This window comes from Paenibacillus sp. ICGEB2008, assembly GCF_000307675.1.
Classification (GTDB): domain Bacteria; phylum Bacillota; class Bacilli; order Paenibacillales; family Paenibacillaceae; genus Paenibacillus; species Paenibacillus polymyxa.
The window spans coordinates 115,344-173,014 of record NZ_AMQU01000029.1 but is presented as its reverse complement, the minus strand read 5'-3'; the positions used below and the strand labels follow the sequence as shown (position 1 = coordinate 173,014).

At 42.7% G+C, this 57,671-nt stretch carries 59 protein-coding genes and 3 pseudogenes (1 of these 62 only partly in view); 23 read left to right on the top strand and 39 right to left on the bottom strand.

Translation table 11 applies throughout. The features are described 5' to 3' along the window. A protein-coding gene (locus C400_RS0124335; protein ID WP_016819012.1) for an RNA polymerase sigma factor crosses the window boundary here: on the bottom strand, window positions 1–100 show its beginning. 626 nt of this gene lie to the left of the window's left edge; the window shows 100 of its 726 coding nt (coding positions 1–100); it begins with the start codon at window positions 98–100; the stop codon falls past the left edge of the window. A 199-nt stretch (window positions 101–299) separates the two neighbouring features. Here C400_RS0124335 and clpP point away from each other — a divergent pair, with 199 nt between their 5' ends. From clpP to C400_RS0124315, 4 genes are all read left to right on the top strand, one after another. Next, complete coding sequence (clpP, locus tag C400_RS0124330; RefSeq protein WP_016819011.1) at window positions 300–884, top strand: ATP-dependent Clp endopeptidase proteolytic subunit ClpP; 585 nt, start codon at window positions 300–302, stop codon at window positions 882–884. Between the two features lie 69 nt (window positions 885–953). Continuing rightward, the gene (locus C400_RS0124325) at window positions 954–1,160 is read left to right on the top strand and encodes a hypothetical protein (protein ID WP_016819010.1); all 207 of its coding nucleotides are present in this window, start codon (window positions 954–956) and stop codon (window positions 1,158–1,160) included. A 116-nt stretch (window positions 1,161–1,276) separates the two neighbouring features. Beyond that, entirely contained in the window at window positions 1,277–1,942 is a 666-nt protein-coding gene (locus C400_RS0124320) for an MBL fold metallo-hydrolase (protein ID WP_017428549.1), read from the top strand. Window positions 1,943–2,512: 570 nt separating this feature from the next. Beyond that, entirely contained in the window at window positions 2,513–2,917 is a 405-nt protein-coding gene (locus C400_RS0124315; RefSeq protein WP_232795427.1) for a methyltransferase type 12, read from the top strand. 153 nt (window positions 2,918–3,070) lie between these two features. On the opposite strand, the gene C400_RS0124310 is transcribed toward C400_RS0124315, so the two are convergent. The 5 genes from C400_RS0124310 to C400_RS0124290 form a co-directional block, all read right to left on the bottom strand. Beyond that, entirely contained in the window at window positions 3,071–3,403 is a 333-nt protein-coding gene (locus C400_RS0124310) for a hypothetical protein (RefSeq protein WP_017428546.1), read from the bottom strand. A gap of 15 nt (window positions 3,404–3,418) precedes the next feature. Continuing rightward, the gene (locus tag C400_RS28305) at window positions 3,419–4,639 is read right to left on the bottom strand and encodes a WXG100 family type VII secretion target (protein WP_017428545.1); all 1,221 of its coding nucleotides are present in this window, start codon (window positions 4,637–4,639) and stop codon (window positions 3,419–3,421) included. Window positions 4,640–4,865: 226 nt separating this feature from the next. Beyond that, a complete protein-coding gene (locus C400_RS0124300; RefSeq protein WP_017428544.1) occupies window positions 4,866–5,144 on the bottom strand; it encodes a DUF6809 family protein in 279 nt (92 codons plus the stop codon). 243 nt (window positions 5,145–5,387) lie between these two features. Further along, the gene (locus C400_RS0124295; protein WP_017428543.1) at window positions 5,388–6,230 is read right to left on the bottom strand and encodes an alpha/beta fold hydrolase; all 843 of its coding nucleotides are present in this window, start codon (window positions 6,228–6,230) and stop codon (window positions 5,388–5,390) included. Between the two features lie 126 nt (window positions 6,231–6,356). Then, complete coding sequence (locus tag C400_RS0124290; RefSeq protein ID WP_017428542.1) at window positions 6,357–6,725, bottom strand: hypothetical protein; 369 nt, start codon at window positions 6,723–6,725, stop codon at window positions 6,357–6,359. Window positions 6,726–7,020: 295 nt separating this feature from the next. Here C400_RS0124290 and C400_RS0124285 point away from each other — a divergent pair, with 295 nt between their 5' ends. From C400_RS0124285 to C400_RS0124270, 3 genes are all read left to right on the top strand, one after another. Next, window positions 7,021–8,445, top strand: coding sequence for a spore germination protein (locus C400_RS0124285; RefSeq protein WP_017428541.1), 1,425 nt, complete (start codon window positions 7,021–7,023; stop codon window positions 8,443–8,445). Between the two features lie 14 nt (window positions 8,446–8,459). Then, window positions 8,460–9,668, top strand: a complete 1,209-nt coding sequence (locus C400_RS0124280) for a Ger(x)C family spore germination protein (protein ID WP_017428540.1) — start codon at window positions 8,460–8,462, stop codon at window positions 9,666–9,668. A gap of 246 nt (window positions 9,669–9,914) precedes the next feature. Further along, the gene (locus tag C400_RS0124270; RefSeq protein WP_017428538.1) at window positions 9,915–11,015 is read left to right on the top strand and encodes a GerAB/ArcD/ProY family transporter; all 1,101 of its coding nucleotides are present in this window, start codon (window positions 9,915–9,917) and stop codon (window positions 11,013–11,015) included. A gap of 53 nt (window positions 11,016–11,068) precedes the next feature. Here C400_RS0124270 and C400_RS0124265 read toward each other — a convergent pair whose 3' ends face one another. Together C400_RS0124265 and C400_RS0124260 are read right to left on the bottom strand one after the other, a co-directional pair. Next, a complete protein-coding gene (locus C400_RS0124265) occupies window positions 11,069–11,761 on the bottom strand; it encodes a pseudouridine synthase (RefSeq protein WP_017428537.1) in 693 nt (230 codons plus the stop codon). 140 nt (window positions 11,762–11,901) lie between these two features. Further along, window positions 11,902–12,093, bottom strand: a complete 192-nt coding sequence (locus C400_RS0124260) for a DUF3934 family protein (protein ID WP_017428536.1) — start codon at window positions 12,091–12,093, stop codon at window positions 11,902–11,904. Between the two features lie 336 nt (window positions 12,094–12,429). Here C400_RS0124260 and C400_RS0124255 point away from each other — a divergent pair, with 336 nt between their 5' ends. The 3 genes from C400_RS0124255 to C400_RS0124245 all read left to right on the top strand — a co-directional run bounded on the left by C400_RS0124255 (window position 12,430) and on the right by C400_RS0124245 (window position 15,011). After that, the gene (locus C400_RS0124255; RefSeq protein WP_017428535.1) at window positions 12,430–12,942 is read left to right on the top strand and encodes a histidine phosphatase family protein; all 513 of its coding nucleotides are present in this window, start codon (window positions 12,430–12,432) and stop codon (window positions 12,940–12,942) included. A 28-nt stretch (window positions 12,943–12,970) separates the two neighbouring features. After that, window positions 12,971–14,383 carry a hypothetical protein gene (locus C400_RS0124250; protein WP_017428534.1) on the top strand — a complete coding sequence of 471 codons (1,413 nt, stop codon included), beginning with the start codon at window positions 12,971–12,973 and terminating at the stop codon, window positions 14,381–14,383. A 199-nt stretch (window positions 14,384–14,582) separates the two neighbouring features. Further along, a complete protein-coding gene (locus C400_RS0124245) occupies window positions 14,583–15,011 on the top strand; it encodes a VOC family protein (protein WP_017428533.1) in 429 nt (142 codons plus the stop codon). A 73-nt stretch (window positions 15,012–15,084) separates the two neighbouring features. Here the strand turns inward: C400_RS0124245 and C400_RS0124240 are convergent, their stop codons facing one another. Further along, window positions 15,085–15,468 (bottom strand): winged helix-turn-helix transcriptional regulator, encoded by a 384-nt coding sequence (locus tag C400_RS0124240; protein ID WP_017428532.1) that lies wholly within the window; start codon window positions 15,466–15,468, stop codon window positions 15,085–15,087. Between the two features lie 231 nt (window positions 15,469–15,699). Between C400_RS0124240 and C400_RS0124235 the strand changes: the two genes are divergently transcribed. Then, entirely contained in the window at window positions 15,700–16,275 is a 576-nt protein-coding gene (locus C400_RS0124235) for an NAD(P)H oxidoreductase (RefSeq protein ID WP_016818994.1), read from the top strand. Window positions 16,276–16,349: 74 nt separating this feature from the next. Here the strand turns inward: C400_RS0124235 and C400_RS0124230 are convergent, their stop codons facing one another. The 4 genes from C400_RS0124230 to C400_RS0124215 all read right to left on the bottom strand — a co-directional run bounded on the left by C400_RS0124230 (window position 16,350) and on the right by C400_RS0124215 (window position 19,977). Continuing rightward, window positions 16,350–17,357, bottom strand: coding sequence for a FecCD family ABC transporter permease (locus C400_RS0124230; protein WP_017428531.1), 1,008 nt, complete (start codon window positions 17,355–17,357; stop codon window positions 16,350–16,352). Further along, complete coding sequence (locus tag C400_RS0124225) at window positions 17,354–18,379, bottom strand: FecCD family ABC transporter permease (protein WP_017428530.1); 1,026 nt, start codon at window positions 18,377–18,379, stop codon at window positions 17,354–17,356. Before C400_RS0124225 ends, C400_RS0124230 begins: the two co-directional genes overlap by 4 nt. 33 nt (window positions 18,380–18,412) lie before the next feature. Further along, entirely contained in the window at window positions 18,413–19,396 is a 984-nt protein-coding gene (locus C400_RS0124220) for an ABC transporter substrate-binding protein (protein WP_017428529.1), read from the bottom strand. Window positions 19,397–19,527: 131 nt separating this feature from the next. Then, complete coding sequence (locus C400_RS0124215) at window positions 19,528–19,977, bottom strand: immunity 63 family protein (RefSeq protein ID WP_017428528.1); 450 nt, start codon at window positions 19,975–19,977, stop codon at window positions 19,528–19,530. Between the two features lie 175 nt (window positions 19,978–20,152). Here C400_RS0124215 and C400_RS0124210 point away from each other — a divergent pair, with 175 nt between their 5' ends. Continuing rightward, window positions 20,153–20,587: a hypothetical protein gene (locus C400_RS0124210; protein ID WP_017428527.1), complete on the top strand. Its 435-nt coding sequence runs from the start codon at window positions 20,153–20,155 to the stop codon at window positions 20,585–20,587. Window positions 20,588–20,634: 47 nt separating this feature from the next. Here the strand turns inward: C400_RS0124210 and C400_RS0124205 are convergent, their stop codons facing one another. The 9 genes from C400_RS0124205 to C400_RS0124165 all read right to left on the bottom strand — a co-directional run bounded on the left by C400_RS0124205 (window position 20,635) and on the right by C400_RS0124165 (window position 30,840). Beyond that, a complete protein-coding gene (locus C400_RS0124205) occupies window positions 20,635–21,555 on the bottom strand; it encodes an aminoglycoside phosphotransferase family protein (protein WP_017428526.1) in 921 nt (306 codons plus the stop codon). A gap of 201 nt (window positions 21,556–21,756) precedes the next feature. Further along, window positions 21,757–23,778, bottom strand: a complete 2,022-nt coding sequence (locus C400_RS0124200; protein ID WP_017428525.1) for an oxidoreductase — start codon at window positions 23,776–23,778, stop codon at window positions 21,757–21,759. Window positions 23,779–24,066: 288 nt separating this feature from the next. Continuing rightward, a complete protein-coding gene (locus C400_RS0124195; RefSeq protein ID WP_017428524.1) occupies window positions 24,067–24,597 on the bottom strand; it encodes a hypothetical protein in 531 nt (176 codons plus the stop codon). A 142-nt stretch (window positions 24,598–24,739) separates the two neighbouring features. After that, entirely contained in the window at window positions 24,740–25,615 is an 876-nt protein-coding gene (gene aguB / locus C400_RS0124190; protein WP_017428523.1) for an N-carbamoylputrescine amidase, read from the bottom strand. Between the two features lie 29 nt (window positions 25,616–25,644). Beyond that, entirely contained in the window at window positions 25,645–26,676 is a 1,032-nt protein-coding gene (locus C400_RS0124185; RefSeq protein ID WP_017428522.1) for an agmatine deiminase family protein, read from the bottom strand. 116 nt (window positions 26,677–26,792) lie between these two features. Next, window positions 26,793–27,344 carry a phosphodiesterase gene (yfcE, locus tag C400_RS0124180; RefSeq protein WP_026065512.1) on the bottom strand — a complete coding sequence of 184 codons (552 nt, stop codon included), beginning with the start codon at window positions 27,342–27,344 and terminating at the stop codon, window positions 26,793–26,795. A gap of 167 nt (window positions 27,345–27,511) precedes the next feature. Continuing rightward, window positions 27,512–28,099, bottom strand: coding sequence for a sugar O-acetyltransferase (locus C400_RS0124175; protein ID WP_017428520.1), 588 nt, complete (start codon window positions 28,097–28,099; stop codon window positions 27,512–27,514). 157 nt (window positions 28,100–28,256) lie between these two features. Next, entirely contained in the window at window positions 28,257–29,672 is a 1,416-nt protein-coding gene (locus C400_RS0124170) for a glycoside hydrolase family 1 protein (protein WP_017428519.1), read from the bottom strand. 259 nt (window positions 29,673–29,931) lie between these two features. After that, a complete protein-coding gene (locus C400_RS0124165) occupies window positions 29,932–30,840 on the bottom strand; it encodes an ROK family protein (RefSeq protein ID WP_026065511.1) in 909 nt (302 codons plus the stop codon). Window positions 30,841–31,159: 319 nt separating this feature from the next. Between C400_RS0124165 and C400_RS0124160 the strand changes: the two genes are divergently transcribed. From C400_RS0124160 to C400_RS0124150, 3 genes are all read left to right on the top strand, one after another. Then, window positions 31,160–31,495: a ribosomal protein L7/L12 gene (locus C400_RS0124160; protein ID WP_017428517.1), complete on the top strand. Its 336-nt coding sequence runs from the start codon at window positions 31,160–31,162 to the stop codon at window positions 31,493–31,495. A 16-nt stretch (window positions 31,496–31,511) separates the two neighbouring features. After that, window positions 31,512–31,991 (top strand): Cys-tRNA(Pro) deacylase, encoded by a 480-nt coding sequence (gene ybaK, locus C400_RS0124155; protein WP_017428516.1) that lies wholly within the window; start codon window positions 31,512–31,514, stop codon window positions 31,989–31,991. Window positions 31,992–32,080: 89 nt separating this feature from the next. Then, window positions 32,081–33,271, top strand: coding sequence for an oxalate decarboxylase family bicupin (locus tag C400_RS0124150; protein ID WP_017428515.1), 1,191 nt, complete (start codon window positions 32,081–32,083; stop codon window positions 33,269–33,271). A gap of 13 nt (window positions 33,272–33,284) precedes the next feature. Here C400_RS0124150 and C400_RS0124145 read toward each other — a convergent pair whose 3' ends face one another. The 4 genes from C400_RS0124145 to C400_RS0124130 all read right to left on the bottom strand — a co-directional run bounded on the left by C400_RS0124145 (window position 33,285) and on the right by C400_RS0124130 (window position 36,011). Then, window positions 33,285–34,145, bottom strand: a complete 861-nt coding sequence (locus C400_RS0124145) for an NmrA family NAD(P)-binding protein (RefSeq protein WP_017428514.1) — start codon at window positions 34,143–34,145, stop codon at window positions 33,285–33,287. 90 nt (window positions 34,146–34,235) lie between these two features. Next, a complete protein-coding gene (locus C400_RS28300) occupies window positions 34,236–34,373 on the bottom strand; it encodes a hypothetical protein (protein ID WP_017428513.1) in 138 nt (45 codons plus the stop codon). 164 nt (window positions 34,374–34,537) lie between these two features. Continuing rightward, on the bottom strand, window positions 34,538–35,122 hold the full coding sequence (locus C400_RS0124135) for a TetR/AcrR family transcriptional regulator (RefSeq protein WP_017428512.1): 585 nt from the start codon (window positions 35,120–35,122) through the stop codon (window positions 34,538–34,540). A gap of 169 nt (window positions 35,123–35,291) precedes the next feature. Further along, window positions 35,292–36,011, bottom strand: coding sequence for a YebC/PmpR family DNA-binding transcriptional regulator (locus C400_RS0124130; RefSeq protein ID WP_025364795.1), 720 nt, complete (start codon window positions 36,009–36,011; stop codon window positions 35,292–35,294). 189 nt (window positions 36,012–36,200) lie between these two features. Between C400_RS0124130 and C400_RS0124125 the strand changes: the two genes are divergently transcribed. Then, entirely contained in the window at window positions 36,201–36,965 is a 765-nt protein-coding gene (locus C400_RS0124125) for a spermidine synthase (RefSeq protein WP_017428510.1), read from the top strand. Here the strand turns inward: C400_RS0124125 and C400_RS0124120 are convergent. Further along, window positions 36,962–38,707, bottom strand: coding sequence for a proline--tRNA ligase (locus C400_RS0124120; protein WP_017428509.1), 1,746 nt, complete (start codon window positions 38,705–38,707; stop codon window positions 36,962–36,964). The genes C400_RS0124125 and C400_RS0124120 overlap by 4 nt on opposite strands. Before the next feature lie 30 nt (window positions 38,708–38,737). Between C400_RS0124120 and C400_RS28295 the strand changes: the two genes are divergently transcribed. Then, window positions 38,738–38,953, top strand: a complete 216-nt coding sequence (locus C400_RS28295; protein WP_128574161.1) for a hypothetical protein — start codon at window positions 38,738–38,740, stop codon at window positions 38,951–38,953. Window positions 38,954–39,030: 77 nt separating this feature from the next. Here C400_RS28295 and C400_RS0124115 read toward each other — a convergent pair whose 3' ends face one another. The 3 genes from C400_RS0124115 to C400_RS0124105 all read right to left on the bottom strand — a co-directional run bounded on the left by C400_RS0124115 (window position 39,031) and on the right by C400_RS0124105 (window position 42,396). Further along, entirely contained in the window at window positions 39,031–39,726 is a 696-nt protein-coding gene (locus C400_RS0124115; RefSeq protein WP_017428508.1) for an adenylate kinase, read from the bottom strand. Window positions 39,727–39,824: 98 nt separating this feature from the next. Further along, the gene (locus C400_RS0124110; protein ID WP_017428507.1) at window positions 39,825–40,868 is read right to left on the bottom strand and encodes a carbohydrate kinase family protein; all 1,044 of its coding nucleotides are present in this window, start codon (window positions 40,866–40,868) and stop codon (window positions 39,825–39,827) included. Between the two features lie 238 nt (window positions 40,869–41,106). Then, window positions 41,107–42,396 (bottom strand): glycoside hydrolase family 27 protein, encoded by a 1,290-nt coding sequence (locus C400_RS0124105; RefSeq protein WP_017428506.1) that lies wholly within the window; start codon window positions 42,394–42,396, stop codon window positions 41,107–41,109. A 210-nt stretch (window positions 42,397–42,606) separates the two neighbouring features. Between C400_RS0124105 and trhO the strand changes: the two genes are divergently transcribed. Further along, entirely contained in the window at window positions 42,607–43,500 is an 894-nt protein-coding gene (trhO, locus tag C400_RS0124100; protein WP_017428505.1) for an oxygen-dependent tRNA uridine(34) hydroxylase TrhO, read from the top strand. A 207-nt stretch (window positions 43,501–43,707) separates the two neighbouring features. Next, window positions 43,708–44,633, top strand: a pseudogene (locus C400_RS0124095) (AEC family transporter). A gap of 16 nt (window positions 44,634–44,649) precedes the next feature. Here the strand turns inward: C400_RS0124095 and C400_RS0124090 are convergent. From C400_RS0124090 to C400_RS0124080, 3 genes are all read right to left on the bottom strand, one after another. After that, entirely contained in the window at window positions 44,650–45,429 is a 780-nt protein-coding gene (locus C400_RS0124090) for an ABC transporter ATP-binding protein (protein ID WP_017428504.1), read from the bottom strand. A gap of 237 nt (window positions 45,430–45,666) precedes the next feature. Then, window positions 45,667–46,692 carry a cupin domain-containing protein gene (locus C400_RS0124085; RefSeq protein ID WP_017428503.1) on the bottom strand — a complete coding sequence of 342 codons (1,026 nt, stop codon included), beginning with the start codon at window positions 46,690–46,692 and terminating at the stop codon, window positions 45,667–45,669. A 193-nt stretch (window positions 46,693–46,885) separates the two neighbouring features. Then, window positions 46,886–47,767 (bottom strand): YheC/YheD family protein, encoded by an 882-nt coding sequence (locus C400_RS0124080; RefSeq protein ID WP_017428502.1) that lies wholly within the window; start codon window positions 47,765–47,767, stop codon window positions 46,886–46,888. A 209-nt stretch (window positions 47,768–47,976) separates the two neighbouring features. On the opposite strand from C400_RS0124080, the gene C400_RS0124075 reads away from it, so the two are divergent. Further along, window positions 47,977–48,813: a DUF6492 family protein gene (locus C400_RS0124075; protein WP_017428501.1), complete on the top strand. Its 837-nt coding sequence runs from the start codon at window positions 47,977–47,979 to the stop codon at window positions 48,811–48,813. Window positions 48,814–48,882: 69 nt separating this feature from the next. Further along, complete coding sequence (locus C400_RS0124070) at window positions 48,883–50,241, top strand: sugar phosphate nucleotidyltransferase (protein ID WP_017428500.1); 1,359 nt, start codon at window positions 48,883–48,885, stop codon at window positions 50,239–50,241. A gap of 112 nt (window positions 50,242–50,353) precedes the next feature. Here C400_RS0124070 and C400_RS0124065 read toward each other — a convergent pair whose 3' ends face one another. Beyond that, window positions 50,354–51,079, bottom strand: a complete 726-nt coding sequence (locus C400_RS0124065) for a succinylglutamate desuccinylase/aspartoacylase family protein (protein ID WP_017428499.1) — start codon at window positions 51,077–51,079, stop codon at window positions 50,354–50,356. 5 nt (window positions 51,080–51,084) lie between these two features. Next, window positions 51,085–52,119, bottom strand: a complete 1,035-nt coding sequence (locus C400_RS0124060; protein WP_017428498.1) for a glycosyltransferase — start codon at window positions 52,117–52,119, stop codon at window positions 51,085–51,087. Between the two features lie 353 nt (window positions 52,120–52,472). Between C400_RS0124060 and C400_RS0124055 the strand changes: the two genes are divergently transcribed. Next, window positions 52,473–52,946 carry a C40 family peptidase gene (locus C400_RS0124055; protein ID WP_017428497.1) on the top strand — a complete coding sequence of 158 codons (474 nt, stop codon included), beginning with the start codon at window positions 52,473–52,475 and terminating at the stop codon, window positions 52,944–52,946. Between the two features lie 82 nt (window positions 52,947–53,028). Here the strand turns inward: C400_RS0124055 and C400_RS28610 are convergent. Together C400_RS28610 and C400_RS0124045 are read right to left on the bottom strand one after the other, a co-directional pair. After that, window positions 53,029–54,406 (bottom strand): annotated as a pseudogene (locus C400_RS28610) (sensor histidine kinase). Beyond that, window positions 54,403–55,116 carry a response regulator transcription factor gene (locus C400_RS0124045; protein WP_017428496.1) on the bottom strand — a complete coding sequence of 238 codons (714 nt, stop codon included), beginning with the start codon at window positions 55,114–55,116 and terminating at the stop codon, window positions 54,403–54,405. The pseudogene C400_RS28610 and the gene C400_RS0124045 overlap by 4 nt, the downstream one beginning before the upstream one ends. Before the next feature lie 147 nt (window positions 55,117–55,263). On the opposite strand from C400_RS0124045, the gene C400_RS0124040 reads away from it, so the two are divergent. Then, complete coding sequence (locus C400_RS0124040; protein WP_017428495.1) at window positions 55,264–55,914, top strand: undecaprenyl-diphosphatase; 651 nt, start codon at window positions 55,264–55,266, stop codon at window positions 55,912–55,914. Window positions 55,915–55,952: 38 nt separating this feature from the next. Here C400_RS0124040 and C400_RS0124035 read toward each other — a convergent pair. Together C400_RS0124035 and C400_RS0124030 are read right to left on the bottom strand one after the other, a co-directional pair. Continuing rightward, a pseudogene (locus C400_RS0124035) lies at window positions 55,953–56,625 on the bottom strand (phosphatase PAP2 family protein). A gap of 108 nt (window positions 56,626–56,733) precedes the next feature. Next, window positions 56,734–57,507 (bottom strand): GNAT family N-acetyltransferase, encoded by a 774-nt coding sequence (locus tag C400_RS0124030; protein ID WP_017428494.1) that lies wholly within the window; start codon window positions 57,505–57,507, stop codon window positions 56,734–56,736. Window positions 57,508–57,671: the final 164 nt, after the last annotated feature.

Sequence of the window (57,671 nt, the reverse complement as noted above, 5' to 3'; positions counted from 1 at the left end):
TAAGTGACAGACAGTAACGCTTCAGGACCGCCTGTAATTCGTCAAAGTTGTGGATGTTCACTGAATTGTCTGTCATCTGTATAGAATCATCTATGTTCATAGGCCTTCTCCTCCACAGTCATATTCTGCCCTCTGCTAAAGCAAAACCATTTGCTACCTTCATTGTAAACGAATTAGGGGTTGTAGAAGTTACACCATATACGCAAATCGTTTTTCTAATAAAAACTCCGTATCTTTTTACAGTCTGGGTTCGTTTACAAGGAGAAATCAACTGAACCAAGAAAATGGGGGTATACAAAATGAGTGTTTATGTTCCTTATGTTGTTGAGCAAACCGCTCAAGGTGAACGATCATACGATATCTATTCCAGACTGTTAAAGGATCGCATTGTGTTTGTAGGAGCAGCCATCGACGATCAATTAGCCAACAGCATTATTGCTCAATTATTGTTTCTAGCGGCAGAAGATCCGGAAAAAGAAATCTACATGTACATCAACAGCCCGGGTGGCTCTACTTCCGCAGGATTTGCCATTTATGATACGATGCAGTACATCAAACCCGAGGTGCATACGATATGTACTGGATTTGCTGCTTCGTTTGGCGCGATCCTCTTGCTGGCTGGCACCAAAGGGAAACGTTCGGCACTACCGAATAGTGAAATTATGATCCATCAGCCGCACGGCGGCGCACAAGGGCAGGCCAGCGATATTGCGATCAGCGCCAAAAGAATTTTATTAACTCGTGAAAAGGCAACCCATATCACAGCTGAACGGACTGGGCAACCTTTGGAAAAAGTCGAAAAAGATATGGACCGGGATTTTTTCATGTCTGCTCAGGAAGCACTGGAATATGGCATTATCGATCAAGTGATAACTTCTTTGTAGAGTATGCACAACGACTTTATGCTTTCCCTGCTCCGGCCAAGAAACTACAAAAAAACACGAGGTGATATCATGTTAGCAAGTTTGCAAGGCAAGGAAGTAACTATTCATTTCATTGACGGAACATGTGCAAGCGACGGGGTATTGGACCAGATTGACGACAAGTATGTTAAATACCTTACGCAATATCAGACGCTTGTTATTCCAATTACGTCCATTCGCACCGTATCCATAGACATTAAAGAAAAACAATCCAACAGAGTTGGATTCGCCCCATAAATCTAACATAGTATCACAGGTAATCGCCGATCCCACAAGTTTAAGCCATCCTTCCATGATTTGTGGAATCGGCAACCCGCATGGGTGAAAATTTCATTTTACGGAGGCATGGTATTATGGAAATCTCAAAGGGAGTGGAAATGCTTCAACTAGATTTTCATGGGAACAGGATTCATCCCATTCTGTTGTGGGATCGAGAAATGGCAGTGTTAGTAGATACAGGATTTCCAGGACAAATCGAAGATTTACGCATGGCTATGGAAAAGGTAGGCGTGTCGTTTGGCAAACTAAAAGCTGTGATTTTGACACGTCAGGATGTGGATCATATAGGTTGTCTTCCTGAGATTTTGCAGGAGTGTGGCAACAATATTACAGTATATGCGCATGAGCTGGATAAGCCGTATATTCAAGGGGAACTCCCTCTTTTAAAAGATGGTCACCTTGAGAATCCCCCGAAGGGCAGAGTGGACAATACCTTAATAGATGGTCAGGAACTGCCGTTTTGCGGAACAATTCGAGTCATCCATACGCCTGGGCATACCCCTGGTCATATCAGCCTTTATTTGAAGCAAAGTAAGATTCTCATTGCTGGTGATTCGATGTACAGCGAAAACGGGATTCTCAGAGGAATTCATGCTCCGACTACACCTAATATAAGTGAAGCTCGTCTCTCATTGAAAAAGTACTTGGATCTCGACATTGCATCGGTGGTTTGTTATCACGGGGGATTAAGTAATACTAATGTTAATGAGCAGATATTAGGACTTAGCAAAGGATTATAAAATTTACTCTTAGTTACGATATTAAAACCGGATTCCCTTGTAGACCGAAAGGGTCCGGTTTTTCCGTTACGTGAGATGCCTCCATGTAGCGACTAGCGCAAAAATTCAATAAGAATTAATGATTGCTGCTTCCGTTTGCGGTGAACAATACTATTAAGCAAATTTATATGGTTTCATTCTTTCTAGATCTTTCATAATACAATAAATTGATTAACCCTCGAGACTGTAAATATAAGACCCCACTTTAACAAGATCGGAAGATACTGATTTTCCAATGCATATGCCAATATTTTTCTTCCCAGCTATTGAAGTTGAAATTTGAACCGAGCTAACGCTTAACTCAATCAGGCGAGGTTCTGGAACTCGGGTGTGGTACAGGATTGACAACCATTCACTTATCAAAATAGGGATACATATAACAGGTACTGATATTTCTTCATCAATGCTTGAATATGCGCGGGTTAAAGCTCAAGGTTTGCCTGTGGATTTTATTGAAGCTGGTGCTCGTACATTCGATCCGAAAAGCGTTTTTCCATGATATATTCGACAGAAAATGCATTCCAGGCATTTTTGAGCGATGAGGGTCAACGAGCCTCACTCGAAACCGCCTACAAGCACCTAGAGCCAAATGGGTTGTTTGTTTTTGAAACCCGAACCCCCTTGAAAGTATATTTATCCAATCAAGAGGAAAGCATCTGGGGAAATTTTATCGATAAGGATGGAATTAAAGTCAAGGTTTCTGGGACACAGTTGTATGATTCAAGTAACCAGATCATGCACTGGGCGACGTTTCGTGATTGGGGATCGAAGAAAACAACTTCTCGAATTGCATGTCGCTTTACTGATAATGACACGCTTCAGCGTTTATTAACGAGCCCCGGCTTTTGTATCGAAAATCAATATTCGGACTGGGATAAAACACCGTTCACGCCTTTATCTCCTTCTATCATTAGTGTTTGTCGAAAAAAACATTGAGCCCAGAATGAATAATCCCGGGACGTTCATCCCAAGTGTTCGCCGACTGCGCGTATGCACCAATATTTCCTAATATCAAAAACTTATTTCTCCTCAGCGTTCGAGGTGAAATAAGTTTTGAACTGAGTACATTTATCTAGATGAACAGGAGACTTACCACTCGACTTCTTCAAACAGACGGAAAAGCATCTTTTTTTCGAATTCATCTAAAATTTCAAAACCAGTTATCTCATCTTCTTTTTCTCCAAGTTTTATCATAGTAGCGATTGCTAAGTCTCCCACCTTATAGGTACCTAAAAGCTTATCTTGAGGTTCCCTTTTTAAAGACAATTCATTTAATTTTTTTAATATTTCCTCTGCACGAATGCCTTCTTTTCCGATATGTGTCATTGCATGATATAAAACTATGGGGTTTTTTTCTTCTAGCAAATTTTCTAACTCATCTATTGAACATTTTCCTTCTTCTAATTTTTTTACTATATTCATTTTATTCCTCCTGAATTATTTTAAATGACTTGTTAGTAATTTTCTTTCTTGAATATAATTTTCAAATAACATATTTGCAATATCATTACGTCCCAAATCTTCGGCAATTTTTATTTCTCTCATATATGCATTTAATTCCATTTTCACACGATTTATTGTTTGAAAATGGTAACTCATTCCGGGGAATCCATGCTTTGAATCGTCCAGGTAATGAGTATACTCATGAATTAATGCTCCTATAGAAGCGTCTTCATCTATTATTAGTTGGCCGGGCCCACCTTTGCTAGGGGAATAAGCCATTGTGTTGCCTTTATATATAACTTCTACTCCCTCTGAATGTAATTCGTCAATAATTTTATTCCATTCTTGTGGATGTGACTCTCTTCCGGGTCCAATAACTTCTTTTAAAGGATCATCGGGATTTTTTCTAAATTCTTCACCAATATCTCTATAAAACTCTCTTCCAAGAGCAGGGTGCTGTTCACTATCTTTTAAGATATTGCTCGTACTTTTAGCGCCTTCATACTTAACGGATCCCTCCAAAAGATTTTTGGGCTTAATCAGTGCTTTGGTCGACGTAGAACCTATCATCAATCCTGCTGTACCAATCATATTAGCCCAGTGTTCCTTTGACCACGCATTGGTAGGATTGAATGCACCCTGAATCATGCCTGTTACTCCAAATGTACCGAAATTGAGCATGTCATTCCATGAATCGTTTTGTTTGGCTGCTCGTTCCATGTACCCTTGATACATTCCTTTTGGAATACCGTACGTCATATAATCCATGAAACTCCAGAATGAATCAAATTTTTTCTCATATCGTTCTGAATTAGCTACTACAAAATCCTGACCAAGCTCTGCTAAGCTATCCGCCGATTTTTGGAAAGCATTTCGAGTATCTGGAGCAGGAACAGAACATGAATTAGGTGGAGGTGGTAAACAACTGGCGTCAATATTACCTGTTTCCAATAAATCAGTTAATCTAAACTTATCTGCATGATGGCGCAATTCTTTTGCAATAGAATCTGTAAGTGTAACAAATTCATTCATATTCTTCTGGGATGTTTGAAATCTGTAATAGAATTGCTCCTTCGTTATGCCCTCCCAGAATCGTTCCATAAACGAGATATGCTGCGATAACTTACTATTCATCTGCATCACCGTTTGCAGCGCAAGCTCAAACTTCTTAGAGACAGCTATAAGATGTTCGGGTGTCACTTTAATGGTTGTCATAATGTACCTCATTTTGAGTTCGTTAGGACATAATACCATTATTCTAATTTATGGAAAACCTGCTTCATTCCTAATTGTTATAAGAATCAGAAGACTTATTCCCTATGACCTCTGACTTATATTTATTCAAATACTTCTCTTTTGCTGTCCATTCCTAAAATACATCTTACTTAAGTTATATGATTCACCTTATAAAAATAAGCCGATACATTGAAAGCTCGATCTCTTAGTTTCGGTAGTTTATCCCATCAATTATTTCAATTATCGTCAAAGCCCCTGCTTTGTACCCTGAAATATAATCTGAGGCAGATAATATAGAAATCAGTACATCATTTAAATCGGATAGTTCTTCGATTAATTCGTAATCTTGTTCCGACAATTTTGCTTTTAATGCTTTCATAGAAGCGGATATTTTCTGATGGACTAGCTCAAGCTCAGGGTTTTTAGGTTTGGTTCGTTCGCTTGGGTACCATTTTCCATAGTATAAATCCTCCAAGATACTCATATATTCATCTTCTTCTCCCTTTTAATAAGATTTTGTGTAAATTCCAGAATCGTAGATGCATTTTGTTCCCTGAAAATAGAATATCCCATTGTAATGTCAATAATGATGATTTAGCGAATATATCACTAGAAACCATTAAAAAGCCCTACCCCGTAGGATAGAGCTCTACTTTTCTAATGACAACTTTGACAAAGTTGCATTTTCTACTCTAATTTATCTGATCTAATTGTTCGGGTGATTAAACTAATTTGGCATCGAAGTGTGTTTTGAAATTGAATCGATAATTAAATCCCAGTCGTCATAGTGAATCTCATGTCCGGCACCTTCCAATGCCAGTAAAAACGCACCCGGAATTTCGTTAGCAAGATGTATTCCGTGTTCATAAGGGATAATCGGATCTTCAGTACCGTGTATAACCAGTGTAGGAACGTTTATTTTCCCTGTCCTAGCCAAATAGGATTCTCCACCTGACAGCATTGCGTGATTATTCATACTAGCCATATTATTGCTTCTTTTCCATTCTTCTATTGCCAATTGATAAACCTTATTCTCATCGAAGGAATGCTTTGAACCTACTAGAATTCTTGATCTACCCACTACAAAATCAACCACCGATTGTTCGTTCGTCCAATCTATTGCTTCCATATTCGAGAAATAGTCCATAACCTTTTCCTCCATCGGTGGAAGATCGGGAGCAAAATTGGACGTGGCTAAAAGAGTCACCGTTAATACTCTGTCTGGATGTCGTATAGCTATCATCTGAGTCAGCATTCCGCCCATAGACATCCCTGCGATATGCGCTTGTTCAATCTTATAAGCATCCAAAACTCGAATTGCATCATCTGCCATGTCTTCAAAAGTATAGCCTGGTTGACCCGGTTCATAAGTTGTAGAACATCCGACATCTCGGTTATCATAACGAACGACAAAACGACCTGTATCAGCTAAACGCTGGCAGAATTCTTCCTCCCACCAGATCAGTGAGGATTGAGCGCCCATAATCAGTAATATTGCTGGGTGAACTCGCTCGCCGAAACTCTCACTACAGATTTCTATTCCATCGCTTTTTATAAGTAGTTCATTCATGTAGAATTCCTCCCTTCAATGATATATAACAAAAAAACACCGAATATTACCTTCATCACTTATCCTTATTAAGTACTTCCAGTGCCTCTGCCTTAGACAGACAGGAATTACCGATCTACTCGGTCGTTAGTTTAAGATATTTTGTTGCAAGAAATTTAGAAAATCTCTTTGCATAGAGCCAAGCGTAAGAATTTTTTTGATTATCCTGAACCTACTGTGCTGGCCTTTGATTTTAAATGACCATACTGCAGAAGACAGGTGTCCAGAATGATATTTTTGTTCTTGTAAATCAGCTATTTCATATTCAACTTTTTGTACTACTTTTGTGGAAAATAGATTGAGGAAAAGGATAATAATCCGATCATTATTTAAGAGTAATATGGCTCGACTTGTATAAGCCGAAAAGCTCTGTGGAGTTGAATAGCAGATGAGCATGTCAGATTCTCTATGAGGTTCTGCTAGCTTGTCGATCAATTTTTTTGTAATGAATAGCATGATCAAATCCCTCTCTATCTGGATGTTTAAATGAATTGACAGTAAAGAATATCCGTCAAAAATATTATACTACACAAGTAAACTATTCCAAAAAAGGATAGTCATCTGTAGCCTGTTTGAATAATTGGATGAATTGAAATTTGGATAAATTAAGCTCTTTACATAGTATTATTGCAGTTATTGTATCCTCCACCGTTAAAGATGTTATTAATCTTAACGACAATGAACACAATCATGGATTATTGTGGTATTATTTCTGATTATTGTTAATACTACGAATCTGAGGAGGGTAACAATGAAGTTACATACTAAATTTTCAAGACAATTATGCCGGAATATCGAGCTCATTTGTGACTTCATGGGAAACAGTTCGGATTTTGTTGTTCGTGAGATCACGACTGGTCATAAACACGCCGCTCTTTTTTATTTGGACGGCATGACTGACATGCAAAAGGTACAGGACAATGTGATCCGTCCGTTGCATGATCGTGTCTCCTCTGACGAGATCACTTTACCGTTATTGAAAAACGCAATTTTGGACATTGGTGAAGCAAGCTTTACTCAAAACTTTGAAGATGCCTTGGAACAGATCCTCTCAGGTGGTCTTCTCCTCCTCCTAGACGATATGGATGAAGGATTGGTCATTTCTTTGCCTGGATGGGAAGAACGCAGCATTTCGGACTCGAAGACGCAACCAGTGGTCAGAGGTCCGCAAGAAGCGTTTACAGAAACTTTACGTACGAATACGACTATGGTTCGCCGAAGGGTGAAGGATACAAGAGTACGTCTAACTACCATGAAAGTTGGCGAAAAAACTAAGACCGATATATCCGTCATGTATTTACATGGGGTCGCTGACCCCAAAAAGGTGCAGGACATGATATCCAAGTTAAAGAACATGCATGTAGAAGGCGTGCTTGAAAGCGAATATTTGGAAGAATGTCTCCATGATAAACAACTCACGATATTTCCGCTCTTTTACAATTCAGATCGCCCAGACTCCATTGCAGCAGGAATTATGGAGGGGAAAATAGCGATATTTGTGGATGGATCTCCCTTCGCCATCCTTGCACCTGCGGTGTTTGCAGATTTCCTTCAATCCGCAGAAGATTATTATCAATCCTTTGTTTACAGTAGTATCATTCGAATATTAAGGTACATCTGCCTGGCAATCTGTATGTTGGCTCCGGCCATTTATGTCGCATTAACGACATTCCATCAGGATATGATTCCAACCGTTTTATTATTAAGCTTATCCGCGCAACGTGAAGGAGTACCGTTTCCCGCATTTGTTGAGGCGATGATCATGGAAGTGGTTTTTGAAATTCTGAGGGAGGCAGGCCTTCGTATGCCACGGACGGTTGGTCAAGCCGTTTCTATTGTCGGGTCCATCGTGATCGGCCAGGCAGCTGTAGAAGCAAACATCGTTTCGGCTGTTATGGTCATTGTTGTTGCAATAACTGCCATTTCGAGCTTTGTCATTCCCTCGTACACCTTTGCTATTCCAATTCGGATATTACGTTTCGCTTTCATAGGCATAGCCGCTATGTTTGGTGTGTACGGGTTGACTGTTGGTATTCTTATGCTCTTTGTACATCTGAATGGGCTTCATTCATTCGGTGTACCGTATTTGAGCCCCTTTGCCAATTACAAATCGTCAGAGCAGAGGGACGCAATATTGCGTTTTCCATATAGGACAAAAAAACATCGCAAAAACTAAAGGAGTAGACCATCATGAATTCGTATCGATCCACCATTTTATTACTGTTTATGTGCATCTGGCTAATGGTGTTTCTTACGGGTTGTTGGAATAGTAAGGAATTGAGCGCAATTTCCGTCGTGATGGCTCTGGGCATTGATGCTGTTGATGACCAATATGAAGTCAGTTTACAGGTGGTTGACCCATCGAAAATGTCTCAGAATTCCCCCATGGAACGGACGCCAACGATCGTTTTTTCCAAACGCGCCGATACCATATTTGAGGCTATTCGAAAATTAACAACGGAATCGTCCCGCAAAATGTATATGTCTCACTTAAAGTTTGTCATTTTTGATGAGAAAACCGCAAAAAAAGGAATCAAGGAGCCGCTGGACTTTCTATTCCGTGATCATGAAGTTCGGCCTGATTTCTATTTGGCCGTTGTCAGAGAAAACTCGGCAAAGGAGGCCGTTACTTTTGTAGCTCCAACCGAGGTTTTGCCTGCAATGGATATGTATAAAGCATTAAAGATTTCTGAAAAAGCATGGGCTCCAACTTCCGCGGTCAATGTAAAAGATCTTTTGCAGAAATTTACGGAGGATGGCATTGAACCAGTTCTCACCGGTATTCGACTGACAAACGTAGAAAAAGGTCTGACTATTGATAATGTGACAAAGTCGCCTCAACATGTTAAATATTTTTTCACTGGAATTGGTGTTTTCAAGGGCGATCGACTTATCGATTGGATGGATGATTCACAAAGTAAAGCATTTACCTATATATCCAACCGTGTTTCCAGTACCGTAGCTTCCATCGATTGTCCGAATTCCAAAGGAAAATTTGTTGTTGAAGTAATCCGTTCCAAAGTAAAAATACATCCAGAAATAATAGACCATGAGCCGCATATTTCTCTTATTGTGGATACAGAATCCAATATCGGAACAATCTCGTGCAATGCCAACCCTAAGAATGAAGAGACATTTAGAGATCTTCAAGAATCAGCTAAAGAGCATCTGCAACAGTCTTTGAAGAAAGGCATTTCGCACGCACAACAAATCGGTTCCGATATATTCGGGTTTGGAGAAGCTTTTCACCGCAAATTCCCGCGTGAATGGCATAGATGGAAAGAGGATTGGCCACAAAAATTCCAAACACTTAAAGTGGATATTCAGCTCAATTATCGTTTAGTTCGGTTCGGAGACATCACTAGTCCAATTGATATGGGAATACACAATCAGGAGTGAATGCATATGCTTTATGTGATTCTCGTAAGTTCCATTTTAACATCGTTGTATGAGTTTAAAAAATTTAAAGAGAAACAATATGTACGTGAAATTGTATTCAGCTCAATATTGTTGATTATAGGCGTTATATTAATTATCCTACGGATCGTCAGCATTAAACTGCCGACTCCACTAACGGGCATTCAAATCCTATTTCAACCGATAAGTCGGTTACTTACAGAAATGTTATCTTAAGGAGGTATTAGGGTGAATTCCAACTTGACCGTTCGACAAGCTATTATGTGGTTTGCATTATATCAAATAGGAAGCGCATATCTGGTACTCCCAGCGGCAATTACCGCTGCCGCTAAACAAGATGCCTGGCTCTCCATCCCAGTCTCCTTAGGGTTTCATCTGTTATTGATACCTTTATATACCTCCATCGCTAGGCAAATACAGGGGAAATCTTTCGTAGAGCATCTCCGTTGCCTCTTCGGTCCCTTGGGCGGAACGATCAGTATCGTTTTCATTTTTTTCTTTCCCTTTCTTGTGTTCATCATGACGCTTCGAAATCTAGGCGACTTTATCACGATAGCTATTATGCCTGAAACTCCCCCCGACGCCATATATTTCATCATGCTTATAGTCATTTATTTCGCCGTTCGATCAGGCCCAGCTGTAATTGGCCGTTGTGCGGAAATCCTGTTTTTTTTCCTTCTTGTTCTGTATCTTTTAGTCAGGATTACCCTTCTTCCTGAGAGCAAAATAGATAATGTGCTCCCTATTTTTGAGTATGGTTTGAACCCTATCGTTCTCGCTTCGTTCAATTTGTTTGCCTTTCCCTATCTTGAGGCATTTCTGTATCTTTTTTTTGCACAGTACATCCCTGATCCAAAAAAGTGGAGAAAGACAGTGATAACATCTGCTTTGATTAGCGGCGGCATGTATTTTCTCATGGTTCTACAAATAATCGCCGTGATGAGTGAAGGTGTTGTATCTAATTTGACATTTCCTACTTTTTTTATTAACCGAACAATCAGTAGCGGAGAGTTTCTTCAACGGTTTGAAATTTTCGTTGCAGTGTTCTGGTTTGTCACTATTTTTTTCCGACTCGCACTGCTTTTATATGTTTCAGCACAAGGGCTTGCAGATGCTTTTCGCCTTCGAAACGCTAACGCTCTCTTAGTTCCTTTGATCCTAATCGCAATAGCAATGGTTCATTCTATTTGGCCAAACATGCAATTTATAAACAAGTTTTTTTCAGTATGGCCTTTTTACGCCATGATTTTCGGTATTGTGTTTCCTATTGTGCTATGGCTGGTGGGTAAGTTAGGCGGCTCGTTGAAATTACGTAAAAAGTATCACTAAGTTGCGTAGGCCGTATGAACATATTGCCTTCAAATAAACTTTTGTTGTACTCATTATTGCAATTTAGCAAGAAGTAGCTCCAGTTCCTCCTTCTCAAGATGTCTCCATTGTCCACGCTCCAGATGATCCAATGTAATATTCATAATTCGAACACGCTCCAGCTTAAGCACCCTGTAGCCCAATGCCTTGCACATTCTACGAATTTGCAGGTTTAGACCCTGTGTCAAAATAATACGGAACTCGTATTCGCTTATACGATCAACCTTGCACGGTTTGGTAATGACGTTCAATATTTCAACGCCACGAGACATGGTCTGTGTAAATTCATCTGTAACAGGTTTGTCTACAGTCACCACATATTCCTTCTCATGACCATGCTCGGAACGCATCATTTGATTAACAATGCTTCCATCGTTCGTTAATAAAATGAGCCCTTCTGACGCCTTATCCAACCTGCCAATGGCAAAAATACGTGAAGGATAATTGACATAACGAATAATATTGCCCTCCACTTGCTCCGCTGCCGTACATACAATGCCGATAGGCTTATTTAATGCCAAATAAACGGGTTTACTACGGTTAACTGGGATAGTTTCCCCATCAATTAACACGATGTCCTGTGGCTCTACTTCCGCACCCGCTTCACATACGCTACCATTAATTGTAATCCGCCCTGCTGCAATCAGCCTGTTCGTTTCCCGACGTGAGCAGAATCCTGTCTCACTAATGTACTTGTTAATTCGCATGATTCACTTCCTTTACATTGTAGTATCAGATTTATAGATAACTATAGAGAGTGCATCTGCATTGTTTTATTAAAAAAACATCTGATTACATATGCATAATCAGATGTTCGACTTTGAAAACAACCCTATACATGCTCGGCTTACTTACTTCTGCCGCCTCGATTCCCATTTGGCTTGGCAGCAGCGTCTTTTGCAGCTCCGGTCGCTGTATTTCCAGGTGCACCGGTAGCAGCACTTTTTCTCCTTACTGGCTTCGCTGTTTTGTTCCAGCGTGTCCAGCCTTTACTTCCCGTACCTCTGCCGGTTCCGCCACCCTTACTTTTTCCACCCATATTATAATCACTCCATGACTAGTCGTTCAGATTTAACTAAGCTATCATACCATTACTTTGAACATAATGCCCATTTGTTTCGAAAACAGAAGCAATGAATTGAAAATATTTATGTATATCAGTCCTGATCTACTATAAAACTGGATAAGTAGCTTTTAATCGTTTGTTATAGTTATATTTTTTTTTGATTTTTAGATTTTAACTTCGCAAAAATTAGGTGTCAAAAAAAGGACAGCATAATCATGTGAAAGCTCACACATGTTAGTCTCTGGGCGAAAAAAATGTTTACTTAAATTCCTTTAAAGGATAATTTTATCCGAAAAATGAGGGTGTTAAATGAGTACTGATGTAAAGTTATATGTGGCTCGCCACGGTATTGGAACTGGTAATGAGCCAGATGCTCCACTCAGTTCAGATGGCTTTAATCAGGCGGAACAGTTAGCTGGTTTTCTGTCCCAAATGGAAGATTTACATGTAGACCGTTTGATTTCCAGTCCATATACGCGAGCCTGGCAGACTGCGGAAATCATCGAAGAAAGATTAAAAATCAAACTTGGTCCACCTGGAAACCGCCTTAGAGAGCAAGGAGTAAGAGGCGTTACCGAAGAGGAATCGGATGAAATGGTTATCACCCGGGTCACTTCCCTAACGGAAGAATTGCTGAAAAGCGATCAACACACCTTTCTGTTAGTCACCCATCGCTTGATCCTAACACTTCTGTTGCATCACTATGCTCCAGACTTTGTTCTGGAGGAGATAACAAATCCGGATCTCTATCTTTTAACGTTTCGTGATGGAAAGTGCCAGGTGAAGCGTTTGTGGAATACGATGCAGCCTGTTGTAGTTTAATTCAAAAAAACTGGGAGGTAAACTAATTATGCAAGGAATGCTGGAAAGAAATCGCATCACTACTGTTACCAAACCGGATGTATCCAACATGTCTCTTTGTATCGAAAATGTGAAGAAGGCTGTGCTCTCCAATCTTCAGGGACCATCAGATCCTACAGACTATCATCAACTGATGGGAAGACTCCACGCGGCCAAAGCCAAGCTGCCTAAAATATATCAAGAAACGGTTGCAAGTCCGTTTATTAAAGAACTGGACGAGCTCGGGCAACAGGGCTTCACTGAAATTTTAATTCAGGACCCAAGCAGAACTAGAGCTGCTGGACTCATGCTGGATATCGCTCAGAGCATTTTGCAAAATGGAGAAGGCTACAATGTCCTCGCGACCGATGCTTTTCAGGAAATTGTGAGCGACCTGTATGACGGTTTTCTTAGCGCAGAAGATCGCCAAGGAATAAAAGAACCAGATCTCAGCATCATTCCAGCTCTTGTAAAATGGGGAGCGCCGGAAAATGGCCCATACACATGGCCCGCTGACGCCACAGCTGTATTTAAAGTGCAAGCAGCTATAGTTAGCCTTCCTCCTGCACATGCGACAAACGGTCTAATGGCTTGGTCCAGTATCCCGCATGAAGTATGTGGTCATGATATTTTGCATGCTGATCTGGGTCTACTTCAAGAGTTGGCCAATGTCGTCAGAAACAGATTAAACAGCGAAAATATTGGACAAGGGCTACCGGACTACTGGGCTTCTCGCATTGATGAAACCGCGTCTGATGTATTGGGTGTCCTAAATTTGGGACCAGCAGCTGCCATTGGTTTAGTCGGTTATTTTCGGGGTATGAATGCCGCGTTTTCCGGCAGGGCTCAACTTCGAAATGAGGGACCTGCCCGTGATCCACACGCCGCAGATATTTTACGGGGATACTTGGGTGCCTACGCCACTGCACTGTTGGAATTTGACCAAGCTGGAGCATGGGCGGAAATCATTGAATCGGAAACCGACAAGGATTTTTCCAATATTAAACTTAACGGCAGAGCTATCGACGCTAACACAGCAAAACGTTCTGCACGTATTGTGGCAGAATCCATTATGAAGACTAAACTTGTAAGCCTTGAAAACCACAGTCTGGATGAAATCCAGAACTGGAGAAACGAGGATGAGAGCGTCGCCGCACTTTTACGAACCTTGCTGCAAACTACAGGTTCGCTTACTGACGAGCACCGTTCCGGCTTCTACGCTGCGCATGTGGTAGCTGCTGCTATCACCGAGGGTCTTTCTCGCGAAGCGGATCTGCAAGTTATATTTAATCGGATGATATCGCTGTTAAAGCTGATGCACGACACCAATCCTGCTTGGGGACCACTTTTCGTACAGCATCCCGGCGACATTTCACGTCATCTGCTCTATCATCCAGCCTCTCCAAACTTGATTTCCATCTAGACAATCCATAATCATAACCCGCAAAAAGTTTGTTTAAGGGCAAGCATCCTTTTTGCGGGTTACTTTCCTTTAAAAGACGCTCCCCCCTTAACGGCTACGTGTTAGCATGTCAGCAAGAGTGTATTTTTGCTTGTGCACAGGTTAATAATGAAAATAAGAAATTAGCCTGTAAAAAATCAGCCAAAAGGGAATGACGCAGATGTCAGTTGATGTTTATCTTAACTTTAATGGAAACTGTCGCGAGGCAGCAGAATTTTACGCACATGCTTTTGGGACTGAGAAGCCAAAGATCATGACGTTCGGGGAAGCACCGCCCAACCCCGATTATCCTCTACCAGAAGAAGCCAAAAATCTGGTCATGCATACGCGGCTTCATATTGATGGAAGTAATGTGATGTTTTCAGACGTTTTTCCTGGTATGCCTTTTGTTGCGGGAAACAACATCAGCCTCGCCATCGTCAATAAGGACGAGGAGAAAATTCGATCATACTTTCACAAATTAAAAGAAGGCGCGACCGTAAACATGGAGCTTCAAGAAACATTCTGGAGCAAATGCTACGGTAGCCTTAAAGATAAGTTTGGAATTGAATGGCAATTAAGCTATGATAACGGAATGACCGGCAGATAGGCCTTTTATATTGTCATACGACAGTGGAGCCTTCGCAAGCTTTTCTGATTGAATGCTTTGTAAGGGCTTCATATCAATCGCAGCCTTGAAATTCTTCCAAAACCTTGGATTTGTCTCCATGGATCTTATCCAGGTGATTCTCTCCCCAATAGCATAAATGGTCTAGTGCGGGTTTTAATCCCCAGCCGTACTGCGTTAACTCATACTCCACTTTAGGTGGGATTTCATTATAAACCTCTCGTGTAACAATCTCATCCTTTTCCAGGTTTCTGAGCTGAGTGGTCAGCATTTTTTGAGTAATGCCAGGCATTAACCGACGAAACTCAGACGATCGTTTCCGTCCTGTCATCAGATGGTAGATAATTAAAGGCTTCCATTTTCCTCCCATTACCTCTAAAGCTGCTTCCACTCCAACTTGATACTTCTTTTGAACCCTATTTTTGGTCGGTTCATTCATTCCTTTATCCTCCTTTAGAAGGCTACGTTTGCTAAAAACAACCCATCACTTCAATTCGTGACTCAGGTCAATTTAGGTAATCTACCTAGGGCACTTCCATGTTCCTATGGCACCTGTATTATCCTATAGAACGTAAAAGTGCGTACTTCCAGATTATTTTCCTAATGTTTATAATAGCAGCAAGCATGGAGCATGCCTAGAAGTTAGCCTATTGAGAAAGGTAGTGAAAACATGAAAGTACTAGTCGTTGTTTCACACCCAAGAAAAGATTCCCTGACCTTTAAGGTTGCCGGTCGTTTCGTACAAGGTCTTGTCGATGCGGGCCACGATTATGAGATATTGGATTTGCATGGGATCGGTTTTGATCCTGTTTTAAAAGGAGTAGATGAACCGGATTGGTCCGTTGCGGAGCAGTCTTTTTCCCCTGAAGTAGAAATGGAAATAAGGCGGTTGAAAGAGCATGATGCGTTGGCATTTATTTTTCCACTTTGGTGGTGGCATTTGCCAGCTATGCTGAAGGGTTATATTGACCGTGTATGGAACAATGGGTTTGCGTACGGTTCGAATCACCTTCATCATCAGCATATCTTGTGGATTGGCTTGTCCGGCGTTTCGAAAGAACAGCTGAAAAAGCGTAGATATGATGAAATGATTACTCATTTGCTGAATGTGGGTATTGCAGATTATTGCGGTGTTTCCAACTCCAAGGTTGAATTCTTAGATGAGACTCTGGGTTCAAATTCTGCTCATTATGAAATATTGCTGGACCAAGCTTATCGCTTGGGTCTGAATTATGCCAAGGATTAGGCTTTATTTACAAGCCGCTAACCCATCCATATTTTCCATGGAAGTGGGTTAGCGTTTTTTTCGTTTATTAAACTTTAACTGGCCTTCGACAACAAATAGAGAAAATAAGGGGTAACCAAGATAGTGATTATGATTCCGGTTGGAATATCAGCACCAAAACTGATCGTGCGTGTAAGGGTATCAGCAATCAATATAACGAGCGAGCCAACCAATGCAGTAGTAGGTAACAGCAGCTTATGATTGGGTCCTACCAACCTGCGAGCCAGATGGGGACTAACCATGCCCACAAAAAAGAAATTCCCACCAAGTGCCACGCTACCAGAAGCCAGAGCCACTGCTGCGATCGTCAAGCCGATAAATTCCCTTTTAATGGCTACGCCAAGCCCCGATGCTGTCTGATTGCCCAAGTTCAGCGTATTGAGTGTGTTAGACCTGTAAAAAACATAAAAGCAGATGGCCAGCACCCAGGGAAGCAGCACCATAATATAGTTCCAGTCGTCCCCCCACAGGTCTCCAGCCTGCCAACGCAGAGCAAAATCATACTGTTGCTTGTCTAGTCGGAGCGTCAGTAGCAGCGACAATGCGCTGTAGCCACTCCCCATAGCAACACCCGTTAAAATTAGGCCTGTAGGTGAAATGTCTCTTCCCCGCCTAAAAGCAAACATAAAAATCAAAAATGCTGCTGTGAGCCCACCTGCAAAAGCCAGCCCTGGAAGAATAATAGGCGATAGTAATCCCTCACTAGCGAACAGCGTAATATATAAAAGCACGAATAACCCCGAGCCCGAGCTGATGCCTAGTGTCCCTGGACTGGCCATGTCGTTTTTGAGCAAGCTTTGCATAATACAACCCGATATCCCCATGCCAATACCCACTAATACGGAAAGCACAATACGTGGCAGTCGAAATTCAAATACGATCAGATTCTGCTTGCTCGTTCCTTCGCCGATGATGACCTTGAAAACTTCGAGTGGGGACAGATTCATTTTCCCGACATTCATGCTGAGTACAGCAACCAGCAGTGTCAACACAGTTAACAGTAAAATAATGCTTATACCCCTGCTATTGCGGGACAGATTCAACTAAACTCCCTCCTTTGCTTGCGCACAAGGTAGAGAAAATAGGGTACGCCGACCAAAGCAAAAATTATGCCTAGCGGCGTTTCATGAGGGCGATTAATCATTCGACCCAGCAAATCTGCTGCCAGTAGAAACACTGCTCCATACAACGCTGAGGCGGGAATAATATATCGATAATCTGTACCGACCAGATAGCGTATAATGTGTGGCACGATCAAACCTACAAACCCAACAGGACCGACTACAATAACCGATAACCCCGTTAAAATTAATACGATTAAGGTTGAAAATAGCTTGATTCTATTCGCTCGAATTCCTAGGCCTGATGCCACCTCCTCTCCAAAGCTCAAGATCGTAATGGAGGGAGACAGGGCGATAGCACAGACCAAGCCCACTACAAATAGTGGTGAAATGAAAGCCAGTTCACTCCACTTGGCACTGGCTGTACCACCAGCAGACCAATAATCAAGTGCTTGACCAATCTCATACTTAATTGCGAGAAAAGTGCTGAACGCACCAAAGAGCATAGAGATGGACATTCCTGCTAGCACTAAGCGCTGAGGCGTCATCCCCCGTTTGCCTATAGACGCGATGTAGTACGTAATTCCTGTGGTGGTTGCTGCGCCCAAGCAAGAATACAGCATGGTTTCACCATAGGTGCGCCCTGGCAAAAAGACCATACATAGTGCAATAGCAAATGTCGAGCCTGAGCTTATACCAATGAGTCCCGAGTCGGCCAATGGATTGCGAGTCGTTCCCTGCATGATCGCCCCGCACACAGCTAGGCTACACCCAACAATGATGTCCGCCACAGTGCGTGGAAAACGCAATGTATGAATAATTTGGTGTTCCGTAATATTGGGATCAAATTGAAATACAGCCCCCCATGCCAGCTTCAAGCTCATTTCCGCAGCACCAAAGGTGATGGATGCTGCGGAAACTATCATGAGCAGAAACACGCCCACAATCATGTAGCTTACAAAATGAAATATTCCTTTTTTATTTCGTTCTTTGTGAGTAGACATTGATTACACCCTTAGTTGGTCACATATGCATCATTACTTCGTTTGCTCCAGTAATTTTCCAATAATATAATCTAGCTGTCCTGTCATACTAGCAACGTCCGAATAGTAGAACAGTCCTGCATATTTCGCTGGAATTTCGATGATGTGCCCATTTTTGACGGCTGGAATACTGCTCCAGATTTTGGTTTTCGCATATTCGGATTCTTTGCCTTCCTGCTTAAACCACAGGACATAATCGCCAAAGTATTCAGCAGCTACCTCGTAGGATAAAGAACCTCTCCCCTCTCCAGAATTTTTAACCAATGTGTTGAGTTTTTTCGGTTTGTGAAGTCCTAGATAATCGTAAATCAACGTTCCTCCACGTGAGCCTGTTTCATAATATATTCCGTAGGAGCCACTGCCCCAGTCCTCAAAAATGCTAAACGTTTTGTCTTTGAATATGTCGGAATTTAGTTTTTCTTTGGCCTCACTCAACTTGCTTTCAAACTGTGAAATCACTTTATCCGCTTCTGCTTCATGTCCTGTGGCCTGACCAAGGAATTTCATCCGTTCCACAGACGTCATCTTACCCTCAGGTATTACAAGAACAGGTGCAATTTTGGACAGCTTATCATAATCCTTTGTATCATATGTAATGATGAGATCTGGATCGTACTTCATAATTTCCTCAGTCTCCCATTTTTCAATAACAGGAATCCCGTTAAACTTATCGTAAAAAGGCATGGTTTCTTGTTTCCAACCAAATACCGCAGCTGGCTTGATTCCCAGCGTGAATACATCGCCAATATACCAGTTCACCACTACCCGTTGGGGGTTAGCAGGCACCTTTACATCTCCTTTTATCGTAGACACTGTACGTGTACCAGACTCACTGCTTGCCTCTTCCTTCGCCGAAGATGCAGGTTGAGCAGATGAATCTGAGGAACTGCCAGCATTTCCACACCCTGAAATAACGAAGATTATTACGAATAATGCACACAAAATCATGTAAAATTTCTTGCTCATCATATAATGCATGTTGTAAATTCTCCTTTAACATATTGTAATTGTAGAGCATACTTAAAATTAGTGATATTGATAATCATTATCACTAATATAAAATTGTAAATTTCACCTCCAAGATTGTCAACTGTTTCTTTACGTTTTAGTTACTTTAATGGATTTTCCAACGTTGCCCTTCTATTCGCTTCATGCCATTCCTGATAGATTCCTCCAATTTCATAAAATGCTTTATTTATTTCAGTTGTCAGCTCCTTCATGATCTCCTTGGTATATTTTAGATGAGTATTTCGGTTATCTACTTTATATTTACGAAGCAGATTTAGGTGAGCAATGATATGAATCGTATCTTCGATGATCCAATACATCACATCCTCTACATCTTTGGTAAGCTTATTTAGCATCTGTACGCCTCTTTCATACATTTGGAGCGTGTACCCCTGTTTGCCAACTTTCACATGCGGACTCAGATCATCATAAAAACCTGTACGGAAAGGTCGGCTTACATATTGCTCATACTGTTCTTCGTACATCGAAGTTTGTTCGAGCAGCTTAACGGTCATTTCTATGATTTCTTGTTCATTGTATATTTTTCTCATCCTATTTCATCTTCCTTTTCTATACTAAAATTTAAGTCATCATCATATTAGGTTATAGGTAATGCAATAAAATACTAAACTATTTTTTTACCAACCATTAACAATTCTTTTTACTGCAAACGATAATTAGAATAGAGGGATTTTCCTCGATATTTTAATTGAAGGGGACAGGCAAATGAATAAAGTATGGGCGAAAGCATCGGCTATTTTATTGGTAGTGGTATCCCTAATCTTCAATGGAACGTACGCGCTCGCAGCTTCAGCAACATCCACGTATATCGTTACGTTTCAGCAAGCAACCCTGGTCTCGAATGACCATGTAGGCAACGATTGGGCCATCGCTGCCCAGGTGGCTGGTCAGTCCATTAGTGAAGGTAACAGCGTAAAAGTAAAAGCCAAGTCGGGTAGCAGCATTAAGCTGTATGCGTACGCTGAGGAACAAGACAAAATTCCTGATGTAGGCGAAATCACGAAAAATGTAAAGGTCTCTTCGGTTTCTTCCAAAGGTTCTACCGTTAAGTTAAGAGTCACTGTTACTGAAAATCGTGGACGATACTCAGGTCATCAAGCCGTTTGGGAATTCACCTATAAGATTAAGAAACAATCATAAAGCACTATAAATAGACCGTCACTCTCAGGAGCGGCGGTCTTCATATTTTACAAGTCAGGACAACTAGGTAGATACCATTTCGGGATATAGTTTTGAAAGTAATCATATGCCTCCAAAACCTCTTCAGCTCGTTGTACCATATCGTCTACCTCTTCTTTGCCAAATGGAATGGCCCAGGGAATCGATGAAAGCTGATTGCTTGCAATATACAGTGCCATTAATCTAAAAAATAAATCCGGTACATCATTATTGAAATAACCGTGAATACGACCTGAAGCAAATAATGGGCTTAATCCTGCACACCAGGTAATACGGTTGAATTCTTCCCAGGGATCACCATAATCCAGCCTATTAAAATCAATGATCCCCAGTTCACCAGATGGGGTAACCACCATATTGCCCACATGATAATCCCCGTGCTGAAATGTCTGGGGGCGATTTTCTAATAGATGACGGTTTTGCTCAATAAAGCTTATCGTTTGATCTGCTCCCTTTAAAGCAATACCGCATGACTTATAGTTTCTGATATATCTGTTGATTTTGGCATTATAATGTTCAGCCCATGGGACCAGGTCCTGCTCTGCATGAATCTCATGCAATTTAGCCAATACCTCTCCCGCCTGAAACCCGAGTTGATACTGCTGTTCGGCGTTTAACGATGGGATAACACCTTCAGCATCTTCCCCGTTGACCCAGGTAAATAAAGAGTATACCGACTGTCCGCTGTTGCATATCCCAAAATCAAGCGGACGGGACATTAGAATATTATCTATATGATGCAGCTTTTTTACGGATTCAAATTCTCGCTGTTTCTTGTCATATTGGGTGAAATCGGAAATTCTCAATAGTAACTCCCTACCGTCAGCGGTTTGAATATAATACTTGTTGTCACTGGACCAGCCCTTATGTATTTCTTGCACGTTGCTCCATGCACTGGCACCTGGTATTTCCCTCAAGAGTTGACTCACGCTCGCATCCCTCCACGCTAATAATAGCCTTGCTTGCTATGCCTTCCATAGTTTACCTTCAAAATGAGGAAGGAATCAATCTTCTTGCCAGCATAAACCCAAATAAAAAGGCTGAAAAGACAAATTGTCTCTTCAACCGGATTATAAAATGAGTTGTTACATAAATACCCATCATAATTACCTATCACATATACCCTCAATTTAGTAAGCATAGGAAAACTCATTTTTAAATTCGTCTACTCGTTGAATGGTTTTCAGAATATTCCGACCTTCACGGATACCATCAATAATACGACGCGCTTGTTTGCTGTCTCCGATGTTTACAACTTCCACTTGATGCTCTTTTCCATATAGAAGCAAGCTATCCATCAGTGGAGTGTATGAACGCATACCCAAACATACGAATCCGAGATCAAAAGGAATCTCAAACTCCTGTTCTCCACGCTTTACTTTGAAACGGTCGCTGCACACTTCCGTCAAAGCCGTCTCAGTATGGACGTTCACTTCTCGTTCCTCCACCATTTTCATCATTGAAATGCGGGTAATCATATCCAGGTCCTTACCCAATATAGGCATCATTTCAATGATAGAAACTTCTTTAGCCCCGCGCTCTGCATAATATTCTACAACATCCAGTCCCACGGCTCCGCCACCCACTACAGCAATACGTTTGCCTTCAAACTCTTGAAAGTTCTCCATATTGTTCAACAGATCAAAGATAGAAAATACTTTTGTACCCGGTTTTCCTAGTTGATCGTGCAGACCTGCAATCGGTGGAAGCAGCGGTTTGGCCCCCGTTGCATTAACAATAATATCAGGGTTCAGAGCACTAATCATCGTCAGATCTGCTCGTGTGCCTGTGACAATATTCAGATTGGTTAATTGCTTGGTGCGCTGAATCAGATAATCTGGGAAGTCATTGATGCGCGTTTTGTCTGGTAAGCGTGCAATATCACGCGCAAGGCCACCCAGTTCTGCCTTTTCTTCAAAGAGGGTTACTTGGCAGCCTACCTCAGCCGCTGTACAGGCCGCTTCCATTCCCGCGGTACCCCCACCGATAACAACGACTTGGACATTGTTTCTAACTCGTTGTTTCCGGTATTCAGCTTCCTTGAACAAATCTGGATTTACCGTACAGCAAATTGGTTTACTTTTGGAGATACGATGATCGGCACAACCAATGTTGCAGGAGATGCATTTTCTAAGCAAATGCTCGTAGCCGTTTTGCACTTTGAGTACCCAGTTCGGTTCTGCGATCAAGCCTCTGCCCATTGCCAGAAGATCAGCGTCACCTCTTTCCAATATGTCCTGCACAGCCTGTGGGCTCCGTATATTACCTGAGGTCATCGTGACCTTTCCGAATTTATCTTTTACTGCTTTAGCCATATAAGAGCGCCAACCATCTGGCAGGTTCATCCCGTCTATCTGGTACTGAATGGAATCATTTAGAGCTGCAGAAACGTTCAAAATATCTACCTCATCATTGAGATACTCCAGTAACTCCAGTGTATCTTCCAAGGTATTCCCACCTTCTGTAAACTCCTCCGCACTAAAACGTAAGCAAATGGGGAAGAATGGACCCACCACTGAACGAATTTCATCAATGACTAATCTGGCAAAACGAGTACGGTTTTCTGCGCTGCCGCCAAATTCATCCGTACGTTTATTGTACACCGGCGAAAGAAACTGACTCAGCAAGTAGGAATGTCCCGCGTGAATTTCAACACAGTCAAATCCTGCTCGCTGTGCTCTTCCCGCTGCTTCTCCGTATTTACGCACAATGGCATAAATTTCTTCTTTTTGCAAAGGTCTTGGAATCGCTCCACCCTTTTTAGAAGGAATATTCGAAGAAGAAACGGGTTGAACTCCGTTCAGTCGTCCAGCATAAGCCGAAGCACCCGCATGGTTAATTTGTACAGAAACACATGCTCCGTAAGAGTGCAGAGCTTCTGTTAATCTAAACAGTCCAGGAATAAACTGATCATTATCCATCCGCAGCTGGGTTGTTCCGTTCGTACCCATAGGGAAATCCAAACAAACATTTTCTACTGTGATGAGGCCGGTCCCCCCTTTGGCCCGTTGTACGTAATAGTCAATATGATCCTGAACAAAGCTTCCATCCATGGCAGCAAAGTTGGTTCCCATCGGGGGCATTACAATCCGATTCTTCAAGGTCATACGCCGTATGGTCAGAGGTTCAAATATCGCAGGATAGTGGTTCATAGTTCTTCCTCCTTGCAGTTTTGCAAATTTCATTCATTTTCAAGTTTCATTACATAACTCATATATGTGATTTTTTTCACTTTAAAGAATATCGAAGTTTTATTGAGTACGATCATTCCTTATGACTTGATTTTATATTATTCGATCTATAAATTCTAATGCTATTTTATACGCTGAATCATAGTTTCAGTCTATAGATAAAATGTAGTCCTACATAAAAAAAGGAACCATCCTTTAAGAAATGTTCCTTTCAGCTCAAACCCAAATCATACTTTATTCGTTATTCACCTATGTATCCGTTCTTTTGAAACCGTAGGGCCTACGCTCCAATATACCTTCCCTAACATATCTGTCCAACAGTTCACACATCGTAGCATATCCATTTTTGCTAAATGAAGGTGTGTAGGATTTGGCTTTAGGAGAGGTGTTCAGATATTGAAGGAAGAATCCCTCATCTATCACCTGCGTATCGTAAATATAAGCTTCAATCGATGTATGCCGTTCTGGGTGATGCTCCCCAATATTCACAAAAAGACAATGATCACCATGTAAATCAGCTGACCATATTCCATCTATAATCAAGTCTGTTTCTCCTTGTTCCAGCCATTCAAACTGAGTTGGGAACGGAACGTACTCAGAAGGTCTCATTTGATGGGTTTCGGTAGCCATTCGTTCACATAAACGCTGTGCAGATAGCGTATACTTGTCCCAAAAGCCCAAAATAGCCATATCTCTTGCGCGCGAGTATCCCCATTCTTGATTTTCTTCTGTCGAAGTTTTGAACTGCGCTAACGATTGGTCTATCCTCTTATGCCTCATTGCTGTTCTCCTTCCTCCGATCTATCACAAGATGTACTCCCATTTAGAAACCAAAAATCCCCCGCTCGAAAAGCCGTGTGAGTTCAAAAAAAAGAAACATCACGGCTTAACGGCAAGGGAAATATATCTACCTGTATACAGATTATACTTTTAGATCACCATCATAGGTGGCAATCATTTTGTATAGTTCGGGACGACGATCACGGAAAATGCCCCATTCGATCCGTCCTACTTCCAGCTCGTCCAGATCAAATTCGGCGGTAAGCACTTCCTCATCGGTACGACCAGCCTCTGCCAACTTATTCCCTTGAGGGCCAGCGATAAAGGATGAGCCGTAGAAATTGATGCTGGATTCTTCATCGGTTTCCTTTCCGATACGGTTGGAAGCAATGACTGGAATCAGATTGGAAGCTGCATGACCTAGCATGCAAGTCTGCCAGTGATCCTTAGAGTCAATGGAGGAATCTTGTGGTTCTGAACCAATCGCTGTCGGGTAAAATAAAATTTCTGCCCCCATAAGCGCCATACAGCGGGCCGCCTCAGGATACCATTGATCCCAGCACACGCCTACTCCGATTTTGGCATAACGTGTATTCCACACTTTAAAACCGGTGTCGCCCGGATTAAAATAAAACTTTTCCTCATACCCAGGGCCGTCCGGGATGTGGCTTTTGCGGTATTTACCTAACACTTCACCATCTGCATCAATAACAGCAAGACTGTTGTAACGAGCATAGTTCTTCTTCTCATAGAAGCTGATTGGCAGCACAACCTGCAATTCCTTGGCAATCTTCTTGAAATGGTTAACCGCTTTGTTGTGCTCCAGCTCAGTTGCATATACATAATAATCAGACTTTTCCTTCTGGCAGAAGTATGGAGTTTCGAACAATTCCTGCAGCAAAATAATTTGCGCGCCTTGGGCCGCCGCTTCACGTACCAACTTCTCTGCTTTTCTGATATTTTCTTCGATATTGGTAGAACAGCTCATTTGAGTTGCTGCCACTTTTACTTTTCTCACCTTAGTCCTCCTTATAAATGTTGTATCGTTCAACGCTTTACAGCAGGCATCTGCTGGGTTGTACAGTGTACGTTACCGCCTTCACGGATAACTGCCATACCATCTACAGTGCGGATCTTGCGATTCGGGAATACTTTTGACAGCACTTGCTGGGCTGCAAGATCACTCTCAGCAGCAGTTCCGCCAAACACAGGCAAAATAATGCCGCCATTCACAAAGTAGAAGTTAATATAGCTCAGTGTCAGTCGGCTGTCTTCATAATCCACACGCGGCGGTTGGCCGATTTGAATCACTTCCAGCTTACGACCTTTGGCATCCGTTGCTTGCTCTAGAATACGCAGATTTTCCTGCGTGATTTCATAATTTTCATCCTCAGGATCATCACATACTTGCATAATGACCTTGCCAGGAGCAGCGAAGCAAGCAATATTGTCCACATGACCATCCGTTTCGTCGCCACTGAGTCCACGTTTTAGCCAGATAATTTTCTCGGCACCTGTATATTCGCATACGTACCGTTCTATTTCTTCTCGGCTTAATTCCGGATTACGGTTGGGATTGAGCAAGCACTCTTCGGTTGTAATTAGAGTACCTTCGCCATCTACATGCAGTGAGCCGCCTTCCATTACAAGCGGTGCATCTAACCGCGGAACTCCAAGTTTGTCCAGTATTTGCGGCGCAACCTGGTCATCCAGATCCCAGGGAGCATATTTGCCGCCCCAAGCATTAAACTTCCAGTTAATACCTGCCAACTGACCCTGCTCATCCGTCAGAAAAGTTGGACCGTTATCACGTAGCCACGCATCGCTGTGCTCTATCGGTAACAGTTCTACCCGTTCCCCGAGCTCAAGCGCTTTAACGCTCTCCAGATCATCTGGATTTACGACTACGGTAACTGGTTCAAATTCCGCCATAGCACTTACGATTTCGGCATAACCCTTACATACCTCGGCATGCATATCGGGGTAAACCATTGAAGATTTTACAGGCCAGGAAATATACGTACGTTCATGTGGCGCCCATTCAGGCGGCATCTTATAATGTGAACCCTTAATTTGCATGTATTGAAACTCTCTTTCTTTTCAAAATGTAGACTCCGCTCCTATCATACAATAATATGATCTTTGTCTCAATCGAAGCGGAAAAGTTTTAATAATTTACATTGAAATTTGAGAAATTACTTTGAAAAGGTGATTGCTTTCACCGTACTGTCATCAAAATCCTTCACGGTAAATTGTGCTCCCTCCAGCACACCGTAAGAGGATGGATAGTTTTCTTTTGGCAATGCGATTGAACCAGGATTCAGTACAAAGACCCCTTTTTCCACATCTGCTACCGGAATATGAGTGTGTCCTTGAATGAATACATCACCCGCTTCTAGTGGCGGTAAATTTCCGATACTAAAACCATGTCCATGCGTGATATAGATTCGCCGTCCTTCATGGTACAGTAAAGCATAATCACCCATCATCGGGAAATCCAGCAACATCTGATCCACTTCTGCATCGCAATTCCCGCGCACCGACACTGCAATGTGGGATTTGTACTGGTTCAGCATAGCAGCCACTTCCGCCGGATTATATCCTTCTGGTAACGGATTACGTGGTCCATGGTACATATAATCTCCAAGCAAGACAAGACGGTCAGCTTTCTCCTCCTTGAATTTTTCCAGTGCCAACTGCAACCAGTACAGCGAGCCGTGAATATCTGATATAAACATTAATTTCATAGTTTTTCCTTCCTTTCCTGAATAGGCCATAGTAATTTGGAAATATTCCTCTTACGTTCATTATTACATTATTCCCTGAACAAATCTGTGCAAAAATGTTTCTTTACGTTGGGTAGTTCTCTGTAAAGACGCAAAACTACAGTTCCAAATGAACTGTAGTTTTATGGTTAATTTCTTTTATACTTGTGCTTGTCATCTTCGGTAATTTTACGGATGACCTTGCAAGGGCTTCCTGCAGCAATCACACCAGAAGGAATATCTTTGGTAACAACGCTTCCTGCACCAATAATTGAATCATCCCTTATCGTGACGCCCGCCAGAACGCAAACATTACCACCGATCCAAACATTATTGCCCACAGTAATTGGAAATACAATTTCCAACCCTTCATTACGTTGTTCTACATCAAGAGGATGACCCGCAGTATAAAATCCGCAGTTAGGAGCAACAAATACATTATCACCGAACACTATTTTTGCCCCATCAAGCATGACTGTATTGTGATTACTATAAAAATTTTCACCGATTTCAATATTATACCCATAGTCACACACAAAAGGCTGCTCGATCAAGAATCTATCCGTTGTCTTTCCTAGTAAAGTTTTGATGAGTGTTTCTCGTTCTTCCATATTTCTAGGATGGAGCTGATTATATTCGTAGCAGAGTCCTTTAGCGTATAAACGTTCCTCAATCAACTCTTCATCATAATTAGCATTGTACAGGAGTCCTAATTGTGATTTTTCTTTTTCTGTCATCGCTTGTCCACACTCCGTTTATGTAGTTAGATTCTCGTGGTAAATGACGCTCATAAAAAAATTGGCGACCGCTTCCCCCATAATAAAGCAGAGGCGGTCGCCACGTAAAAAACATCATTATGTTTTTTTATAATTTAGTTACTGGTTTATTTATAAATTAGCGTTTCAAGCTTCCACCGTTTGTGGAAATAACCTCTTTATACCAGTGGAACGATTTTTTCCGGTATCTTTCAAGTGTACCGCTGCCATCATCATGACGGTCAACATAAATGTAACCATAACGTTTTTTAAGCTGAGCAGTCGACGCGCTGACAAGGTCGATACAGCCCCAAGATGTATAGCCCAGAACCTCTACTCCATCTTCAATCGCTTCCCCAACTTGAACCAAATGATCATTCAGATAGTTGATCCGGTAGTCATCTTCAACCGTTTTTTCACCTTTTTCATTGGTGATAAGCTCGTCCACAGCGCCCAGACCATTTTCAACGATGAACAGTGGTTTTTGGAAGCGATCATAGAATGTATTCAGCACATAGCGCAGACCTTGAGGATCAATTTGCCAGCCCCACTCACTTGCCTCGAGATGCGGATTGCTCACCCCACCGAGGATGTTACCTTCACCTTTGACTTTTTTAGCTTCGTCTGCAGTCTCACAAGTACTCATGTAATAGCTGAACGAGATAAAATCAACCGTATGCTTCAGATCTTCAGCATCACCTGGCTCAAAATGAATAGAGATTCCGTTTTCTTTGAAGAAACGTTTCATGTAACCTGGATATTGACCTCTTGCATGAATATCGGCAAATGCCATGTTTCTGTGATCAAATTCCATTGCTGCAATTACATCGTCTGGATTAGGTGTCAGCGGATAAGTAGGCATACTCAGTACCATACAACCAATTTTGAAATTAGGATTAATCTGATGACCGATTTTTACCGCTCTTGCACTCGCTACCAGCTCATGGTGAATAGCTTGATAAAGATCTTGTTCACTAAGTTGATCTTTTGGTGTGCTAATCCCGCCACTCATGAAGGGTGCTTCAAGAATGGAGTTAATTTCATTGAATGTCAACCAGTATTTTACTTTATCTTTGTAGCGATTAAATACAGTTGTTGCATAGCGCTCATAGAAATCAACAAGCTTACGGTTTACCCAACCATCGTATTCTCTCGACAAATGTAAAGGTGTTTCATAGTGAGATAATGTAACGAGTGGCTCAATGCCATATTTATGAAGTTCATCAAACAAATCATCATAAAATTGCAAGCCTTGTTCATTAGGTTCCAACTCGTCACCTTTATGGAAGATACGTGACCAAGCTATGGAAGTACGGAATACTTTGAAGCCCATTTCTGCAAAAAGTTTGATATCTTCTTTATAATGATGGTAAAAATCAATACCAATCAACTTCATATTATCTTCTGTTGGTACATCCGTAACCGGCCCCCAACCACCACGAGGAGTTACATCCTGAATGGACCAGCCTTTTCCGTCTTCTTGATAAGCACCTTCGAGTTGATTAGCAGCAACTGCTCCACCCCACAGGAAATCTTTTGGAAACTGTGTACTCATATTTTCTCCGCCTTTGCTGATGTTTTTTCATTAACTAGGACATAAACACGTTACCTCTACGCTAATGTTTATAAAGTACTTCTAATTGAATCTTAAGGTTTGTAACGCGTTTCATGTCAAGTATTATTTTAAAAACTTGCAGAGTCTATAATCGTATTATCTCCAATACTTACTTCCATATTTATAACAACGTCCCGACCCATCTATCCGTTAATTACCAATTGTAACTGGGTGAGCTATTCTTCAAAGCGGAAGGCTTCTATTTTCTTTTTTCCACCAATTGTAAATTGTAGGTCAGGCTTTCAAGGGTAACTGAAATCAACCCATACATGTATTCATCGTGCGTATCGTTTTTTACAAAAATCTCAGGCATATGTTCTTTGGGTACATCTTTAAGACAGCCGTTATAAATATCATCCAACAGTGTTGGCTTAGATAACTCTCCAGTCAAAGCGATCGATACAGGGTCTATAATCGCAATAATGGATGTTATCGTTTTGATCGCCAAAGGAACAAATTCCTGTGTGCTATTTAACTGTTTAAGCTGTTCCTCTCTCGTTATGCCAAAGGGTAAAAAGGAAACTTCCCCAGCAAATTTGGTATTTCCTTTTAACAAATGTCCATCGACAATAAAACCCGCTCCCGGAAAATTATCCTTGGGAAACGTAACAATAGCAAAGGTTTTGTCCTCATCATAATTTTGCATGTTATAAAATCCATAGACGGTCAGATGCATATCATTTTCAATGGTGACTTCTAACCCGTATTTATCTTGAAGGCGTGGTCCTACAGGGACTCCTATCAGCAGATCAAGGTCACAGACATCAATAACCCCTTGATGAACAACCCCCGGAATGCCAATACCAACGGCTTTGACGTTTCCATAGGTATGAATTAGCTCTCCGACTTGGTCATCTATGACTTCATAATCAATATGCGGCACAACGGATGTATTCTCTGCGATAATATCGCCAAGCATATTGGCCACAGCATAAGTAAGAGAATGTACTCCTCCTTCTGTTTTCACAGTTAAACAAATAATATAGGAATAATCAGCGTTATATTTGTACCGTCTAGCCGGGCGACCGCCACTCGACTCTTCCAATTCCATCTCTAATACTTCTCCGGTTTGAAGAAGCTCATTCAGAATATTCCCACAGGTTGCCACACTAAGTCCTGTAATACTGGCTATAGACGACTTGGTTGCAAATTCCTTGGATTTCAGTGTGTTTTTAACTAGCTCTACATTAATTCGTTTGACCCGAATGGTATTATTGGAGACTGGTTGTATTTGAATACACCCCTTTTGAAGTGATTATTAAAAGGTTAATAATAAGCTGTAATATAACGCCCGGTCTGCAATAAGTCAATTTGCACAACCCGTACGCAAGAATATGATTCTCCATTCGATTAGTCGATCATCATGATATACTATGGATAAGAGGCAAAAATTTAGTGATAAAACTAACAAGAAAAGGGAGATTCTATTGGCAACTAGCGAATATGTAGCAATCATTGCGTTGATCCTCTCCGTCATACTTTTGTTCAAGGTCTACCGTCTTCAATCTCGACTTAATGATCTGAAATCCGATGTGGAGCGTCTTGAGAACCGTTCAGGACTAACGGGAACCTCAATGTCAAGTACAATTACTCCCCCTCCTCCACATTTCCTAGATGTAGAAGCTTCAGAAGAAATCAATGAAAGGCTGCTTCTACTGATCAGGGAAGGAAATAAGATTAAAGCCATAAAAGAGTTAAGAACTGCTAAGGATCTTTCTCTTAAGGATGCAAAAGATTATGTAGATCATTTGGAAAAGCTTTAAGAAAGGAAGAATTAAAATGAGTGTCAGCAAAACAAACGCCATGCGCATATTAGACGGGCAACACATCCACTACAATATTTTGAGTTATGACCATCAAGATGGAAAAATAGACGGTATGAACGTAGCCGAAAAGATCCAAAGAGCACCGGAATCCGTTTTCAAAACCTTGGTTGCACATAGCAAACAAAATCTGTTTGTTTTTGTGATTCCTGTACATAAAGAGCTTGATCTCAAAAAGGCTGCCAAATCTGCGGGAGAGAAAAAAATTGAAATGCTTCCTGTTAAGGAGTTGCAAAAGCATACAGGATATATTCGCGGTGGCTGCTCTCCCATAGGAATGAAAAAGCTCTACCCCACTTATATCGACCAGCCCGCAGTTGAACTGGAAACGATCGTTGTAAGCGGCGGGAAAATTGGAACTCAGCTGGAACTGAGTCCGCACGATTTGGCTCAAATCATTCAAGCACAGTTTACAGAACTATCGCACACGGTATAAAACTCATCATGTCATCATAAAATCTTTATGCGTATTTTCTCTTAATCCTATGCTTCATCATGCTTCAACCTAGAGAGGAAGATCAAATGATGCATAATGATTGCTCAAAGAAAGTCGGAATCCCCCAACCCATCAGAAGTGATGGTGCAGGGGGCATCGACAAGGGTCCACGTGATGTGATGAGGGATTTACAAAATCCGGATATGCTGGTTCCTCCCGTAACGGACAATGGTCTCATACCGAATATGCGGTTTTCTTTTTCAGATGCTCATATGCAGCTTAATCATGGTGGGTGGTCAAGAGAAGTTACAGTAAGGGAATTACCCATTGCCACAACTCTTGCCGGAGTGAATATGAGTTTGACACCGGGCGGTGTCCGTGAGCTTCACTGGCATCAGCAGGCAGAATGGTCTTATATGCTGTTAGGAAGTGCACGTATTACAGCAGTTGACCAAGATGGACGTAATTTTATTGCTGATGTGGGCCCAGGCGATCTCTGGTACTTTCCACCAGGCATCCCGCATTCTATACAAGGCCTTGAAGAAGGCTGTGAGTTTTTGCTGGTTTTCGATGATGGCAGTTTTTCCGATCTGAACACCTTATCCATCTCAGATTGGTTCGCCCATACTCCCAAAGAGGTGCTTTCTGCAAATTTCGGGATTCCAGAAACCGATTTTGCAGCCATTCCTCAAGACCAAGTCTACATCTATCAGGATTCCGTTCCCGGTTCAATCCAAAGTCAAGCGGTTCCTTCTCCCTATGGGACGTTGCCCCTATCCTTTAAGCATGAATTACTAGCTCAGCCCCCGATCAAAACACCGGGCGGAAGCGTACGGATCGTCGACTCCTCCAATTTTCCGATTTCCAAAACTATCGCAGCTGCCCTGGTTGAGATTGAACCCGGAGCCATGCGAGAAATGCATTGGCACCCTAATAATGACGAATGGCAATACTACCTTGCCGGGCAAGGACGGATGACTGTCTTTGGTGGTAATGGTGCAGCCCGTACATTTGATTTTAGAGCCGGGGATGTTGGATATGTGCCTTTTGCTTATGGTCATTACATTCAAAATACTGGCTCCAGCACACTATGGTTTCTTGAAATGTTTAAAAGTGACCGTTTTGCGGATGTGTCCTTAAATCAATGGATGGCTCTTACGCCTACAGAACTGATTCAAAGTAATTTACACGTTGGTTCTGATGTAATCTCTAATTTACGAAAGGTCAAATGGCCCGTCGTCAAGTATCCTGGTTACTCTTATGACCCTAAAAATAAATAAAGGAATCACTTCGTCATGATGTCTTCCAGCTGTTTCTGTGGCTCAGAACAAACTGCTCAAATGAGACCGGACAGCGCCCAGTGACAAGCTTAACGGTATCGGTCACTTGATCTTCACTTCCGTTTTCACGTATCCTTCTATCCAATCCTGCCAGCATATCTGCATATTCTTCAGGCATTCCAGCGCGAACCATGCCCGCTTTCAACTCTTCATCAGACAAAGAGATATGCTGGATCGGTTGGACTGTTGATTTCCCAATAATTTCAGCCACTTCGTTATATGTTAGTGTTTGAGGTCCAGTGATGACATGAGCTGTGTTGTGTGGTTTATCGTCAATAAGAGCCCTCACTCCCACTTCTGCAATGTCATCTGCACTTACGAAGCCTATTCTCCCGTTTTGGGTTGCACTATAAATGGCCTTGTTGTTTTTGATCGTTTCCACATGCTGGCCTTCTGTGAAATTCTCCATAAAGTAGGATGGCTGTAATACAGCCCACTCTGGAGCTAATCTACGAAGTGCTTGATGCACAGGTCCAAATACTGGCCCGTCCTCAGGCACAGATGCGCTGCCTAAAAGCACGAATCTTTGCACTCCTTCTCTCAAGGCCCTCTCAATAAAAGGAATCATCACTTTGGCGGGATTGACGTCCAACACAGGTACTACCAAATAAACTTTATCTACATTCATCAGCGCCTGTGTATGTGTTGATTCATCATACCAATCAAAATATACATAATCTGTCCCTTCCCAATTGCCGGGCTTAGTACGCCCTGCCAAACGTACCGGATACTGAAGTTGCGTAAGTTTGGCAGCTACACGGCTGCCTGTTTTGCCGTTTGCCCCTGTAATCAACGTTATATTTCTGTCTTTCATAAAATTCAACTCCTATTTAAATTTTTTATCTTAGTCTAGATTTTCATATCTCCATGAGGCTTGAACTCTTTCATTCATGATTCCAAGGCTTCAAGAGCGACCAAAGGGTTCCAGTAATCTTTGTAGTGAGTAATACTCCATATTTTCTTCTAACATGTTGCTCATAAATTTATGCATGACTGCTTGCGCTTGCTGTTTTGCTTTGTCGGTATTCGGATTGATTGTCATGGTAGACACCTCGCATAATTATTTTTAGTTCCTGCTTAAAACAAATTCAAGACAGAAATTAAACATAAGAATTCTAGATTGATCAGTCTATAATACTCAAAAAAAAATTTGACTAATTGGTCTAGAATATTCAAAAAATAAACGCTATTAAGCGTTCATAAAGATCACTCCAAAATCGACAGCGTCGTACGCACAACATCTCTAAGCACCTCAGGGCTTGCGCCTGTCTTGGCGGTAAATGTCAGCGATAGTCGGGCATGATTTAGAAATCTGGCTATTGACAACAGTTCAGATTCCGTAGCATGAATCTCCCCCTCACTTTGGGCGCGGACTAGGGCGTTGTAAAAAGCAAGTTCAAGCTTTTCAGTGTTTTCAGTAATAAAAGCTTTGATCTCATGATGATGCGGAGCCTGTTCAATAGCACTGTTCATAATAAAGCATTCCTTCGACAGCCTCTTATCCATCAAGACTCTAACAGATTCATTAAAAATCATCGCTATTGCATCCTTAATGCTCCCAGGTTGACTGAGCAGATGTACTACGGCTTCGGTTTTGTCACGTATGTACAGCTGAATAGCCGAAAAAAACAAATCATATTTCGTGCCGTAGGTATCATAAAGACTCTGCCGCGCTATACCCAGCTGATCCAGTAAAATGGTCAGAGAAGTTCCCTCATAGCCATGCTCTCCAAATACAGCCATAGCTTTTCGCAGAACACTTTCAGTATCAAATTCTTTAGCTCTTCCCAAACCTCATGTTCACCTCCTTGCTTATGATTATAATTTTCACAGACTGATCAGTCAAGAAAATAAAATTGATTTTATATAATTTTATTCACAAAAAACCATCGTACCGAAATACGATGGTTTAGGAATGTTTATTTTATCCAAACGCTCAGGTGTAAATGATGCAATCCGACTATTCCTCAGAGTCTACGTTATGGTAAACCTGCTGAACATCCTCCAAATCTTCTAATGCATCAATCAATTTATCAAATTGAGCCTGTGCATCTTCTGGAAGAGTAATATCATTTTGGGCAAGCATGGTGAGCTCGGCAACGGTAAACTCCGTTACTCCTGCCTGCTTGAAAGCTTCCTGAACAGCATGGAATTGGTCAGGTTCTGCATATACGATGACAGCTTCATCTTCTTCGATGATGTCACGAACCTCGACATCTGCCTCCATCAACAGCTCCAGCACTTCATCTGGAGTTTTACCCACCAGACCAATAACTGCTGTTGAATCAAACATATAGGCTACAGATCCGCTCACGCCCAGGCTACCGCCATTTTTAGTAAAAGCAGAACGCACATCTGATGCTGTACGGTTTACGTTATTGGTCAGTGCATCTACAATGACCATGGAACCGTTCGGTCCGAAACCTTCATAACGAAGCTCTACGTAGTTTTCATCGCCAGCACCTTTTGCTTTTTCAATAGCGCGGTCAATGATCGCTTTCGGTACATTGTACGTTTTTGCACGTTCTAACACGACTCTTAGGACCCGATTGGATTCAGGATCAGGCTCGCCCTGTTTGGCTGCCACATAAATTTCCACGCCAAATTTAGCATATATACGACTCGTATTAGCATCCTTGGATGCCTTCTTTTCTTTAATGTTATTCCACTTACGTCCCATAATATCCCGCTCTCTTCCTGTATGAATATACACAACGAACTTCATTATATCCTTGTATATTATATCTCCTAAAGGACATACGAACAAGTTCAAACACTCCGTTATGGAAAAATAAACAATTCTGCCTACAATCCTCCTCATCTATGGACAACAATCCTATGAATGTCTAAGATGAGGAGGAAGTCTGACTTGAAGGAGATTATTCACTTGGATGTCTTATATAAAAAGTTGAGCAATAACCATGAAATCACGGTATATGAAACCACGGAGCTGTATGGTGAAAAGGGGTTATTTCGTGTGATGGAATTTTCAAATGCGGCTGTCCAAGGTGCGCTAGATTTGAATCATCCGCAACGCATTCTGTTCGAATATCCCAGAGCAATCATCCATCTTATGGAGCTGAACGATCCGTCATTTGAAGACGTGTTTGTTATCGGGCATGGTATAGGCACGATTGCGGGTCACTTTACAGATAAACGTTTTAAGATTGCCGAGCTGGATTCGCAAGTGGTAGAATTCAGCCGAACATTCTTTGGGTACGACCAGAACAATGTGACTATTGGCGATGGACGTCGCATCCTGGAGAAGGAGGCCCCGGATGCTTTTGACTATATTATATTGGACGCCTTCACGGAGCAGGGTACACCCTTGCATTTAGTATCCTGGGAATTTTTCAAGATGGCTAAAGAAAAGCTGGATTCCGAAGGATCGCTAATTATGAATGTAATGGGCAAAAGTGAACACGATCATCTAGTCCATGCCATTCACACAACGTTGCGTGAAGAATTCGCCTATGTCACAACATTCTCTCTACCATCGGAAGGCGTTGCCGACATTCAAAATATCATTATGATAGGTCGAGACAAGCCTATTCGTTTTCAGGCACGTCAGATGGCGGACTTTCATGAGATTACACTTGGAGAAGGTCATATTCTGCGGGATACAGATGCTTAGTGTTGTATGAGACTCAATATTCTTCTCTCTACATCATGGATATGAATCGACTCTTTGTTGCTGTTTCTTCGCTCTACGAATTCTACTTTTCCGTGTTCAGCATCTTTACCAACGACGATGCGCACGGGAATACCTACTAAATCTGAATCTTTAAATTTAACTCCTGGACGTTCGTCACGATCATCTAGCAGAACCTCTATACCGCGATCCTGTAGTTGGCAGTATAGCTCCTCGGCTATTTGCATCTGAAGCCTGTCTTTCACTGAAATCGGAATGATATGAACCTGAAACGGAGCCAGTGCGTGGGGCCATATCATTCCGTTCTGGTCATGATTCTGCTCTACAATGGCGGACAGGATTCGGGAAATGCCAATACCATAGCAGCCCATAATCATCGCTTGATCGGTTCCGGACGCATCTAGAAAGGTCGCCCCTAGCTTCTCACTGTACTTGGTGCCCAGTTTGAATACGTGTCCAATCTCAATTCCACGGTGGAGTTCCAATTTCCCTTCGTCACATCGAGGACATCTATCCCCTTCTATAACATTGCGCAAGTCTGCCACATGCCGAAGATCCATATCACGCCTTGGATTCACATGCCGATAATGGTAGTCCTGCTCGTTCGCGCCTGCAAGACCGCTGGACATTTGAACAACGGCGTAATCCACCCACACAGGGATTGTCAAGCCGCATGGGCCTATGGACCCGGGTGGGGTTCCAGTCACCTTTGTGACGGTGTCTGCATTTGCTATTTTGAATTTTTCACTACCTAAAATTTGTTTGACTTTTACTTCGTTGACCTCATGATCTCCCCTGACAACTACAGCAATAGGTTGATCGTTAGCCATATAAATCAATGTTTTGATGATTTCTTGGGGCTCTATGTGAAGGGTATCAACCAGTTGTTCTATGGTCCGCAGACCTGGAGTATACAGTTTTTCCATTTCATCTGTATCGATAGAAGGATGGCTGTCATGTTCATTTTCATCGGAGACAGAAGATATTCCTATGCTCCCCGTAGAACGTGGCTCTGCCTTTTCAAGATTGGCAGCATAATCACAGCAGGTACACGCCACTATGGTATCCTCTCCTATATCAGCCAGCGCCATAAATTCGTGGGTTTCACCTTCACCACCAATAGCACCAGCATCTGCTTCGACGGCGCGAAAATTCAGACTGCAGCGGGTGAAAATACGTTGATATGCCTGGAACATGGCCCAATAAGTGTGATCTAGTCCCTCCCAATTGGCATCAAACGAATAGGCATCCTTCATCAAAAATTCTCTGCTGCGAAGCAACCCAAACCGAGGACGTCGTTCATCCCGAAACTTGGTTTGAATTTGATACAGTGTTACAGGCAATTTCCGATAGGAATTCACTTCATTTCGTATTAAAGACGTAATGACCTCTTCATGTGTAGGCCCTAATGCAAACTCCCGATCATGTCGATCTTGCAGACGCATCAGCTCTGAACCGTACACATCGTATCTCCCCGATTCTTGCCACAGTTCCGTTGGCTGTAATACAGGCATCAGCAATTCTCCAGCTCCTGCACGATCCATCTCATCTCGTACAATTTGTTCCACTTTTCTGAGTACCCGTCTGCCCAGTGGCATATAGGTATACATTCCAGCCGCCAATTGGCGGATAAATCCTGCCCGCAGCATAAGCTGATGACTAATCACTTCGGCCTCTGCAGGTGCTTCACGCAAGGTTGTCAGTAATAATTGGCTTTGGCGCATGTGTGGCTTCCTCCTTGTAAGAACGATAAAATGTACGCAAAAAAGACACATCCGTCAGGGACGAATGTGTCGTGGTACCACCCTTCATTTGACCGTAACCATATTCGGGACGGTCCTTCTTCAGATAACGGCATCTGGCCGGTAACGGTTTATCTTACGCACCGCTACAGCTCGCAAGGCAGGAAAACGTTCATTCGCGGCGAGAAACCTTTCAGCCCATGGGTTTCTTCTCTGTACAGCGGGTAATTGAACCTTTGATCCTTGGTCTACACTATTCCTATATATTACAATTTTCACCACTTTACACGAAACGCAGATTCAAGTCAAGGAGATAATTGTCTATCTGGGCTCAGCCAAGGACATGAACGATATTTAGATTTTAAGATAATCAAATTCCTTTCATTACCATATTGCAAAATGAGCGGCCAGATTTTAGGACGGATACGCCTGCGAAAACCCAGAACAAATCGGACAAACCGAGGTGAAATATCCCAAATACGAACGGCTTCTTGCTCTACTCCTTTGGGTAGCTCCTTGGAAAATAAAAAACGGTTAAGCGAACGCGTGATAACACCTGATATCGCCTCAATCGTGCTGACATCCATTACGATGATTGTGTCGGAACGCTGGAGTCGCTCGGTAAAATAACGTTCATGATAATTCCCTTCGATAATCCACTCTTCCCCTTGCAGGACTTCACCCAGCTGTTTATGAAATTGTTTGTCTGTGCTCCGCTTCCACTCCGGTCCCCAATACAAATCATCCAACGAAATATACGGCAAATGAGTCCACATCGACAGTCGTTTGGCCAAAAAAGTCTTGCCGCTCCCCGGTGAGCCGATTACGATAATACGTTTAGCATGCTGCACAGCTAGAAGCTCGTCACTCACTTCCCCACGTAAGGTTAGCGTTGAATAGATCAGTCGATATAGAAATCCTACTGCCAAAGCCCCTCCCTTTAAAAGCAAATAAAGAAGAAACAGCGGCAGAAAAACAATAGCGTATTTCACACTGTCCATCAGACAACCTGCCCCTTTTATACATTCAATATTTGAGATCATTACATCTGTGAAGCTCTAAACACACGCTGTTGTAGGTTAAGTGTTCTCTTCTTTACTTATGTATTTTTCTTTTTAAAATACACACCCTTAAAAAATACAAAATTTTGCGAATGTGTGCCATACAGCTCCTGGAACCTAGAATGGAGTTTATTCACAGAAATGGTGTCTGAGACTGTCCGATCCGTTTGTATGGTTAAGTCGACACAACTGATTCCAAACTGGCACACTTGCTCCATAGGATAACCTTGGGTAATTCCATAAATCATCCCGGCAATAAAAGCGTCATCTGCGCCTGTGACATCAATGACCTGTTGAACTGGAGGGATAGGGATTTGTCCATGAGTTCCATCCTGAGAAGCAAACAACACATGCTCAGCACCGCAGATAATAATGACATTTTGAACCCCTAGTTTGTGAAAAACTCGAGCTGCGTCCAATATCTGCTGGTCATCTTTAAGTTCCAGTCCCAAATAAGCTTCAGCCTCTTCCGGTTGGCATACCAGCCATTCCACCCCATGCAAATTTCGGGGAAGCTTTCTCATCTTGGAAGCCGACACCGTTGAAATGACAAGGGGAACCTGATGTTCCTGACAGACATGTATGGTGGCCGCTATTACGTTCATAGAGAAATTAGTGTCCAGCAGAACAAGTCGGGACGAGGCGATTAAAGGAATATTTTCAATAATTACTGAAGGACGAATCTGATCATAAATCTCCATTTCTGCTGTCGCTACAATCATTTCACCATGCTCGTTTAGCAAGGCAGTATAAACGCCAGTTGACGACTCACCTTTGACTTGAAGAGGAATCACATGCATGTAACGGCTAGACTGTTCGATGATAAATTCGCCTTCCGCATCATCTCCAACTGCGGTTAGCAGGCTGACCCGTCGGCTCAACCTCCCTAAATTTTCAGCTACATTCCGTGCTACCCCACCGCAAGATTGCAGCCTAGTGCTGCTCGGATTGGAGGTGTGAAGCTGAAATGTACCCTTAACCATGATTTTACGATCCAGATTTGCCCCTCCGATACACAGTATTTGTTCACTAGAGGGCCAAGGCTCGTCCTGTTCATTTTTGTGAATTTTTTTTAATTTCATCATTTGACTCCTTTCTCGACTCTATTCAGCTAGAATGATTTAAATTTGTGCAGAAATAGGCACTCTATAAACCTAACATGTTCTAAATGTCAAATTCCCAAGAATCATGTCGAGTCCGTTAAAATATCAAAAAGTTACACATGCTAAAAAAGTCACCTCATCGTAAAGATACCCTCCACTTTACGATGAGGTGACTAGAACTGAACTTGCAGCTTAGATCCTTCTTCCTAGCATCCTGTTATTTTATAGAGAATAGAGCAGCTCCATGAGGGGGTAAATCTGCGGACAATTCCTGCACTATAACACCTAAATCCACATGGTTCCACAAGTCTCTCGCACTTGCCTGCCCTTCAATTCCAAGCTCCTGTAGGGATACACGGACTGTTGAAGCTTCATCTCCAGCATTAAATAAAGCCGCATATACGTGACCTTCCTCATTGTGAGAAGTCCAAACGATATGTTCATCCTTTCTGTAGACCTGTCGCGCATTCACACCGTTGTGATGAACATCGAGCACTTCTTTGTTCGTCAGCAATGAAAGTGTCCATGCGTCATTATCACGCAGTTCTCCTCCGAACATCAGTGGAGACCGGAAAATGCTCCATAAGGTCATCATCGTCAGCTGCTCATCCTTCGTAAAGCGTGTCCAACGATCATGACTGCCGGAATCTACTGAATCTACCGAACGAATTCCCAGATGCCCCAGTGGCAACATGTCGCAATCCGGCCAGTGACCTGAACCTACATGTCCCGCCCATTTCTCGCAACGCTCGAACATACCATGCAGTAAAGGCCATACATCCCAGAAATCATCAGTCATACGCCACATATTCGCATTTGCGATTAAATCAGATGCATGTTCCAGCGGTGCGGGACCAGGTGATAGACTTAACACCATCGGACGTCCGCATTGGGCGATAGCCCGCTTAATCAATTCGATTTCCGCCAAATGAATACCATAGAGACGTGATGCAGCAATGTCATCTACTTTGACAAAATCGACACCCCATTCCGCATACAGGTCAAACAAAGAATTATAATACTCCTGTGCGCCTTCCTTGGATGCATCTACCCCATACATATCTGTGTTCCAAGGACAAATAGAGTTAGGATGTGCAATTTGTCTGGCCGTAGCTGTAGTTCCCAAAATCGGGGTATCCTGATGAACCGCCTGTCTAGAGATGCCCCTCATAATATGTATCCCGAATTTCAATCCCAAACTATGCACATATTCTGCAAGAGCATGGAACCCACGACCGTCTGCTGCCGAAGGGAACCGATTCACCGCTGGAATCAGACGTGAAAATGAATCCATTTCCAATGGAACAAATGGTCGGTACTGTGAAGATACTGCTCCCGACTCATACCATTGAATATCCACCACTACATATTCCCATCCATACTCCTTCAGGTGCTCCGCTATATATTGAGCATTACCCCGTACTTCCTCTTCCCTTACTGCTGCGCCATAGCAATCCCAGCTATTCCATCCCATAGGTGGTGTATGCGCTGTCAAATGATGTTCCATTGAATTCATCCTTTCATCTGTTAGACCTTAACCTGTTACCGCAAATCTCATCAACCCCACAATACCATTATAATGTAACCCCTTACTTTTGTCGCTCGTCATCTTTTCCATTTCCACTTTTTATACATTTATGTTGACTAACTTAAAGAATGTGGTACATTTAAACTTGCTTGTTAAAAAACTTTGACTTGAATCAGAGGGTGATTTTACATGTGTGAACATGCTTATCGAATTTTGTTGTTTTACAAATATGTCAATATTGAAGATCCTGCCACCTTTACGGCAGAGCATCTGGCTTACTGCAAAGAGCTGGGCGTCAAGGGAAGAATCTTGATTGCTGAGGAAGGAATCAACGGAACACTGTCCGGTACAGTAGAGCAAACGGAGCAGTATATCCGTGATTTGCGCGCCAATCCGAAATTCCACGATATCGTTATTAAAATAGATGAATCTGACGGTCATGCGTTCAAGAAAATATTTGTACGTCATCGCCAGGAACTGGTTACGCTACGTCATGAGGACGAGCTGGACCCTAATGTAATTAGCGGCAAGCGTCTGTCACCAAAGGAGTTTTATGAACAGCTTCAAGATGAAGATGTCGTGGTTCTGGACGGTCGTAACGACTACGAATATGACATCGGTCATTTCCGCGGAGCCATTCGCCCCGAAGTTGAATCGTTCCGTGAATTTCCACAATGGATTCGCGATAATATGACTCAATTTAAGGATAAAAAAATCCTGACATACTGTACTGGAGGTATTCGTTGCGAAAAGCTGTCCGGTCTGCTGATTAAAGAAGGCTTTGACGATGTAGGCCAGTTGGATGGCGGCATTGTGACTTACAGCAAGGACCCTGAAGTACAAGGGCGTTTGTTTGACGGTAAATGCTATGTGTTTGACGAACGGATTTCGGTTCGGATCAACCATACGGATGAAGACGTTATTGTCGGTCAATGCTATCACTGTGAAACGCCAAACGATCATTATATTAACTGCCCGGTGTGCAATCTCCAACATATCGTGTGCCCAGACTGCGAAGAACAGCATCAACACTATTGTTCTGACGAATGCCGAACGAAAGCAAAAACCATGGCTTCTGCTTAAACCATTAGAATACTCGGTTTCACATAAAAGGGATGTTCCTACTAGCCGTTCAACATGGCTGTGGACATCCCTTTTGTTGTTCTCAGAATAAGTGCGTTAAGCTTCATAGTATATACCTATAACCTTAATTGTTTATCCATCTTGGACGGGCTCAAAAGTAGCGCCTTATAATGGAAAATGTCATTACAGAAAGGATGGGTGGAATTCATGATTCAAATCGTACTTTCAACTCTTTTATCCGTTATCGTTCCGCTGTCCATTCCGGTGATTGCCGGATTTTTACTCGGCAAATTCATGAAGCTGGAAACAAAACCGCTCTCGACTTTGTACTTATATTTTTTAAGTCCTGCTATGATTCTGGACACACTGCTCAAAGCGCAGCTTTCCTGGCATGATGTGACACAGACAGCCGCTTTTTCATTACTCAACCTGCTACTATTGTGGGGAATTGTACAATTAGCAGGGAAAATCTTTAGGCTGAGCGCCCCGGAAACGGCTGGGCTCACCTTAATCTCCACACTGACCAATAGTGCAAATTATGGGTTGCCGCTCATTTTACTTGCCTTTGGGCAGCTTGGTCTGGATAAAGCCTCTGTATATGTCGTCATCCAAATGATTATGGTCAATACTATTGGCGTTTATTTTGCAGCCCGCTCTGAATTTTCTGTTCAAAGTGCCGTGAAGTCGGTATTTTCTCTCCCTGCAATTTATGCGGCTCTTCTCGCACTGGGACTTCGAGCACTGGATTGGCATCTGCCTCCGGCATTCAATCGAGCGTCTCAATGATTGCAGCTGCTTATTCTCCGGTTGTGCTGGCGATTCTGGGTACCCAAATGGCTTATGTGAAAATACTCAAGCTGGAGCCATCTATTAAAAAAGCCAGCTACGCAGGACTAACAATCCGACTTCTGCTTTCCCCGCTCGCGGCTTGTCTTGCCATGCTGATACTGGGAATTTCAGGTCTTTTGTTCTCCGTTCTCTTCATTCTGGCCTCGATGCCAGTGGCTGTGAATGCAGTCATTTTAGCCGAAAAATTTAATGCATCGCCAAAACTGGTTTCCACCTGCATCTTGTGGAGCACGCTTGCCTCATTCCTGGTTCTGCCCATTCTGATTATGCTGGTAGCAGGTTAGACAGACAAAAGGCTCTCTACACCATAGAGAGCCATGCACGATCCTGTCTCCAGTCTACTTGCACAGGTGTTTCAAAAAAAGTACTAAGCGTTTCACTGCTCAGGATATCAGTCGTTTTACCTTTGGCAAACACCGTACCCCGGCGAATCAGAATCGTATGTGTGTACATCGGTAAAATTTCTTCAATATGGTGTGTAACATACAATAAATTGGGAGAACCCGGCGTCTCGGACAGTTGACGAACGCTATCCAATAATGCTTCTCTAGAGAAAAAATCCAACCCGTTGCACGCCTCGTCCAAAATCAGCAGCTTGGGCGAGGCCATTAACGCGCGAGCAATAAGCACTTTTTGCTTTTCTCCCTGTGAGCATCCCTGATACAACCGATCGACGAGATGAGCACAGCCCAGTTGGCTCATAAGCTGAACGGCCTGTTCATAATCTATATCCGTCGTCTGGTCATACAGTCCAATGGAGGCAAATTTACCGCTGATGACGACATCCTGTGTACGCTGGCTTCCATTAATCCTTTCCTGTAAAGAGGAACTGACCCAACCAATAGATTTGCGCAATTCCCTCAGATCTACATCCCCAAAAGTATGACCCAATACACCGACACTACCTGTGGTTGGCCATATGTAGCCATTTATCATATTGAGCATCGTTGTTTTGCCTGATCCATTCAAGCCGAGTACAGCCCAATGCTCTCCCTCAGATACCTGCCAATTGATTTGATCCAGTATGGTACGGTTATCTCTCTTCCAGCTTACATTGTTAAGCTCAATGACAGAATTCATGGCTGTACATCCCTTCTATACATCGTATCATCAGATGTTTTTAGGCGTAATAATATATCACTTTTACTGCGTTAATCTTCACTTTCGTATAAGAATAGCACAGGGTTGCAGGTTGTTCAATTTTAAATTCACTATATTGCTTTCTACAAAACAATAGAAATAGAATCAAGTTCAATAGCCCGCTTAGGCTAACTTGGAATAAGGTAGTCTAAGCGGGCATTTTAGTTGTTTTAAGATTTAAGATTTCGAAGCGATGAAGACCGATTTATGAGGTAGTTTATGCGCTATTTCTCGAGGAAGGCTCAGATTCGTTGCCAATACATCAACAGGGTTGCCAGCCATCCACTCACTCAAATCAATGGCCTCGTAATGACCACTGTTAAAACCAATCAAAATACGGCATACGTCCGATCCGGTATTTTTAATATAATGCCCGGCTCCCATAGGTACATACCCTACATCTCCGGCCTCAAACTGCTCTGTCACTGCATTCCCTTCTGCCAGAAATACAGTCATTTCTGCTTTGCCGTCCAAATAGTACTGCCATTCATCCGCATTGGGATGCCAGTGCATTTCTCGCAATCCGCCCGGCTCCAGTTCAATTACAGATCCGGCCATCGTCGAAGAAATAGGAAAATCTTCTACTGTAACGGTCCGCTGAGTCCCTCCACCCGGTGCCAATCTGGGCTGTTTGGCCATTAAAGGATAGCGGTGTTTAGTAATCAGATCAGAAGAAATGCGCGGATATGCATCATGAGATGCGGTAGATGGGACAGGCCCTTTTGCAAAATAAGCTTCCTTCTTTGGCAAAAGAGCGAGCTCGTCGGCTGCAAATCCGAGATTCTGCATGACAACATCTGCGGGAGTCTGAGCGATAAAATCAGTAATGCTGAACGTATGGTCCTCCGAAAAATCACCATTATCGAAAATCAGGATAAAATGACACTCTCCAGGACCAAGACCTTGAATGGAGTGACCATAACCACGCGGGAAATACCATACATCACCGGGGTTAAAAATATCGACATAGGAAGTACCGTCTGGATGGATAACAGTTGTCCGACAGGAACCGCTAATCACATAGGCCCATTCAGCTGCATTGGCATGCCAGTGAAGCTCGCGCATTCCACCCGGCTCCAGACGCATCGAAACCCCTGCTATTCCTTCTGATACAGGGAAATCATGGACTGAAGCCCCACGTGTGATACCCCCTGGCCCGATTCTGGGTTCCTTTTTCTCCAAAGCATACTTAAATGATTTCATCGCGATTCCTCCTTAAAATCATTCTTCCCATATGTCTTTATTCACTTATTGATGCTGTGCAGGTCTATTATATACTTTTAATGTTAAAGAGATCAAATTTGTCCATTTTTTTCATCAAACTATGTCCGAATCGCCCCCTCGCGGTTAGGATTAGGGTAAATAGGCAAGAGAAAAAGGATGAATCATAAACAATTCATCCTTTTTTTGATTTAGTTTCTTTATTTGATTTAGTTTCTTTATTTGTATGATCAGCTTTATTTGCATTTTTATCTTTATTCTTGTCGTTATTCTTCTTATCCTTGCTTGGGACTGTAACTTTCTTTTTTTCATTAGCCAGTCGCCAATAGCTTATTACTTTTCGGTACATAGACTTATCTGTCAATTGGTTAAAAATGTATGGGTCTGGCTTCGTGTTCACCTCAATGATCCACGGGATAAAGCGATGATCCAATCCAATGTCCACACCAATTTGCCGGAAATTCGGATATGTTTTTTGTAGTTGTGTGGCAATGGTAATCCCCAGTTCATTGAGCTTCTTAACCAGCTCAGCCTGCTTACTTTGCGATAAATGGGATTTCAGTAGCTGTTCCAAGGCCATCGGCTTACCACCACTATGATAATTGGTCACGATTTTACGGGGATGGCCCAAGCGTCCAATAATTCCGGTAGATTCCCATGTCCCTTTTGCATTACGCTGCACCATGACCCGGATATCAAAATAACGATTTTGATGGCGCAGTAAATGAATTCCCTTTTGAATGAGATAACTTTTTTTACCCATGTGTTTCGATAGGCTGGTAATCAGTGCATCCAACTGTTTGAATTCCAGACGTTTTTCCTCATATTGGTAGGCGAAGCGCTGACCTGCCTCCTGTTCGACTTTCATCACACCTTTGCCAAAGGTACCTCGATCAGGCTTTACATAGACCATCCCATACTTCTCCAACATTGATTTCACAGTTATTTTGCTGTATTTACGGGTTTCAGGTACAAAAGGCTTGATACTGCCATGCTGGAGCAACAATTGGGTTTTATGCCATTTGCTACGCAACGCCTGCGCTTGTGAAGAATTCACTTGCCCCTCTCCTCTCTACTCTCAGGGTAGAACGCTCCTGTTAAAAAAGATCAATCTATCGTATGCGCCAAAACCCCATTCGAAGCTCCATTCGCCCTCTTCTACACAGAATTAGACAGTTGGCCTTGCCCGGTCGAAAGCGCCTGTCCAGGCATACAATAATATGAGATACCGGTAGCGTATATTTACACGTATAGGGAGTGAATAACATGTCTGCGCAATCCGATGGGCTACAGAAGGGTTCCCTCTCAATCGATGTTCTAATCCCCGCAATTGAAAAAGATCTGGCTACACTACCACTAGTAATTGACAGTCTGCGCCGTCACGTGCAGCACCGAATTGCAACCATCTATATCGTTTCACCGCAAAGCACCAAACTTCGCAGTCTATGTGCAAACAAGAAGTGCACATTTATAGACGAAAAAACGGTGTTGCCCATCACTAAAAAGCATATTCATTACGGAACAACGCGCTGGGATCGCTCAGGCTGGCTGTATCAGCAATTGCTCAAAATGAATGGCGACAAAATCAGTAAATCGTCTTTTTTTCTCGTCATAGATGCGGACACCATTTTGATTCGTCCACATACGTTCCGTAAAGACGGAAAAACAATTTTTTACTATCGCAGCTGGAGTCAACCTGAGTATTTTCGAACTTACCGTAAGCTGATGGGTGCTAAAGCTCCCTCACCAAAGTCCTTTGTCACTCACTATATGCTTTTTGAAAAAACACGGCTCACCCAGCTCAAGCAAATTATTGAGGCCAAGCATGGGAAACCTTGGTACAACGCCATTATTCAAAGTATAGACCGGACAAAACAGTTTGGATTTTCCGAATATGAAACGTATGCCAACTATCTATACAGCAATCAGCCCTCTCGGATGATTTTGCGCAAGTCATTAAATAAAGCGCTTCATAGTCGTGCTTCTTCGCTGTCACAAAAACAGTTGGATATCTATGCCCAAAGCTACCGCTCCTTATCTTTTCATCAACGCAAAGTGTACCAGCTAGCTTCAAAAACAAGGATTCAATCTTCATTGAAATAGTTCCTAAAATAGAAAATCCCGCAATTGTTGATGCAATCTAATGGATTTGCATTGAAGGAGGAAACGTCTGTGCGCATCGTATTGTTATGCGGTGGTGCCGGAAAACGGCTGTGGCCATTATCCAATGATATTCGGTCAAAGCTGTTTCTCCGGTTGTTGCCCGCTCCTGACGGGCAGCAGGAATCTATGCTCGGCCGGGTGTATCGTCAGCTTACCTTAGCCGGACTAGATTCCTCTGCCCTGCTTCTGGCTCATCAGAGTCAGGTAAATCTAGCCTTTCGCCATACAGAAGGTCGTCTGCCTGTTCTTGGCGAGCCGGCTAAACGGGGAACCTTCACAGCTGCTGCACTCGCTGCTGCTTATTTTCACACAAGAGGCATGGGGCTGGATGAAGTTCTCTGTATTGCTCCAGCAGATATGTTTGCAGGCGACGACTTCTTCCACAGCATAGCAGCGCTCTCCGGTCTATTGCTCGAGAGCGGAGCCGATCTAGCTATGCTTGGGACAAGGCCTACCCATGCCTCAGACCAATATGGCTATGTCGTTCCGGGTCTGCAAATGAGGCAGGAAGGGAAATCGGCTTATGCACAAGTTGCTCGCTTCACTGAAAAGCCGGATCTCTCTGGGGCGCAGCAGCTTATTAACCAAGGCGCACTGTGGAACTGCGGTATTTATGCTTTTACGTTACGATATATGCTGTCCTGTATGGAGCAAAGTCAATTGCCGCTGAACGATAAAGAACTGTGCGCAATGTATGATACCCTCCCGGTTCGCAGTTTCGATGAGGAGATTGCGGAGCGTACTGAACGGGCCGTTGTCCTGCCTTACGAGGGCGAATGGCACGACATCGGCAACTGGCAGACCTTAACAGAGCAGCTAGGAAGCCAAGTGATCGGGCGCGGACAAATCAGTGGTCAAACTCACGGCACACACATCGTCAATGAGCTGCCCTATCCACTTCATGTCATTGGTGTAGAGGATATTATTGCTGCTGCAAGCCTTGACGGTATTCTCATTGCATCCAAAAGCCATGCCCACGCGATCAAGGAACAGCTAGGCAAACTCCAACTTCACCCCATGCATGGTGAAACCTCTTGGGGCAGTTACCGGGTGCTGGACGAATTTGAGCACCGAAGCCCAAATGACATATTAGCTATACGACTGACGGTGTTGCCGGATCATCGCTTGAATGGACGTATTCACGGCAGCGGACTTAAAGTATGGACGATCGTATCCGGTCGGGGAGAGGTTATGCTGAACGGAGAACGCTTTGCTGCGGCAAGCGGCTCTGTATTTAGCATTCCGGTCGATACGTATCACACGATCCGCGCCGATCTGGATTCAAAACTGGAACTAATCGAGGTTCGCCTAGGTAACAGTTTGGTGAGCGCCTTCTATAAATCCGATTCCTGCAACACGGAGTTATAACATCTAAACAGATCGATTTCTGCACGAAGATCACACATCAAAAAAATCGCTCTTGAGCAAGGTGAGTAACATCCTTTGCTCATGAAGCGATTTTTTTTTGTAATATTACATCTCATAAGGAAACCGTTCTAACCTTGCCAGATAAATAAACCTTGTTGGCCTTAATCATCCCGGCCTCTCTTAAAAAGTGCTGCACGATCTTCATCTGATAGTGTATGCGTTCTTTCTGGGGCAGGCTCCACCCTGTTTCCACGGTTACCGCACGCGCCCCTAAAATACGGGCTGCAGCGGTACGAGAGGAACCTGGGAGCTCATGCAACCGCATGTTGAAATGGCGTTCTTTCACCTTGATCGAGCGATTCATTCGCTTAATAATCCGGCGCGTCGTGGGAATTATCGGATTGCCCTTATTGGAGATCAGCGTTTGGCCAAGCACCTTGGCATCCTTTTGTGATAATCCATTCGCCTCATGCAAGTCGAGATACCAATCAGGGTGATGCTTTTGTAATAATTTGAATAGAGCAGTGGAAAGCGGTTGTGTTGCCGCCTGCTTTTTCCGGCGCGGAAAGGTTCGATTCAGATCCGGTTTTCCTCTAATCTGCTTGCGATAAGCCTTTTGATTCACAATTGGCACAATAATAAGCTTGCCATGGCTGAATCTCAGCTTTTGCTCATTCAAAAGCTTTACCAGTTTCTCAGCCGCACGTATACTTGCTATTTCATTACCATGTATGCCTGCAACCACCATCGCACACGGACCTTGTTGTCCCTCTATGGCTACATAATAAGGAGTCGCCCAAGAAGAGCCCTTTCCAAGCATATATCGTTTGACCTGCATCCCCTTCACCTCCGTATAGGCTTTCGGTGTCCTCTCTTCTGTTCTCGCCGACGAATGATTTCACGGTATAGTCTCAAGTAGTTGCTGGTCATCTGTTTGTTGGTAAATCTTTGGCTAACATACAATCGAAGCTGCGCGGGTGACGGGTAATTCTTTTGCTGTGCCTTTCGTGCCATTTGTCCAACTGATTTGCAAATCAACTGCGGAAAGCCTGATAGCACCTCGGGAACAGAGCCATTTTTTAGTGCCAGCACCGGTGTTCCACAAGCCATAGCCTCTACCATTACAAGTCCGAACGGTTCTTCCCACAGTGATGGAAACAACAGACACTCTGCATGTTTCAGAAGCTTCTGTTTCCGATCACCCCCAACTGGTCCCACATAGCGTATATTCGGATTGCGCTGAATTCGTGTCTGAATCTCTCGGCGAAAAAATACAGGGGCTTTGATGGGACCCGCAATAAGCAGTCTTTTTCCTGTTCGCTCTGCAACCTGAATGGCCTGCAATACACCTTTATCCGGTATAATTCTGCCCATGAACAGCAAGTAGCTGCGCTTCTCACTGCTGAACTCGTATTCATGCGTGTTGATGCCGTTATAGATATAAAATCCTTTGCCCCCGCCCATCAGCTGACGTGCTCGTTTACTGACATATACCGGGTTTTTACCGTGTCTTCTCACTGGAAGATGAACGGTACACAATGATGAGCAAGGCAGCTTCCTACGCGCTACAGCAGAACGAAAAGTATGGTCATGAATGATATGTGTGCCGGAAGGCATATGCCGAAGTACATATTGGGGGATCTGACTATGTTTCAAACCCTTGGGATAAGTAATCAACCGCGCGCTGCTCCTGCTCCCACGGGCGGCAAAAAGAGATACATGATGCCCTCGTCTCACTAATTCCTCTGTTAATTCATGCACGACCTTTTCCGTTCCGCCCTTGATGGAGGGAACAGGCTGTGCATCGGGATAGTTGGATATGACCTGCACAATGGTTAAAGGTCGGTTTTTGAATGCTTTACTCTGCTTTGAAGCCATACGAATTCCCCTTCCTGACCGGAAATACGGTGTGATCTTTACGATGTCAACGGGAATCTGAGCATACTCCCGTGCAGGTTATAAATTGTAGTATATAGGTATGTATGTTTTGCATGATTGCTTGTGCCAATCGTCTGCAAGTCACTTTTTGTCATACGAGCCTAGTCATAAGGGGGCGTTATTTAATTTGTCAAGCTAAAGTTAAGGAGAAAATTCTCATCGTTTTCTAATAAAGCAGTGCAAAACGTTGGGGTAACAGGATTGTAACCATGAGTGGTAAATTCCGGATATTTTATTTGTGTTATTGTCATTTCAGGACATCAACACAATACGAATAACGGAGGAAATTATATATGAAACGTACTTCTAAAAAATTGTGGATGGGTATTTGCTTTACGATGACTTTGGCACTGAGCGCTGGGAGCTTCGTCGTTGGACCAGACACCACTCATGCCGCTTCGACAAGTAAAGCTGATCGGATTATCTCAAAAGGCTCCCAGTATATGGGCGTCCGTTATGAACATGGAGCTCCAGCTGGCAGTACAAGCTCTTTTGATTGCTCTTCGTTCACTCAGTATGTTTTTGCACAAAATGGAATCAAGCTTCCACGTTCGTCCAAACAGCAGTCAACTGTGGGCACTTATGTACCGCGTAGTCAGCTTAAAAAAGGTGATTTAGTCTTTTTCTATGCGCCAATTCATCATGTAGCCATTTACATGGGAGACGGGAAAATTCTGCATACGTTTGGTAAAGGCGGCGTAACGGTTACAGATCTAAATTCGGGATGGTGGAGCTCCCATTACACAACAGCACGTCGTGTCCTTTAGGATCATTTTGGATGATCTCCCATCCACCGAACGCATAACTTACAAATAACATTAAAAAGGCTGTTCCTTTGAGTAGAGATGTCTACTGGAGGGACAGCCTTTCCTGTTGTTTTTGAGGCAGCGTAACGATTACATCCGTCCCTTCGCCTTCTGCGCTTTCCATGCGTATCGTACCCTGGTGAGCATCTGTTATTGCCTTGGCAATTGGTAACCCAAGCCCGGTTCCTCCGGTTTTACGATGTCTGGAGCTGTCTACTCGATAAAATCGTTCAAAGACACGCTTGATCTCACTCTCAGGAATGCCAATTCCGTAATCCTTAACGCGGAGGTGGACATCTTTTTCATCTGTAGATAACCATATTTCGATTTCTTCCGAGCTATACTTTAACGCATTATCCAGCAAGATGACTAGTAACTGCTTGATTTTTGCAAGATTAGCATCCAGCCAAATTTCCTTCTCTTCTGTAAAAATAGAAATTTGGCGGTCATGTACAGGCTTGAGATGTGCTACCACCTGTTGACAACAACCGACTAGCTCTACCCGCTCATATGGTTCGGAATCTTGCTGCTGTGAGGAGGCCAATGTCAGCAATTGCTGCGTCATCGTACGCATTCGCTGAGTTTCTTCATAGATCGATTCAATCGATTCCTTACGTATGTCCTCGTCACGCGTACCCCACCGCCGCAGCATGTTGGCATAGCCCTCAATAATCATCAATGTCGTATTCAGTTCATGTGAGGCGTCGGAAACAAACTGCTGCTGGCTCTGAAAGCTTTCTTCCAATCTCTCCATCATTCGATTAAAAGTAGCGGTCATTTGGGATAATTCATCTTGATTAGGACTGCCAGCAGGAATTTTTTTTGAATTTCAAGCTTCTTTCGATTTCCTGCATCGTTTGAATACTACTGGCAATGGGCAGCAATATCGCATTTGCCAAAATCGTGCTGCCCACCAGACTGAGCAACATAGCTCCAACAGTCGATGTGATAAGAATTGTATTTAAGATATCGAGATTGTTTTCGAGGGCATCCCATTTTTCTACGATCTCCAGTGTCCCCTTTTGATTACCTTCTGGTGAAAGCACTGGAAGATGGATAATCAGGATTTTATGATCCTGTAGATCCGTTAGTTGAGAGCTTTGAGAAAGGTTAAAATGTATATCGTTCAGCTTAAAGCGGGACTGACGGCTTACTTCATACAAAAGACGAGATTGCTGATCAAATACCCTCAGAATGGTATCCGCAGAAAGTTCATCTTTCAGCTTGGACCCCCAAGCATTTTTCAGAATCATCGTGGCTCCTGTTTCGGCAATGATTTCGGTCCATTTATTTTGTAGCACTTCTCTTTCATTACGAGTAGCAATTTTTACAAATAATAGATGAACCGTGACGTCCACAAACAGGAGAATCGTCATCACTAAAATAGAACTAAGCAGGGTAATTTTGGTCCGCAGCTTCAATGGTCTTCCTCCCGGATACAGTACCCAACACCGCGCACGGTTTTAATCAGTTTCTTTTTGTATCCATGATCAATTTTTTTGCGAACATACCGGATATATACATCTACCACATTCGTATCACCGACAAAATCAAACCCCCACACATCCTGAATCATTTGATCCCGATGCAATACCTGATTTTTGTGCTCCATCAGATAGAGAAGCAGATCAAATTCTTTGGGCGTAAGTTCGATACGTTTTCCTTCCCTTACCACGGACCGCGTCTTGGGTTCCAACACCAGGCTATCGACTTGAAGTTTGGACTGCTGCTTTTCCTCTTTTTGCGAAGTAGTAGCTGCCGGCTCCAACTGATTCCTCATACTGGCCCGCATCCGCGCTAATAATTCCTCAATTTCAAAGGGCTTTGTAATGTAATCATTAGCTCCTTCATCCAGACCTGAAACTTTTTCAGGAGTCGTGTTACGTGCAGTGACCATAATTACCGGGGTATGATTGTCCACTTTTCGAATCTGCTTCAGCACCTCGACACCGTTCATCTCGGGCAGCATCACATCCAGTATGATAATATCCCATGTAAGAGATAGTGCTTTTTCCAATCCTTCTTTTCCCGTCTGTGCAATTTCAACCGCATATCCTTCGTGGGATAACTCCAGTTGAAGCAATCTGGATATCTTCGCTTCATCATCAATGACCAGCACCGACTTTTCCATTGCAAAACCACCTATTTTTTATAGAGAAAACTAATAAGCAATGCACATACCATTCATTTTTTATTTGATTTTAAGCTTTTATCCGTATAGTCGCTCTATAATATAACTTTGTAATTTAATTTTTTGAGGTTAAGGAGTAATTTATTCATGTTAATTAATGTAGACTTTGCTTTGTTTCACTGGATCAATGAATTGGCTAATCACCTCGCCTTTTTGAATGGAACTATGCGTTTCTTGGCGCAATATGCACCGTATTTATTTGGAGTGGCTTTACTGCTATACTGGTTCACCTTTAAAATGCCGCATCGGATGATGGTTTTAGAAGCCGTTATAACGGTTTGTATCGGTTTTACAATTAGCTGGTGTCTTGGACATTTGTTTTACAGAGATCGGCCTTTTGTCGGACACTCTGTCATTCAGCTGATTCATCATGATCCCAATGCTTCATTTCCGAGTAACCATGCACTTGGAGCTTTTGCTCTGGCAGCAATTCTATGGCTTCATCATCAAAAATATCGTGTCCTCTGGATTGTCTTGGCTGTGCTTATTGCGATATCCCGCGTATGGACCGGTGTGCATTATCCTTCAGATATTTTGGCAGGGGTGCTCATTGGGGCAGGTTGCGCAGTTGGTGTTCACAAATTCATTCGCAGTCGGAAGCTTCCGGGCATCTTTATCCAAGCAGCTATTATTTTTTATGAAAAATGGGAGCAGAAGCTAGGAATAAAGCCTGTAGAACAGACGAGAACAAAGATGACCCAATCTACTTCCTCTGTGCAAATAAAAAGCAGACGCTAATGCGTCTGCTTTTTTTAGCCTGATGATTTATGCACTCATTATGCAGTCGATTTGGTACGAAGTGGTAGCATTCGTTCTTCATACCGCTGGTAGAACCAAATGCAAGCCGCCATCCAGCAACCACTCATGAAATAGCCACCCACAACGTCACTCGGATAATGAACACCCAAATAAATGCGGCTTGTCCCGATCGTTACAATTAGTAGGCTACTGAGCAGAACAAGAAGGATACGACCTATCCTGGAAGGAACGTGCTTCCACAATAAAAACGTCAGCGCCGCATACATACTGAAAGCGGTCATGGAATGTCCGCTTGGAAAGCTATATCCATTCGCTTCGATAATACGGTTGATTTCAGGCCTCGCACGCCGAAATAGCATTTTTAGTACCGTATTCAACAGCACTGATCCCAGCACAGCAACCGCTAAAAAAAAGCAATTCTCGTCGGTGTCCCAATACACTATAGAGCACGAACATGGCAATTAAAATGATGATTACCACTGGAAGCCCGCTGCCGATAATAGTGAAACATTTCATAAGACGTGTCATGAAAGGCGATTCCAGTTGTCCAATAGCCGTAATGATCTTGTGGTCAAAATGCCGTACTTGCTGGTCGCTAACCCATAATGCGATTAAGCCAAAACCAAGGGCACATACTATACATGTAAGTAGAGCCACGGAAATCGGTAGCTTTGTATATATTTGCTTCATTTTTTAGAGGTCCTCCATGAAATTCATCCCGTGATCAAACAAAATGCAGCATTCACATCGTCCATGTATTTACTTTACCCACTTTTCTTGTATCATTTCATAAAAAAATTAGCTTTTAGAATAAAGCATGGTTAGCTTTTTGGCAAAAGAACGAGGAGTCATCCTGTGATATGAAATCAATTCCCCATTACAGATCACATGAAATACGCCATACGGTGTCGGAGACAGTTCCATGAGTTGTGAACGATCTCGTATATCAATAATCTCGGGTTGTATCCCCACAGTCTCAGCTGCTTCAATCACATTGTGCGTGGCTATTTCCAGATAAGGGCATTGATGAGTTCGTAAAATGGTTAAGCCTTCACTAAAATGATCCAGACGTTGAACCCAATTATTAGGGAAATAAGGATCTGAATGCTCTTGATTAAACTTATAAACATACAACTGAAAAGAATATGGAGCATCCTCCACATGCCGAAATCCGTTTTTCAGAAAAATTTCGGGACCTGGCGCCCAGGAGGTATCTATATTTGTAACGACTGCCACTCCCTTCTTCCCCAACGTAATAGCATCTTGAATGCAGCGTTGAATAAGCTGTGAGCCTAATCCCAAGCCGGTTACAGCAATCCAGATACAATGAATTACTAGATATCCATCCGCATGAACAGCTCTCCATGCTTGTTCACCCGATGCATACTCTATAAATCCTGCTGGTTTATTGTCTTTTCTCAATTGTATGTAAGTCAAACTTTGAGTGAATTCTTTTTCTGTCCAATTTAGTTTTTGTACATATCCCGGTGCTTTTTGCATGCTTCTCATGCAAAAACAGCCGTCTTCCCTTATTTGATTTTCATACCATTCAATGGTTGTTGAATTTTCCATTTAGTCTCTCCTAACTTTATGAATATTGATATAAGGATTTCATAATGATTACAAAACCGCAAGCAAAATATAGTGAAAAAAACAGCACAAAAAAAAGACACCACTCAAGCCTTATTGGCTCGAATGGCATCTGTCATTGCATGTGAGACACTGCTAACACAATT

Excerpts from the sequence above, each read along its gene's own strand:
- C400_RS0124280 (WP_017428540.1), top strand. The coding sequence starts at position 8,460 with ATGAATTCGTATCGATCCACCATTTTATTACTGTTTATGTGCATCTGG.
- C400_RS0124065 (WP_017428499.1), bottom strand. The coding sequence starts at position 51,079 with ATGCAGGTCAAACGATATATGCTTGGAAAGGGCTCTTCTTGGGCGACT.
- trhO (WP_017428505.1), top strand. The coding sequence starts at position 42,607 with ATGTGTGAACATGCTTATCGAATTTTGTTGTTTTACAAATATGTCAAT.
- C400_RS0124130 (WP_025364795.1), bottom strand. The coding sequence starts at position 36,011 with ATGGGACGTAAGTGGAATAACATTAAAGAAAAGAAGGCATCCAAGGAT.
- C400_RS0124185 (WP_017428522.1), bottom strand. The coding sequence starts at position 26,676 with ATGCAAATTAAGGGTTCACATTATAAGATGCCGCCTGAATGGGCGCCA.
- C400_RS0124295 (WP_017428543.1), bottom strand. The coding sequence starts at position 6,230 with ATGAATGAACTACTTATAAAAAGCGATGGAATAGAAATCTGTAGTGAG.
- C400_RS0124290 (WP_017428542.1), bottom strand. The coding sequence starts at position 6,725 with ATGCTATTCATTACAAAAAAATTGATCGACAAGCTAGCAGAACCTCAT.
- C400_RS0124235 (WP_016818994.1), top strand. The coding sequence starts at position 15,700 with ATGAAAGTACTAGTCGTTGTTTCACACCCAAGAAAAGATTCCCTGACC.
- C400_RS0124265 (WP_017428537.1), bottom strand. The coding sequence starts at position 11,761 with ATGCGAATTAACAAGTACATTAGTGAGACAGGATTCTGCTCACGTCGG.
- C400_RS0124115 (WP_017428508.1), bottom strand. The coding sequence starts at position 39,726 with ATGGACAGTGTGAAATACGCTATTGTTTTTCTGCCGCTGTTTCTTCTT.
- C400_RS0124090 (WP_017428504.1), bottom strand. The coding sequence starts at position 45,429 with ATGAATTCTGTCATTGAGCTTAACAATGTAAGCTGGAAGAGAGATAAC.
- C400_RS0124210 (WP_017428527.1), top strand. The coding sequence starts at position 20,153 with ATGAATAAAGTATGGGCGAAAGCATCGGCTATTTTATTGGTAGTGGTA.
- C400_RS0124175 (WP_017428520.1), bottom strand. The coding sequence starts at position 28,099 with ATGACAGAAAAAGAAAAATCACAATTAGGACTCCTGTACAATGCTAAT.
- C400_RS0124225 (WP_017428530.1), bottom strand. The coding sequence starts at position 18,379 with ATGTCTACTCACAAAGAACGAAATAAAAAAGGAATATTTCATTTTGTA.
- C400_RS0124120 (WP_017428509.1), bottom strand. The coding sequence starts at position 38,707 with ATGCGCCAAAGCCAATTATTACTGACAACCTTGCGTGAAGCACCTGCA.
- yfcE (WP_026065512.1), bottom strand. The coding sequence starts at position 27,344 with ATGAAATTAATGTTTATATCAGATATTCACGGCTCGCTGTACTGGTTG.
- C400_RS0124250 (WP_017428534.1), top strand. The coding sequence starts at position 12,971 with ATGCAAGGAATGCTGGAAAGAAATCGCATCACTACTGTTACCAAACCG.
- C400_RS0124170 (WP_017428519.1), bottom strand. The coding sequence starts at position 29,672 with ATGAGTACACAGTTTCCAAAAGATTTCCTGTGGGGTGGAGCAGTTGCT.
- C400_RS0124075 (WP_017428501.1), top strand. The coding sequence starts at position 47,977 with ATGTCTGCGCAATCCGATGGGCTACAGAAGGGTTCCCTCTCAATCGAT.
- C400_RS0124085 (WP_017428503.1), bottom strand. The coding sequence starts at position 46,692 with ATGAAATCATTTAAGTATGCTTTGGAGAAAAAGGAACCCAGAATCGGG.
- ybaK (WP_017428516.1), top strand. The coding sequence starts at position 31,512 with ATGAGTGTCAGCAAAACAAACGCCATGCGCATATTAGACGGGCAACAC.
- C400_RS0124245 (WP_017428533.1), top strand. The coding sequence starts at position 14,583 with ATGTCAGTTGATGTTTATCTTAACTTTAATGGAAACTGTCGCGAGGCA.
- C400_RS0124030 (WP_017428494.1), bottom strand. The coding sequence starts at position 57,507 with ATGGAAAATTCAACAACCATTGAATGGTATGAAAATCAAATAAGGGAA.
- C400_RS0124195 (WP_017428524.1), bottom strand. The coding sequence starts at position 24,597 with ATGAGGCATAAGAGGATAGACCAATCGTTAGCGCAGTTCAAAACTTCG.
- C400_RS28305 (WP_017428545.1), bottom strand. The coding sequence starts at position 4,639 with ATGACAACCATTAAAGTGACACCCGAACATCTTATAGCTGTCTCTAAG.
- C400_RS0124150 (WP_017428515.1), top strand. The coding sequence starts at position 32,081 with ATGCATAATGATTGCTCAAAGAAAGTCGGAATCCCCCAACCCATCAGA.
- C400_RS0124310 (WP_017428546.1), bottom strand. The coding sequence starts at position 3,403 with ATGAATATAGTAAAAAAATTAGAAGAAGGAAAATGTTCAATAGATGAG.
- C400_RS0124200 (WP_017428525.1), bottom strand. The coding sequence starts at position 23,778 with ATGAACCACTATCCTGCGATATTTGAACCTCTGACCATACGGCGTATG.
- C400_RS0124060 (WP_017428498.1), bottom strand. The coding sequence starts at position 52,119 with ATGGCTTCAAAGCAGAGTAAAGCATTCAAAAACCGACCTTTAACCATT.
- C400_RS28300 (WP_017428513.1), bottom strand. The coding sequence starts at position 34,373 with ATGACAATCAATCCGAATACCGACAAAGCAAAACAGCAAGCGCAAGCA.
- C400_RS28295 (WP_128574161.1), top strand. The coding sequence starts at position 38,738 with ATGTACGCAAAAAAGACACATCCGTCAGGGACGAATGTGTCGTGGTAC.
- C400_RS0124040 (WP_017428495.1), top strand. The coding sequence starts at position 55,264 with ATGTTAATTAATGTAGACTTTGCTTTGTTTCACTGGATCAATGAATTG.
- C400_RS0124260 (WP_017428536.1), bottom strand. The coding sequence starts at position 12,093 with ATGGGTGGAAAAAGTAAGGGTGGCGGAACCGGCAGAGGTACGGGAAGT.
- C400_RS0124055 (WP_017428497.1), top strand. The coding sequence starts at position 52,473 with ATGAAACGTACTTCTAAAAAATTGTGGATGGGTATTTGCTTTACGATG.
- C400_RS0124285 (WP_017428541.1), top strand. The coding sequence starts at position 7,021 with ATGAAGTTACATACTAAATTTTCAAGACAATTATGCCGGAATATCGAG.
- C400_RS0124320 (WP_017428549.1), top strand. The coding sequence starts at position 1,277 with ATGGAAATCTCAAAGGGAGTGGAAATGCTTCAACTAGATTTTCATGGG.
- C400_RS0124220 (WP_017428529.1), bottom strand. The coding sequence starts at position 19,396 with ATGCATTATATGATGAGCAAGAAATTTTACATGATTTTGTGTGCATTA.
- C400_RS0124045 (WP_017428496.1), bottom strand. The coding sequence starts at position 55,116 with ATGGAAAAGTCGGTGCTGGTCATTGATGATGAAGCGAAGATATCCAGA.
- C400_RS0124240 (WP_017428532.1), bottom strand. The coding sequence starts at position 15,468 with ATGAATGAACCGACCAAAAATAGGGTTCAAAAGAAGTATCAAGTTGGA.
- C400_RS0124255 (WP_017428535.1), top strand. The coding sequence starts at position 12,430 with ATGAGTACTGATGTAAAGTTATATGTGGCTCGCCACGGTATTGGAACT.
- C400_RS0124215 (WP_017428528.1), bottom strand. The coding sequence starts at position 19,977 with ATGAGAAAAATATACAATGAACAAGAAATCATAGAAATGACCGTTAAG.
- C400_RS0124325 (WP_016819010.1), top strand. The coding sequence starts at position 954 with ATGTTAGCAAGTTTGCAAGGCAAGGAAGTAACTATTCATTTCATTGAC.
- clpP (WP_016819011.1), top strand. The coding sequence starts at position 300 with ATGAGTGTTTATGTTCCTTATGTTGTTGAGCAAACCGCTCAAGGTGAA.
- C400_RS0124110 (WP_017428507.1), bottom strand. The coding sequence starts at position 40,868 with ATGAAATTAAAAAAAATTCACAAAAATGAACAGGACGAGCCTTGGCCC.
- C400_RS0124105 (WP_017428506.1), bottom strand. The coding sequence starts at position 42,396 with ATGGAACATCATTTGACAGCGCATACACCACCTATGGGATGGAATAGC.
- C400_RS0124300 (WP_017428544.1), bottom strand. The coding sequence starts at position 5,144 with ATGAGTATCTTGGAGGATTTATACTATGGAAAATGGTACCCAAGCGAA.
- C400_RS0124145 (WP_017428514.1), bottom strand. The coding sequence starts at position 34,145 with ATGAAAGACAGAAATATAACGTTGATTACAGGGGCAAACGGCAAAACA.